Raw genomic sequence first — 57671 nt, 5'->3', positions numbered from 1 at the left:
GACCGTATCAGCCTGACCGCGACCGATCTGGCAATTGCTTATAACCGCTGGGGCGCGGCGCTGGATCTCAGCGTGGCCACCCCGACCCAGGATTACGCGTTGTCGATGCTGGCGGGCGAAACCCGCCTGCGCGGCCATGCGGTAGCGCGGCTGGATAGTGTGATTGAGGTAGCGGGCGATCTGTTCCTTGAAAACCGCGCAGATCAGACCGTGATCCTATCGGATGGCAGCGCGGCTGTGGTCGATCAGCTGGTCATCGGTGGGGCCGATGTGCAGGCCAAGCTGCTGGCGGGGGGGACGGCGGCAGATCCGCTTGTCATACTTGGCGATGTGGATCTGGCGCTGGTCTATTCGGCTGAAGCCGGGGTGGCGGGGCGGTCGTGGATCACCACACAGGCACAGTTGGGGACGTTGGCCGTGCAGGGCCATCCAGTCAGCGATATTTCCAGCGCGGTCTTGCGATTGAATAAGGCGGTTGATGCGGGCGGCGGCATGGCCGATGCGGGCGCAGCCGTGATCGACTGGGCGGCCAATACGCAGCTGATCACCCTGTCGCAACTCCAAAGCCTGACGTTGGACACCCCCGCAGACATCGCCACAATTGCGGTGATCGGCGCGCTTGATCTGGGCGGTGCGGTGCTAAACGGTGCGTTCACGGTAACACTGGATCAAACCGGGGCAAGTGATGTTTGGACGCTGCGCGCAACCGGGGCCGATTTGGGCTATCGCACGGGTGGTGCCTATGTCGGGATCAGTGGTGTCAGCGGATCTTTGACCTTTGGTGCGGGCGTGCCCACCAGCGGCACTCTGTCGGGCGAGGCCGTGATTGAAGGTGTAAGTGGCCTTGGGTTTGAAGGCACGCTAGAGGCGGCGTTTGACGGGGCGGGGGCGTTCACGCTTGCGGCAACTGGTCTGTCAGTAATCATGGACGGTTTCGGCGCCCTGAGCGGAGCGGTGACGATCCAACGCGCGGCACAGGGGCAGATCTTGCTTGCCGCAACTGGGGTCAGCGGCGCGATTGGCGAAGCCGGCGGCGGATTTGCCCTGAACGGCGCCAATCTGGGCCTGTATATCGCCGGGCAGTCGCAGACAACGGCGGGATATGCGTTGGTGGCCAATGGTACGGCCTCTTTGGCCGGTTTTGCCGATGTGACGATGACCGCAAGCGCCGCGCTGCGTGTGAACACATTAGAGCGGCGGGTGAACCACAGCATTGGCGGGGTTTCCATCGTCTTTGACACGCCCGACCGCGTGCAAAAGCTGTCGATCACTTCTGGCACAGTGGCGGTGGCCGGTGTTGGTCGTCTGAGCGGCGCAATGGCTGTGACCAATACCACAACGCTTGATGCGGCGGGCGTTGCCACAGTGGATACGCAAATTGGCCTGACTGGCGTGACAGGCACCGTGTCATTGGGTGCTTTGGGCGCGGATCTACGCGGTGGCAATGGCGCAATTTTGCTGCGTAAAACCGGGACGGAAGTGGGCCGCTATGCGCTGCAGCTGTCTGGGGATGTGTCGCTGACCGGGGCGGATGGAATTTCGCTGCGTGCCGATGATATGACCGTGTCATATAACCGGCTTGGTGCGGCGCTGATTGACCAGAAAGTCGCGACAGGGCTGGGCAGTTACAGCGTTACGTTGCTGGACAATGAAACCCGTGTAAGCGGCACGGCTACGGCACAGGTCGGCGGGCTGACATTGGCGGGCGATCTGTTCATCGAGGCCCGGCGCGGTGTCTCGCAAACTCTTGTGGCGGCAGATGGCACGCGCTCTGCGGTGACATTGGATCAAACCGTTTTGGGCGGCGCTGGTGTGTCGTTAAATGCTTCTGTGGGCGGCACGCAGATCGCTACGTTGCGCGGCGCAGACCTGTCCTTGATCGTGTCCAGTGATGTGGCCGATCCTTCACGGCGCTGGATTACGGCGGCAGGTGATATCGGCGGTTTGGACGTGTTGCAAAGTGCCATCGCGGGGGTATCTTCGGCCAGCGTGCAGCTGAACCAGGCGCTGACCTCCAGCGGTGCATTCGCGCAAAACGCCGCCGTGCTGGAGTGGTCCGGGCAAGAGATTGCCGTGGCACCAGGGACCGCAGTGCGGCTTGTCGCGGATACGGCGGGTTTTGATATTGCGCTTAGCGGTCACGTTGATTTTGGCGCCACGCGGCTGTCGGGGGCGTTTGATCTGTCGCTGGCCACAGATGCGGCCGGCACGCCGGTTTGGGATCTGACAGCCAGCGATGCAGAGCTGGCGCTTGCAGCCGCAGGTACACGCGTCGCGCTGACCGGCGGCGCAGGCCAGTTGCGGCTGGCACAATCGGGCAATAGCGGCAGCCTTAGCGGCACGGTCGCGGTCAGCGGCATCGATGGTTTGGCGCTGTCGGGCACGGTTTCCGCAGCATTCGCGGACGATGAGCTGAAACTAAGCGGCCAAGATGTCGCACTGACGGTAGATGGGTTTGGCAGCCTAAGCGGTGCGTTCCAGGTCACGCAACAGGGCAATGGTGCGCAGGGCAAGCTGCTGATTGCGTTGGATGACTTGCAGGCAGATCTGGGCAATATCGCGCTGCGCAACGGTCAGCTGGGGCTGTATTTGGCGCAAAATGCGGCCGGGCGCAGCGGCTTTGCGCTGCATGCGCAGGGGGAGGCTCGGCTGGATGGGTTCGCCGGTCTGGCAATGCAGGCCAACGCGGTTGTGCGCGTCAGTACATTGCAAGATACGGTCGATACAGCGGTAATGGTCGGCGCGGTTTCGGTGCCGGTGGTGTTCGACGCCGATGCAGTGACGCAAGAGCTGCGTATCGAGCGTGGCACATTGACCGTTGACGGTTTGGGTGCGGTGACGGGCAGCTTTGCGATGGTGCCCAGCACCACAATAGATGCAGCAGGCACGGTGACACAGGTGCTGCGCATCGGGCTGAACGATATCAGCGGCAATCTGACGCCCGGTGGTGTCGGCGCGGCGCTGAACGGTGGTTCGGGGGCGGTGCTGTTGGAGCGGGTGACGCAGGCCTCTGGCGCGGTAACCAGCGGCTATGCGTTGCAGCTGCGCGGATCGGTGGGTGTCACGGGTGTTGATGGGGTCAGCCTGGCCGCTGATCAGTTGGATATTCGGTACAACCGTTTGGGGCGCGCGATTGATGGTGCGCGTATCGCCACGGGCGCAGGCGATGTGATCTTGTCCTTGGCCAGGGATGAAACCCGGCTGACCGGTGCGATGCAGGTCGGTGTGTCGGGGGTGATGTCGGTTGGCGGGCAGATGCTGCTGGAAAGCCGCAATGCGCAGCAAGTGCTTTTGAGTGATGGCACGACCGTGACGGTGGATCAGATGATCCTTGGCGGTGTGGGGGTCGCAGCCCAGATCGGTGCGGACGGGGCGGGTGCGCAGATCGACGACCTGGATATTGCCCTGATCATCAGCACCGAACGTGGCGGCGCAGGGCGACGTTGGATCACCACACAATCCGATCTGCATGCCGCGCAGATCAATGGCTATGATCTGGCCCAGATAAATCAGGCGGCGCTGCGTATCAACAGCCAGATCATTGCCGGTGGCGTGGTGATTGGCGGCACCGAGCCGGTGATTGATTGGAACGGAGCAAGCGATACAGAACAGTTGCAGATCGCGCTGACGGCGCAAGACAGCCTTGCGGTGGAGATGGGCGCGCGTGCGCTGGAGATCAGCGTCGATGGTGCATTGCGGATGGGCGATGCGCTGCTGCGGGGTGATTTTGCGCTGCGTCTTGATGAAAACAGCTCTGGGCAGCGGGCGTGGCATATTGTGGCCACGGATGTGGACGTGGGCTTTGGTGTCGGGGGCGCGCGTGCGACGTTGACCAATGGCAGGGGTGAGCTGTGGTTGGGTAAAAATACCACCACGGGCACCTATGGCCTAACCGAGCGCAGCGGCAGTTTGCGCGGATCGGCCAGCCTGACCGGCGTAGATGGTCTGGCGCTGAGCGGGACATTTGAAACCGCCTTTGACAGCACAGGCGCGTTGATTTTCGCCGGGGCGGTGGATGTCGATGTGGACGGCTACGCCACGATCAGCGGGCAGGTCGCGGTGGAAACGTCTGGTGCGGCCCCTGTTGATCTGACGCGAGAAGTTATTGATTTTACAGAACAATCCAGCGGAACTGTGCACGAACAGATGCAGGGCGCGATTGCTGAAAGCAGCCGTTTCGCGCTGACTGTGTCGGATGGGGCGCGGCTTCGGCTTGGCAATTATCAGTTTGGGTATAACGGTGCGGTTGCAGATCTCCGGTTCGACGCCGGCGACAGCGATGCCGAGTGGCGTGAAAAGCTGACGCAGGGGCTGCAAACGCTGTTTGGGTTCGATACGGCTACGGTCAGCGGTACGGCACTGACCGGCTTTGATATTGTGCTTGAGGGGGCGCAAGCGGGTGCGGCGATTACCGGCTTGACCCTGATTACGCCGCAGACCGCGACACCCGAGGTCATTGCGCAGATCATGACACCCTCCACCCCGACCACGGGGTCGCAGCAGGTGGTGCCTTTGGTGCCGCAGTCACCATCGGGTGAGATCAGCTTTGCCTTTGATTTTGATGTGTCGGTTAACACGCGGATGCGGCTGGATGCCAGCGACGGTGCAGGACAGTTCCGTGAAGGGGCCTATAGCTTTGTCTATAATGGCAAGACAGTCACCGCGCAGACGCTGAATTCACGCGGGCTTGCAAAAACCGATATCGCTGTGGCGCAGGCCCTGACTGCCGCGTTTGAAGGGCTGTTTGGTCAAGATAGCGTGTCCGTGACTGGCAGCCGCGCGGCAGGGTATGTGATTGAGCTGATTGGCGATATGGCCGGTGTGCCTTTGTCGTCTGTGCCGATGATGACCCCGCCTGCCGATCCAGGCGCGGATCTGTCGGGTATTGATTACAGCACGGTTTTGGCACAGGCGGTCGCGGGTACGGCCAGCACGGGCTACAGCCTGCAAATTTCGGTGCCAAACGGTGCCACGCGAGCGTCTGACGGTGTTCAGCTGCGCTTTGCGAATTCAGCAAAATTCGCAGATGTCACGCTGTCCAGCATTCAGACCAGCCAGACGCGCCATATTTTTGATGCGCTTGCCACATTGCTTGATGTTGGTCCCTCGCGGACATCGGTTTACAGCAGCGGTTCGGTTTTGGCTCAGACCGCGTCCGCTTTGCTGCGGGTGCAGGCGCTGGAAAGCCCAGGCTCGGCGCAGGTATACACCATCACATTCCTGGGCGATGCGGCGCAGCGCGCCTTGCAGCTTGGCGCGCTAAGTGCACAAAACATCGGTGTCAGCAGTGATATTTCCTATGCGCTAAGCGCGACGGGCGACAGCGCCCCGACCACCGGCGCAGTGCACAGTCTGACGCGCTTCCCCGCGCAGGCCGAGGGCAGTTATCGCCTGCACTTTGCCTATGATGGGCATGATTACAGCACCGGCACGATTGATCTGCATGCCAGCGCGGTTGTGCTGCGCACAGCAATCTTGTCCGCAACCACTTCTGCTGGACAACGTTTTGATGATAACGGCGCGACGGTTTCTGTTACCGCGCAAGATGGTGCAATGTGGCAGATCATCTTTGGCGGTGAGACTGTGGGCAAGCCGATTGCCGCATTGGAACGTGTGACCGGTGTAGATGCGGCCCCTACTGCCAGCTTTAGCGCGATTGCTGATCCGTTGGCGCAGGCCGGCGGAACCTATCGCAGTGCGGCGCTGTCTTTGGCGACATTCAATGGCAATGGTGCGGCGTTGCAGGCAGCCTTGATGGCAGCGCAGCGCCCCGATGGCCAGTCTTTTGCGCAGACTGGCGCGCAGGTCGCAGTGGCTTTTGATGGCGATGCCGATCAATGGGTGATCAATTTTGATGGTGCCGCCATCGGCCAGGATGTCAGCCTGTTACGCGCACAGCTTACGCCCGATCAACCGCCCCAGGCCACGCTGGAGCAGCTGGCGGTTGGTCGGCGCACGGACGCCGTGCAGCGGATCGAACTGTCTGGCAGCGGCGCGGTGCAGCTGGGCTTTGGTGGGGACTATTCCGATGTGCTGCCGCTGGCAGGGCTTGATGCAGCAGAACTGCAATCGGCCCTGATTGGCCTTGGTGGTCTGACAACAGCGGATCTGTCGGTTTCGGCGGTGACGGGCGGGTTTGATATTGCCTTCACCGGTGAGTTCGCGGGCCAGACGGTCCCGCTGATTCAGGTGGTTCCGGTGGCCGTGCTGGATCTGATTTTACCCAGCGATGCGGCCCTGGCCGATGTAGTGGCACTGCGTATGGCTGGCCAACCCGATTGGACACGTGAGATCACGCTGCCTGATGGTGCCACGGATGCGGTGCGGATCGCGGCCGCTTTGCCAGAGCTGACGCGCGCCATCAGCCTGATGCCCGGTGTTGGGCTGGGCGCGGTGACATTGCTGGCCGATCCTGATCACCCCGGCCAGATCTTTGTCAAAACCCAAGGCGCGTTGGCCGGGCAGGCGCTGCCGGATCTGCAAATCGCTGTGTCGCGCGCTGTCGATCTGCCCGCGCGGGTGCTGAAAATCGGTGCCTCGGATGTGGCGATTGCGGTCGGGTCGGACGCCGCTGGGCTACGCTTGCAACAGGCAGGTTTTGGCCTGATCATTGCGCAAAACGGCGCACAGCCGGGTTTTGCCCTGATGGCCGAAGGCCAAGCCCAGCTTTACGGTTTCGACGGTGATCTGAGCCTAAGCGCACAGGCCCATCTGTCGATCAACGCGATGGGCGCGGCGGTGGATCAAACCGTGCGCACAGGCTTGGACGATAGCGCGCGCCGGGTGATATTCGCCAATGGCGTAGCGCGGCAAGATGTCACGATCACACAGGGGCAGATCATCGTGGCGGGGCTGGGCCGCGTGTCGGGCGATCTGAAGGTGATCTCGACGACGCAGACCAACACAACGGGCACGGTTCAAACACTTGAGGTCGGAATTTCCGCTGCCAGCGGCACCTTGACGCCGGGTGGCGTGGGCGCGCAGCTTCGCAATGGCGCGGGCGCGGTGATCTTGCAAGCGACCACCACAGATGGTGTGACCCGCAGCCAATATGCATTTGCCGCCCAAGGGGACGTGGCCTTGATCGGCCTGCCCGGTGTGACAGTGCAGGCGCAGGATTTGCTGATCACGCAGAACCGCTGGGGCAGTGATATCGCCGCTGATGTGGCGACGGCCACGGGCAGCTATGCCTTGGATCTGGCTGATAATGAAACCCGGTTGCGCGGCGATATGACCGTTGCGGTCGCAGACGGTCTGCGCCTAAGCGGGCAGATGGCACTGACCAGCCGCCCCGATCAGACAGTGCTACTGACCGATGGCACGCAGGTGTCAGTGGATCAGCTGATCATCGCGGGCGCGGATGTGTCGGCGCAGCTTGGCTCGGACACGATTGGCGCGCTGCTGGATCAGACTGATCTGGCCGTTGTGCTGTCGACGCAGCAGGTTAACCCGGGCCAAGTAGCGCGGCGCTGGCTGACGGTGCAGGCGGATGTAGGCCATGCGGGGCTGAACGCGGGTGTCGAGATCGACATTGACAGCGCGGCGTTGCGGATCAACCAAGAACTGATCGACGGGCAGATTGGCGCGGTTTCGGGCGTGGCGATTGATTGGAATGGCGCCGACAACACCGGCAGCACGCAGCTGATGATCAGCGATACGCAGGCGCTGGTGCTGGATGCGGGTGCGGCGCAGTTGGCGCTGGAGGTAAGCGGGGCATTGGTCTTTGGTTCTGCGCGGCTTGCGGGACAGTTTGGCCTGCAATTGTCAGGGCAAGGCGCTGCCCAGTCATGGCAAATCACGGCGCAAAACGTCAGCGCAGGCCTGTCGGCCAATGGCGCGACAGTGTCGGTAGAAAACGGTGCGGGCCAATTGACGATTGCGGCTGACGGCACGCGGGCCGGTCAGGTCAGCGGCACGGCGCAGTTGACGGGCGTAGACGGTCTGACTTTGGCGGGCACGATGGCCGCGCGGTTTGATGCTGCGGGCAATATGCAATTGGCCGGAGATGTGGATCTTGGCGTGGATGGGTTCGCCGCGGTCTCGGGGCAATTTGCCATCACCAAACAGGGCGGGACACAGATCCAGGGCGCGATCACAATTTCCAAATCCACCGCGCATGGTGCGGGCACGGTGACGCGCGTGATCACAGGCGGTGAGATGACGGCAAGCCGCTATGTCCTGCGCGCCTCGGATCTGGCGGCGGATGGCACGATGCGCTTCCGCGAAGGCGCCTATCGCTTTGGCTTTGGCGCGCAGACAATTGAGGTATCAACCCTTTCTGCGACGGGCACTGCCTATGATGATACGCAGATGCTGGCGCGGTTTGACACGGCTTTGGAAACGATACTGGGTGCCGATACTGTCGCAGTCAGCGGCAGCCGGGCGGATGGGTTTATCTTTGATCTGATCGGCACGTTGAACGGGCGTGATTTGTCAGGGTTGACCATGGTGGCGCCGGTCGATCCGGCGCAAAGCACACAGTGGGGAAGCACCAGCTTGGTGCAGCGTGCGCGCGCGGGCTCTGTCGCGGAATATGCGTTGCTGCTGAAACCGGTGTCGATCACCAATGTCGCAGGGGCGAAATTCACGCTGGATCTGGGGGCTACGGGCAGCACGCAGGCGATCCGCTATATTTCGGATAAAAATCGTCAAAGCGTCGCGATCCAAGAGGCGCTGGACGCGGTGTTAGGCCGTGGCGCCGCCTCGGTGACATTTGATACCACGTCCGGCGGGGTAACATCACAGCGCTATCGCGTGACCTTTGCACAAGGAATGGCACGGGCCAGCCTGGGCGTGACGGCCCTGACCACCGCCAGCAATGGCACGGTGATGGAGGGCGTGATCCGCGTCACCGCAGACCTAAGCCAGATCAGCCCGCAGGCACAACAACGACCGACAGTGCAGGCGATCGATCTGCCTGCCGCCGCTGTTCAAGGTGGTTTTACCCTGGCCTTCGATGTGTTCGATCAGCGCTTCACGACAACGCAAATCGGCTTTGATGCTTCGGTTATGGCAGTAGAGGAGGCCATCCGCACAGCGCGCACCACTGGTGGGACGATCTATGGCGATCGCGGCGGCGATGTGGACGTGACATCGCATATTACGGCTGCAGGGGGCGCGCAGTGGCAGGTTGCGTTTTCGGGCACCGCGATGGGCCGAGATATCCCGGTGATCAGCGCGACGATCACCGCATTAGAGCGCGCGCCGGCCGCAAGCCTGACGCAGATCGCAGCGGGCACCACTACATCCGAGGTGCAGCGCATTGTGCTGACAGATGATGTCTTCGCGCTGGCCTTTGGTGCGTCGGTGACAGCGCCGCTTGGCCCGAATGCAAGCGAAGCGCAGTTGCAATCTGCGCTGGAAGGGCTGTCTGCGATTGGTAAGGGTAATGTCGTCGTTCAGGCGGGCGCACAGCCGGGCAGCTTTGACGTAAGCTTTATCAATGCGCTGGCTCACAGCGCGATTGCCAAGCTAAGCATTGCAAATGTGCAGCAGCTTGATCTGCGTCTGCCCGATGGTCTGGCCGATGCAGTCATGCTGCGCGGTGTTGGCCAATCCGATTGGCAAGATGAGATTGATCTGACCGATCTGTCCGGCGCCGACCTGCGCGCTGCGCTGATGCAGGGGCTGGATCAGCTGCGCGACGATGACGGGGATCTGGTCTTTGGTGCGGGTACGGTGGCTGTGCATGGCACGGCACAGGCTGGTGTCTATCAGTTGGTGGGAAAAGGTAGTCTGGCTGGCACGGATCTGGCAGCGGTTGTCGCCGGACTGTCACGCGCAACGCCGCTGGTCCCCGACTATTTGTTGATCGGGGCCAGCGATGTCAGCGGCACAATTGGCGGCGCGCAAGCCGGCGCACAGCTGTCCGAGGCTGCGCTTGGCCTGGTGATTATGGGCGGGGCGCAAAGCACAGGCTATGCATTACGCGCCACCGGTGATGTGGCCCTACAAGGGTTTGGTGATGCGGTGCAATTGCGCGCCAGCGGCACAGTCGCAATCAACACGTTGGGTCAGGCGATTGACCGAGATGTGCCAGCAGGGCTGAATGGGATCACGCAGAATGTGATCTTTGCGGATGGCGCTAATCAGCGGCAGCTGATCGTTGATAACGGTGCATTGACGATTGATGGGCTTGGCACCATTTCGGGTGGCCTGGCGATGTCGATCGCGTATCACACGGTCAATGGGCTGGACACAACCGATGTGCGTATCGGGTTGGTCGATGTGGCTGGTGCGCTTACCGCCGGCGGGATGTCTGCGACATTAAGCAATGGCACCGGTGCAGTCTTGTTGCGCGATCAGCAGGGCATCGGCAGTGTCTATGCGGTGCAGGCGCAGGGCGATGTGGCCTTTGATGCCGGCGGGGCGGTGGCGATTTCTGCTGATCGTCTGGAAGTCACGCTGAACCGGTGGGGCAGTGATCTTACGGAATCCGTTGCCACGCCCGATGGGCTCTATGATGTGGCCTTGATTGACGGCGAAACCCGCCTGCGCGGTGAGATGTCGGTGGATGTCGGCGGCGTGTTACAGGCCGAAGGCGCGCTGTTCATTGAGCTGCGCGATGCGCAAACGGTTGTGCTGGACACCGGTGCCGATGTCACTGTGGATCAGCTGATTATTGGCGGGGCCGGAATCGCGGGTGCGGTTGGGGCAGGTGCGGCCGGGGCACGTTTCAATCAGCTGGACCTTTTGGCCGCGATCTCTACCGAAGTGGGCGCGACGGCCCCGCGGCATTGGTTGACTGCAAGCGCTCAGCTAAGCGATGCGATGGTGGCGGGCTATGCGCTAGCCGGGGTGGAAAATGCCGTGCTATCGGTCAATCAGCAGCTGACTGGCAGTGGTGGCGCGGTGATCGATTGGTCCGATGATGCGCTTGGCTTGCCAGTGGAAACCGGGGCTGCGGCCCCGATTACCCTAGGGTATCACGATCAGACATTCGCGATCACGGCGGATGCGCAGTTGCGTTTGGGCGATGCCTATCTGGGCGGTCAGTTCACCGTGCTGCGGCAAGAGGCGCAAGATCGCTGGGTTGTATCGGCCAGTGACGCGCAGCTGGCGCTGCGTCTGGGGGATGTGGCGCTGACATTGTCGCAAGTGTCGGGCGATTTGATCTTGAATGACGATGGAACGCGCGAAGGTGCGGTATCAGGGCGTGCCAGCCTGACGGGTGTTGAGGGCGTGACACTTGACGGCACATTGGCGGCGGCCTTTGGCACGGATAATGCGCTACGCCTCAGCGGCACAGCTGATCTGGACGTGCTGGGCATGGCAACCGTGACCGGCAGCTTTGCGATTGAACAGGTGCGCCAGAACGACCGCGCGATGTTGATGATGGGCATCGACGATCTGTCGGCCGGATTTGAGGTTTCTGGCGTCGGATCTGCCGGGCTGCAAAACGGGCAGCTGTTTGCGTTGATCGGGACCACAGCGCAGGGCGTTGGCGGGATCGCGCTGTCAGGTTCTGCCACGGCAGTGATTGATACGCCTGTCATCGACATGCAGGGACAGATCGCGATTTCGGGCAATACGTTGGGGCTGGCGATTGATCGCAGCACACAGCTTAGCTCTGGCGCGGTAATCGCGATGCAGTTCGATGCCAGTGCCCGTCCGCCCAAGATTGAATTCGGCGCACTGGATGCGCTGATTACGGATGTTTTATATGATGCGGTGGATGGCGTCTCAGTCACGCTAAGTGATCTGAAAGCCGATATTTCGCCCGACTATGACGCAAGCGGCACCAATATCAACACCAACCCGCTGGCGGTGGATCTTCCGATCATCGGCGCCTCCTTGACCGAGATCACAGGCGCGGATCGTGTTCTTGCCATTGGCGATTATGTGCAGCGCTATCTGGGCAATACGGATGGGGATTTCGCCACGCTTGCCGCGCCCGATTATGGCGCCGGGGCCCAGCCCAGCCTGCGGGGTTTGCTGACCTATCTGCAAGACAACTGGCTGCCCGAAATTGGCGTTGCCAGCGATGCGCTGTCGCTGATCACCACCAGCTCGGGCGTGATGCTTCGCTTTGTGGATCAGTTCAGCCTGGGCGCGCAAGCTGTGCTGAACCTTGATGAGGCCGCAGACGATTACGGCCTGTCTGTCGATGGCATGGTGCGCGCCGATATTTCGGTGGCGCTGGATGTGGCCTTTGATCTGGCGATAGACTGGAGCACGGGCGCCAGCAGCTTCACCTTGCACCGGATGGATTTCGATGCGCGCGCCAGTGTCGAAGATATCGACATCACTGCAGCCCTTGGCCCGCTTGCGGTCAGCGTGGGCGATGCGGCGCGCGAAACAGGCCGGTTGCGCTTTGAACTGGCAGGGCAGTTGCGCCAGGGCAACACCGGGTTGACTGTGGTGCAAACCCGTGACCTGCTTGAACTGGATCTGCCGATCTATGCGCAGCTTGGCGCGTTGGATCTGGCAGCAAGTGCGACGCCGCGGCTGATCGCTTCGGGTAGCCCGCTGTCGGGCGATGTGACATGGGCCGCGCAGGATTTTGACGCGATTGGCGACTTTAGCAGCCTGTCTGTGGTTGACCTGATTTTGATGTTCCCGGATTTTCTGGATACGCTGCAATCCGTCCAAGACAGTGAGCTATTCGCCAATAGCCTGCCATTCCTGGACACTGGGCTGGATCAGGTTCTGGCCTTTGGCGAGGGGTTTGAGCGCGACGTCTATAATAAGATCGATTTCGACAAACCGCGCGTGGATTTGTTCACCGTTGCTGCGGTGACGGTGCAGGCGGGCCAGATTGACGGCACGGATGCGACGATCTTGCTGAATCCGCTGGGCGGGTTCACGGATGCGCTGACCGAAGATCGTGAAATTACGCTGTATCAAACGGTTGCCGGGGTCGAGACCGCAGTAGGCACCTTCGGTATAGACAGCCGTCTTGATGGCAATAGCCTGATTTTGAAGGGCAGCGTGGCGACACCGGGCAGCTATCGGATGGTGCTGCACGAGGCTCGCGAACAGATTACCACCCTACAGGAATTCATGGCGGCGGTGAATGCATCGGGCGTCTTGCCGGCAGGGTTGCAAATCTACTTTGATCCGGTGGAGCGTTCGTTTGGCGTGCCCTTTGCCTTTGCGGAGGATCTGACGCCGGTTCAGGTGCCGCTTAATCTGGATCTGGGCAATGATACGGTCAGCCTAAGCACATCTGCGCAGGGCAGCTTATCGGTGCATGTCGCAGGTTCTGTGACCTTTTTTGCGGATCTGGATGGCCGCACCTATCACGGGCAAAGCGGGCGGGTCAGCGCCGGCAGCAACCTGTTTTCCGATGACACATTCCTGTTTGACAGCACCATGGTCGGCTATGGGCTGGAACTGGACGGCGCGCGCTATACGATTGTGGGTCTGCGTGGCGACCACATGGTGGCGCTGGATCGTGCGCTGGCCGATGGTGTCAGTGACCTGGGCTATACGTTGCGCGAAAACAGCCTGACACTGGGTGTTGAGAACCTGTCGCTGACTGCGGGTGCGGCGCTGAATATCGACGATCTTGAAGTCGCTGTGCAGCTGGGCATGTTGGGCGCGACAGCAGGCGGTGCGGGCACGGGGTCAGGGTTTGAACTGGCGGCATCCGTTGGCGTGGCACTTGGTGATCCAAGCAGCGGCGATCCGCAGGATATGCGCTTTGGCTTTGGCGATATTTCGGCCTCTGATCTGACATTCGATCTGTCAGGCATGGCATCGGCTCGGCTGCGCGGCTTGAGCGTGAATGCCGGGCTTGGCTCTGATATTCCATTGGCGCCGAATGTCGAGATCTCGCTGACGGCGTTGGATCTGTTCGCGCCGGGGGCGTTGAAGCTGGTCGATCAAAACCCGATGTATCCGGCCGATCTGGATCAGCTTGTCGCGCAGGGCGTTGTTGGCAGCTCTGATATGGTGGTGATCGTGCCAGATCTGGGCGCGGCATTTGATTTTAAAGACTTGTCCTTTGCTGATATCATTTCCGGCACGCGTCAGGGGTTGGAATTTGTCCGTGACGCGATTGAGGATCAGCCGTTCTACACCGTGGTGATGCCGGTGGTTGGGCGATCGTTGCAAGATGTGTTCCCCTTCGTCGATCAGGTCTTGGCGCAGTTGGAAACCGCAGCTGAAAATCCTGCAGGCGCGATTTCCGAGGTAGAGGCGATCATCGAAGCCGCGCTGGGTGTGACCGATGATAATACGCTTGATGTCAATGATCAGATTTTCGCGCTGTCGCTGAATGGGGATGCGCTGGATATTCACCTGAATATCGGTGCCGCATTTGAAGAAAACTTCGGCTTTAGTCTTGATCTGCAGCAGCTTGCGGCGATTGCCGGGCCTGATGCGCTGGCAGGGCTGGATTTCGTCGATGATATTGCTGATGTGGTCAATCCAGGTGCTGCGGGTAAAATCAACCTCAGCGCGTTTGTGAACCTGAAGGTGCAGGCCGGGATCCGGCTGACATCGGATGGGCCGGAATTCTTCTTGTATGATTATAACCCGACGCGGATCGAAACCCGGTCTGTAGCGGCCTTCGGGGCGGTTGTGTTTGAAAACCGCTCCAGCGTTCTAAGCGACGCGGAACGCGATCAGGTTCTTGCGGATTTCCGTAAGGTGATTGGCACACAGGGCGAAAATGTTACCGCGATTTCGGCGCGTGTTGACAGCTACTGGATCACTGAAACCGAAGGCAGCGATAGCGCGCAAAATATCGACGACCAGCACGGGGCCGGGCAATTGGCCGGGCGGCGTCAGGCCCAGATTGTGGCATTGCAAGATTGGCTGAGCGACGCATTAGGCGTTTCGGTACAGCTGTTTGCAGGCACGCAGTCGCAGATTGCGCAGGGCACGGAGCCTGCGACCTTTACCGACGTGCAGGTTGACCGTGCCGTGGATGTATCTGCACAATTGGCGCGCGGCACCTCTGCCAGCATTGGTCTGCGGGTTGCCGGGCAGGATCTGGACCTTGGGTTTGAGGCGGGTCCGGCGCGTCTGGGTGTGACCGGTGGTTGGGCGGCGATTGACCGCGATGGTCTGGCATCGACCGTGGATTACGCGACATTCGCGTTGACGCTGGATCAACGCGCGGGCAGCCGTGTCGATGACGGAAAATTCTATATCGGGCCAGAGCGGCTGTCCAATAACGTCGGGTATGAGATCACCGGCGCAATGGGCATGGATCTACCGCTGAGCCTGTCTGTGTCATCATTGCCCGATATTCAGCTTGGCAGCTTCACCGCCAGCACGGGTCCTGCAGGCGTGCAGGGGCTGTTGGACATGGCCTCCGGACGCCTGGTGCAGGGAAAAGTTCTGACCCTGGAAGTGCCCAATGTCCAAGACGCTATGGACAATTTCCTGGATGAGTTTTCGTTGCTGGGAATGCTGACTGATCCATCGCGGATATTGGACGGGGTCGATGCGGCACTGGGCGTGGTGCAAGATGTCATGTCGACAGAGCTGTCGCGTGACATACCTGTGATCGGCGATAAGCTGGCCAGCGCGGGCAATTTCGTCCGTGATGTGCGCGTCGGTTTCTTGAATGATCTGCGCCAGAAACTGTCGGCCGAAGGGGGGACGGTGCCGATCTTACAGTCCTCGCTTTGGGATCTGTTTGGCACCGATGGTCTGAACCTTATTCTGGACAAAGACGGCAATAATATCGTTGATATCGAAGATATTGATATTGTCTGGGTGGATCGTGATGGCGAGATCTTGTCAGACTGGGTGATCGGTGATCTGCCCCCCGACGCAGCCGATGCGTTGCAGATTGATATTGATATGGGGATGCAACTTGTTGCCGCCGATATTGATATCCCGCTGGATTTTGAGGTTCCCGGTTTCAGCCTTGATATTGACGGCGGCTTTACCTTTGATCTGGGTTGGGCGTGGGATTTCGGCTTTGGGATCAGCACCTCATCGGGGTTCTATCTAAAGACCAATACCGATGACACCAAGGAAATCCGGGTGCAGGCCGCTGCCTTCTTGCAAGGCAGCAACAGTCAGCCCTTTACTGCGCTTGGCTCTATGCTGTTCTTCGATGCGACGGTGACGGATGCGATGCCGGACGGCAATCGTTCGGGCGCCAGCGCCAGCCTTGGCGTGGATATTCTGGGCGATGCGCGCGGACGCCTACCGGTGACAAAGCTGTTCTCGCAATCGCCGTCGCAGACGTTTGATATCGGCTTTGACGTCACCTCAAAGATTGATCTGCAAGCCCAGCTTGAGCTGCGTGATGTCAGCGCGATGCCTAAGTTGCGCGCCAATCTGACGGTCGATTGGAACTGGAGCTACGGCGAACGCCTGCTGGAACCCACCATTGAACTGGTCGATCTGCGCCTTGATGTGGGTTCCATGATCGATGACTTCTTGCTGCCGATTTCGGAGCAGATTTCGGGCGTTCTGGACCCGTTTGCCCCCTTCGTCAAAATGATGATCACCCCAATTGACGGGCTGGATTTCATCGAGGCCGCAGGCATTCAGCCCACGCCGCTGGGGCTGGTCAATGGGATGCTAAAGCTGAAGGGCAAGCCGGAAATCCCGCAGGCGTTTTTTGATGCCGTCATCTTCATGCATGAGCTGCCCGATACCCTGTCACAGTGGGCCGATACCGGGGAAATTCTGCTGGGGGATATTGTGGGCCTGGGCGCGGGCACGATCCGCGCGGTGCCATCCACCGGATCATCCAGCGCGGCATTGGATGCGAAATTCGCGGAGATCGAGGCCAAATCCTCGGGCAGCGGCTCTGCCACGGTGAAAAGTGGCACGATCAATCAGCCCCGTGCCGGGTTCAAGATGCTTGAATATCTCAAGGATATTGAGAACTGGAAATCGATCATGTCCGGCGGGGATGCGATCTTATTCACCTATGAGATGCCGCTTTTGGGGCTGGGCGTGGATATTGATGTGCCCATCGCACGGGTGCCGATTGGTCCGGTGATGATCAGGGTAGACGGGTCGCTGGATTTTGAGGCGATCGCGGATCTGGCCTTTGGCTATGACACCTATGGCATTCGTCAGGCGATCAACAGCGGCAATCCGTTGGATGCGCTGGATGGGTTCTTTGTGCATGATTTTACCTTGCCGACATTCAAAAACGGCAAGATCGTCAGCGGCACCGGCGGTGATGAAAAAGACGAATTCTATATCAATGCCAGCGTGGGGCTGAAGCTGGGTGCATCGCTTGGCCCAATCTCGGGCGGGGGCAAGGGCGCGATTGAATTTTATGCCGGTCTGGATCTGCAAGATATCGCGCAATCCGTTCTGACAAAAAATGCCGATGGCTATGTCGAAAGCGTCTCATATGTCAGTGACGGGCGGATTCGCGGCAGCGAAATTGCCACGATGTATGAATATGAAAACGGCGGGTTCCAGAACCTGTTCAACATCTCAATGGGCGCGGATTTCGTCGCCAGCCTGTTTGTTGAGCTGGATCTGTGGATTAAAACCATCACGCTGTACAATGCTGAATTGTTCCGGGTGAACCTGTTCAATCTGGATATTGATGCGCCACGCGTCGAACCCTATCTGGCGACGCAGCAAGGCGATGTGCTGACGTTGAATTTCGGAACGCAGGCTGCGGCGCGGCGTTATTTTGGCACTGATGATGTGGGCGAAGAGGTTTCGCTTTACGGCTCGGGCGGCTCTGTCAGCGTGGAATATGACGGGTGGTATCAAACCTATACTGGCGTCAAACGCGTGGTGGCCAATTTCGGTGAGGGCAATGATCAGATCGACATAACGCGCCTGCGCGATGTGACGTTCGATTTGGAAATGGGCGCGGGCAATGACACGATCTATGCGCGCGAAGGTGGCGGAACCTTATCGGGCGGTGACGGGAAAGACGCGATCCAGATCGGCTATTTCGACACTGGAACGGTAGAAAATGAGGTCGAGCAGATCGACCACGGCGATGGCCGCATCGAAACTGTCACAACCCGCGTTTACACGCCGGGCAGCTTTATTGCCGGGGCGGGGGCCACGACGGGCTGGTCCATTGATGGCGGCGCGGGTGATGACAATCTGATCGGCGGGCTTGGCGAAGATACGCTGACCGGCGGTGCAGGCAATGACCGCCTGACCGGCGGTGGCGGTGATGATGTTCTGGCCGGCGGCACGGGCAATGACCGTCTGACCGGCGGCGGCGGGCGCGACACCTATATCTTTGAGGATGATTTCGGTGAAGATCGCTTTGCCGACAGCGATGGCACGACGATCCTTGATTACAGCCAGATGACCAATGGGGTGACGGTCACGCTTAGCAAGCGCGGCGTGAACACCAGCGACAACCGCACCGGACAAGAGGTGCGCGTGTCCGGCACCACAGTCGATACCGTCCGGCTGAGCGCCTGGTCCGATACGGTCTATGTCACCGGCTTCCCGGAATGGCAGACCGATATTATCGACGCGGGCGGCGAAGATGACTACCATCTGCGCATGGATCGTGTGTCTGCTTCCGGGGCGCAGGGCACGATCAATATCGTGGAAACCGGCAGCGATTTTGATGAAATCATCGCCGAGCAAACCCGTGCCAGCCGTGAGGCAGACGCGCTGCAGCTTGGGCTTGGCACGCTGGTCAATGGGCGTGAGGTCATCACCTATGATGATGGTGCGGTTGAGCGGCTGACCCTGGTTGGCAAGGGCGCGTCCTATGATGCCGATCATATCGAATCTTTCGGCGGTGATGTGCACTTCACCGCGTTGGACGGGCAGACGCAGACCAACCTGGGCCGCACAGAGCTGCGCGCGATTGCCCGCACAATCTGGCAGCACTCGGCGTTGATGGCGGGTGGCGTTATTTGGGAATCCGTGCGCGATATTAAGGTCTTGCATGATGTGACCTTGGTAAATGACGGTGACCTGGATCTGCGTACTTATGGTGACGGGGCGGATGTCGAACTTTATGCGGATATCTGGTCCTCGGCAGATCTGACGCGCGACAGCGATGGCAGCAGCTGGATGCGCATTCAGGTGGCCGATGGCAGTCTGATCAACACCAATGCCAGCCAGATCGCCGGGGCCGGCGCCTATCTGATGGTCAAGGCCAAGAACGCGGTAGGCAGTTTCGACAAGCCGATCCTGACCCGCATCGCAGAGCTGACCGTGGCGACTTCGGGTCACGGGGTTGGTGATGTGGTGATCATCGAGGATGATTATCTGACGCTGACTCAGGAAAAGGTGCTCAATAGCGTCGAAAATCCAGGTTATGTGATTGATGCCACGCCTGCCGCCAGCCAATGGGAAAGCACGCAAGATTGGGTGAGAGATGGCGCGACCGGGGCGGCACAATGGCGGGATCTGATCCAGAAGAACCGCGGCGACATTCGGAGCGATGTCGCGATAGAGGTCGCACATGGTGATCTGCACATTGATCTTTTGGCTGATAACGCCTTGCTTAAGCTTGACAGCGGCTTTGTGCGCACGTTGGAGCAGGGGCGCTTTATCAGCCTGACAAGCGATGATCTAGATCTGGCCAGCGGCGCGTCCAAACTTGTGGGCTCTGGCTTGCTGACCCTGCGCACCCATAAGGCCGCAGCACAATATTATATCGGCACCGCCGCTGAAGACATCGTGGGCGTTGATTACGGTGATCTTAGCCCGCAGCAGCTGGACCGGCCTGGGTATTACCTGTCTGTGCGCGACATTGCCGCGATTGCAGATGGGTTTGCGCAGCTGCATATCGGGCGCCGTGATCTGGGCAATGTGATGACCTTTGGTGATGTCAAAGTCGCTGATCAGGTAAAGTTTGAGCCCGCAGATGGCCCGATCCTGCGCGGTGATGACACGCGTGTGGCCTCGTTGCGGGACGAGACATTCCTATATACCGACACGCTGTTTATCGGCGGGGATGTGCAAGCGCCCGATGATGTGCTGCATGTGCAGACGCGCAATATGCAGATCAGTAGCCAGAACGTGCATGACGCCCAAGGAAGTGCCGATAGCGGGCTGTTCGCCCGGGTGCTGGATCTGTCGGTGGATGAACAGGCGGTTGTGACCGGCTGGCTGCGCGGCACGGATGCTGTCGATCTGACGATCACCGGGGCGACCGGGGATGCCGGGCGTGATGATGGCTATCTGACGCAGACGCTGTATCAAGACATCGCCGGCCCGCTCAGCCTGCAAATCGACGCGGCCGCCACGATTGAAACCTTTGCCGATGGCGCATCGGTGACGATCACCACGTCGCATGCGATTGAAACCGCAGGGCTTTTGCAGGTTCACGGGGACGGGGCTGCGATCAATTTGACCGCGGATGGTCCCGTAATTTTGGTAGAGCTGTCGCGGATCCTGGCACAGGGTGATGACGCGCGGATCTCGATCCTGTCGCAAGATGTGGTTGCCGTGAATTCGGGCACAGAAACCCGCGCGGGCAATGCCTATAGTGACGGACAAGAGGTCATCACCGGCACGGATGGCGCGGTGTCGATCACGTCGCAAGGTGCGCTGTTGCTGGGCGGAGCGCTGGCGGCATCAGGCGATATCGTGCTGTCCTCGTCAGGGCAGCTTTACGACAACGCACTGTTTGGTTTGCCAACATTGCCCGATGGCACGCCCAATCCCGATTATGTGCCGCGCTATGCGATCTTTAACAAGACCGGCTATTTCAACGGTATCGCGGATGCCAGCCCCGATCATTATCTGGTGGATCACACCGGCGGGTATGGCCTGTTGGTCACCGGCACTGTCAGCAGCCTTGGCGACGGCAAGGCGATGGTGCTGCGCTCTGATCAAGATGTGATTGTGCGTGGCAATGTGAATGCGACCGGGGCGCAAGCATCCTTGACGCTGCAATCCGATGAATTCCTCTTTGTTGAAGGTTTCGTGACGGCGACTGCCGCGTTGAACCTGATGGGCGGTGTGGATGGTGACGGCAATGCGATAGCGGGCGCCGGTGCGCGGGCTGATGCGCGTGGCAGCAGTGTGTATATTTTTGCCACCGGTGAATATCGCACCACAGATGCCGATGGCGATTTGCACATAGTCGGGGCGCAAGACGTTGATATATTTGGCGCCATGATCGCGGGCGGTCAGGTGGGCGACGCCGGTGTGACATACGCGCTGGACAGTTCGGGTAACGGCGGCAGCGATATCACCGTGCGCGCGGGCCAGCAAATTCGGTTGGAATCGGGCCTGCAGGCCAGCGGCAATGTCACCGTGACAGGTGGTGCAGCGGGCGCGGACGATCATTGGGATGGCCGCACCATGGGCGCGGCCCCGGCAAAGGATGCCAATCTTGTGTCGGTCTTGGTCAATACCGCAGGCGGGATCACCGCCAATGGGTATGGCGCAGCGGGTGCGGGCTCTCAGGTGGTGATCAGTGGTGGCGACCGGATAGAGCTGATGGGCTATATCACCTCGGGTGGCCGGATGGAGCAGCGCTTTGGATTGCTTGACCAAGATGATCCAGGCTCGCGCGCGCTTCTGGCGCAGGGCTTTATCTGGTCGGGCCGTGAAAGCGATATCCGGGTGGCGGGCACGGGCCGTGTGACCATCGGCGGGCTGACCACCAACGAGGCAGGGCAGATCGTGGAAACCGGCGGCTATCTGACCGCCAGTCGCCTGGTGGATGTGGCAGGCGGGTTTGATGCGCAGACCGGCATGGGGTTGATCGTGAACGCCGCCGCCGAAGTCGTGACAGAAGGCACCTGGGCCTATGGCACAGATGGCAGCCGCAGCCGCATTGCAACGGACACCTATGTGGATGGCACGATTACCTTGTCCGCCGTTGGTGATATGCAAATGCAAGGCCTGCTGGTTGCGGGCGGGCGCAGCGATATGATCCGCGATGATCAGGGCAAATATATCGGCCGTGAGGTTGTGCGCTATGATGTCGACAGTGCCATTGTGGTGCAGGCGGACCGGCAAATCATCATCGGCACGGATATCACGGCTGGGGCCTCGGTTGATCTGATCGGTGGGCTTGATACGCGTGTGGCAGGGCCTGCGGGTTCCGTAACGCAATATGACGGCCAGGGTCTGGTGCTGCTGGGATCGGCACAGATCACGACACAACGTGCAGGCAGCACGATCAATCTGAACGCGCCGGGTGATATCGCGGTTCTGGCGCCGGGTGACATCCAAGAACTGGTCGTGGCCGGCTGGGCAAGCCGCGCGGATGGTGTCTTGGAACAAGATGTCACCCTTTTGATCCAGGTTGACAAAGTCAGCTACACCATTGAGGCGGCCGTGACCGTCACCGCAGAGCAGACGGCGGAAAACACCTCCATCGACGCGCTTTTGGCGGATCTTAATGATGCAATGGCTGCGGCGGTCTGGACCGTAGTTCAGACAGATGATCCCAATGGAGTAATTACGCCTGCGCTGTTGACAGACTATGCCGGGCTGGCGGCGGTTCCCAATGACTCTGGCACCAGCATTGCTGATATCGCGGCCAAGCTGCGCGATGGGCGTCTTCGCTTTGCCGGGCCATATCAGATCAGCATTTTGGCGCAATCGGCGGGCAGCGGTAGCCTGCGCCAAACGGTGAATGGTGCCGATCTGGGCGTTGTTTTCAACGATGACACGCCCGGTGCGCTGCGCGATGCAGGCGGCACGGTGATTGGCGCGGTGTCAGGACGCCGTTTCGCGCTGGATGCGGCTGCGGTTGGCTCTGTGATTAATATCGGCGCGCCACAGGGGCCAAATGGTGGGCTGTATCTGGCGGGCAAAATCCGTGCGCATACCGATATTGTCATGAACACCGGGGATGCGGCTGCGGGCAAAGGTGTTAATCTTGATGTCACCGGTATCCTTGAGACATTGGACGGTGATATCAGCTTTGATCTGGGCTCCAGCGGCGTGCTCAAAGGGGATCTGATTGCGCGTGGTGCTGGCCATGATGTGCGTTTGGCGTCAAATGGGACGCTGACAATTCAAGGTCTTGTGCAGGCGGATGATGAGGTGGTGCTGCACGGCGGCACCAATGCGGTCAGCCTGCTATTGGAAGATACAGCCACGATCCGGGTGGTGGATACGGGCGGGTCGATCACCTTGTCGGGCACGCATCAGGTGGTGATTAATGGCGCGGTAGAGACGTTGCGCGATGATCATACCATCTCTATCGCCTCCACGCAGGGGCAGGTGTGGGTGACGCCTGTGGGCGGGCGTATCGCTGCGGCTGGGCAGTTGGATATCAACGGCGTCGATCTGCGCCTTGACGGGATGATTGACAGCAGTTTCATCGGCGCGGGCAGCGTGCCTGCTATCAGGTTGGTTGCGGTGGGCGATATCGTGCTCAATTCCAACATGACGGCTGCAGGCGCTGTTTCGATTGATTTCGGTCAGGCGCTGCGCCTGGAGGGGGCTGCGATTTCCGCGGGCCAAATCACCGTCACGGGCGAGCAGATGACCGTCGGCGGCAGCGCCGCCAATACCGGGGCGACACTGGATGCCGGGCGCGGCCTTCACGCGACCTTGCTGGGCGATCTGATGGTCCATGCGGGGGGCGTGATTGCGGCCAGCGCGCCGGATGCACTAATCACCGTCGATGCCGCCATGATTACGGTCGCGGGCGCGATCCACGCTGGGGCGGGAATTGTGGCGGGTGGTGCGGTCGCACAGGCTGATGGTGGTGATGTGACACTGACGGCGGGCGATACGCTGCGTCTGGGCGGGGTGGATGCCGGCGGGGCTGCCGCGCCCGGCAATGTGTTTGCCACGGGCGATATCGTGCTGAATGGCGGGCCCGGGTTTGGCAATGACACCTATGCCGGTGTTGGACTGTGGATCGATGCCAATAGCACGGTGATGTCATTGACCGCGGCGGGCACCGCATCGGGCAGCGTGACCCTGAACAGCGCAAAAGATCTGCGGCTGGACGGTGCCTTGCGCGCCGAGGCTCAGGGCGGTGCGCTGCAGATCAATGCGGATCGGATGATTACCGTAACGGGGCTGGCCTTTGGTCACGATCTTGTGGCGCTGGACGGTGGTTTATTGGATCCGTTGGCCAATTCGGTCACGACCACCGCGGTGACCTATTTGATGAATGCCGCGCGTGGTACCACGCCGGCCAATAGTTATTTCGTAGATCAGGCCGGGCAATGGATGACGGCGGATGGCCATCTGGTGCTGGATACGGCTGGCGATATCGTGACCGACGACAATCTGTTGCTGCCCGATCAGATCAGCATCACACAGACGGGCGGCGACCCACAGCGGCTGAGCGGCGCAATCTTGGACACAGGTGTGGGCGGGGCGATTACCATCACCGGCTCTGGCGGGTTGTTGCTGGATGGGATTATCGGTCAGGCCAGTGCTGGCGTAGGCGGCGCGGTCACGGCCAATGCGGCCTCGGTCACGGTCAGCGGGGCGCAAGATGCCTCTGTGCTGATTTATGCGGATATGAATGCGCTGAATGCAATTGATATCACCGGCACCAGCCTTTCGGTGCTGGAGGGCAGCGCGCTGATCACATGGGCCGAAGACAGCCATATTGAGATCATCGCCAGTCAGAATGTCTTTGTGGAATCCGACCGAAGCTATACCACCGCCGGCGGTGCCACGGTCAGCGGTCTGGGCAATGCGATTGTAACCTCGGGCGGGTGGATGCATCTGCGCGGCGCTACTGTCTATCAGGGCGGTGATTTGCAAGCGCGCGATCATTTGTGGATCAACGCGGCACGCGATGTGTCTGTCTATGGGTCTGTGTCGACCAGCGCAGGAAATTTGGCTGCGCAGATCGACATCCGTGCGGGCCTGTCGGCCATCGTGCCCAATGGTGATGGTGTGGATCAGGCACGCAGCGATGTGGATGCGGCCAGCCTTGGCTTTGGCTCTGTTTATGTTCTGGGGCTGGGGCAGGTGACAAGTGACGGCGATGTGTCCTTGTTGGCGGGCGTGGATGTTGAAATGGACGCCTCTGCCAGCGCGGGCGGCACACGGCAGGTTCTGACACCGATCTTGTCAACGCAGACGGTCGATACGCTGGTGATCACGGGCTATAATCAGGTCGTGGATGCGGTGATCGACGTGCCTGTCGTCAATTGGGTCAGCACCACGGTGACTGAACAGGTTGGGTTGGAATCTGTCAAAGTGGGCTATTCCTTCACCACGATGGATGTCCGGCTGACGCAAGATGCCTATTACGACGGCACCACCAAACGGGAGTATTTCGTCGAAGGGGTGGATTACCGCAATTCGGCAGCTTCAAGCGGCAGCGGACCGATCATCAGCTGGGGCAGCGTGGGTGTGCCCGGCTTGGATACTAATGGATATCCGCTAAGTTTTGCAGAGCTGTCAGATCTGCAGGTCGAAGTGGTGCTTGCCCAGCTTGGCTACAAAAAACTGTATGATTTCTCTGCCACGAACCTGAAGAAACATGAGGTTATCAACGGCACATCCAGTGTCAGCGACTGGTCGCCCGATTGGATGCAAATGCCCGCTGCAGGCACGACAACACCGATGCAAATCGTCAATTTGCAGGTCGATGGGCTGCGCGACAAATGGATCCATCTGCCGGTCGGGGCGCAGGCGGATCTGGCGCGCGCCGTGTCGCAAGGCAGCGTCAATAAATTGGAAGATGAGAATGTCGGCACTTATAAAGACACAGCGACGGTCTATTATGATCAGGTGACATCGGGCTATGTTACGCGGCGCGTGACCGCGACCGAAGATTTGGCCGATCCGAACGAAAGCACCTATAAATCGCGCAATACGCTGGATTATGATTCCGCGCCGGTTTCATGGCGTGTGTCTTATGATGCGGGCGTGCGTGGCAATGGGGAAACCGCCGCAGCCAATGACGGGCAAAGGGTGTATGATCTGACCGACCGCGCGGGCGATGTCGCGGTCAACCGTGTGCCTGTGTGGTCTTTGAACAATGTTCAAACGCTGAAACTGGATGGCAAGACCAACCTGAACACGCTGGCGCAGCAGGCATTTTTTGACACCACTGCGTCATTGACGCGCACGAATTGGGATGCCAACAGCGGCAATTCAAACGACAATAACGTGCTTGTTGGCGTGGATTATAACTGGGTTGAGAAACGCTATAATCTGTCCTCTGGAACGTTGAATCATTTCGCCGCGACAGATCGCTATACTTTGGCAAATGTGACAAATGACACCCAACGAGCCGAGGTGGACCGCGTTGCGGGAAATAACGCGGTGTGGCTGGGCATGGTCTATATCAGCCCATCGGGCACCTTGCCGGGGCTGTATTACGATGTCAGCTATGCCAGCTATGCGTCGAACTATATCTCGATCTACGGCAGCAAGACCAATTACAGCAACTGGAACTCTGGTGAGCCCAATAACGCGGGCTTTGAATATGCGGTTGAGCAATTGGCACTGTCAGGCATTGACCGGTTCAATGATCTGAACGGGTATCAACAGCGCCGGTTCATCTATGAAACTGGCAATTACTGGAACGCGACGCAGGTCACCGAGAATTTCACCGATTACCATTATGCATGGGTATCGCTGGATACCGATATCATGCAGGCCCGCTATGAGTTGGAGTATCAGTGGGTCTCAAATGAGACGGCGATCTATGATAACCGCCCGAAATTCCGCAGCTATGACACGCAGACCAAAGTTGTCGATACGGCGAAGCAAACGCTTTACCGTGATGAGGCTATCACGCAGGTTGTAACCGAAACCCGGACGGTGCGTTTGGATGGCGCGGCAGGTGGCACGCAAGATTTCGCAACATTTGGTGCCAATTCGCTGTCAGGGCGTGATGTGCAGATCGTATCGGGCCGGGATACGCGCCTGTCGGGTAATCTGGAGGCAGGGCGCAACCTGACCATTACTTCGGCGCGGGATCTGCGGTTGGGGGAAACTCCGCCCGAGGATGCTGCGGTCTTTGTCCCTACCACCAGTTCACAAATGCAGATTGGCGGCACCATGACCTTGTCGGCGGCGCGCACGGTCCTGACCGATCTGCCGTCGGTGATCGGTGTAGATGGCGCAGTGTCGATCAGCGGGGGCAAAGGCGTAACGCTTACCGGGGATCTATCCGCCGATGGTGCGATTTTGGTTACGACCCAGGATGACCTGAACGCGTTTGGTGGGCTGTCGGGCACGGCGGTGACGCTTGTGGCAGGCAGCGACGGGCGCGGGGATGTCCTGACTGCGCTGCGCACTGATATTGCGTCCAGCGGCCTGACGGTTATCGCAGGGGCGCTCGACGGGGATGTGACCTTCCGCGACAGTGCAGTTGCCGTGGATGGCACGATGACGCTGACCGCAACCGGTGGCGGGATCTATGCCTCTGGCAGCGCGGTGGGAACCGTGGGGGCCACGCCGGGCAATTATGTTGGTGCCCATCATGCGGTGCTGACCGCCCGCGATGGCATTCAAAGCGATGCAAGCGGTGCGCATGATTACCTTCTGGACGCCCGGATCTTGACCGCAACGGTCACCGACGCAGGGCCGATCCGGATTGAGGCCAATGGTGATCTTGATGTTCTGGGGGCGACCACGGCATCGGGCGATATCTCTATCCTTGCGCGCGGCGACCTGACAGCGCGCAGCTTGCGCGCCGGTGCGTTGGGACAAAATGATATCCTTTTGTCGACGCCGGCACCGCTGGGCGGAGCGACGGCGGACGACACCCGTATCCTGACATTGGGCAGCCTGACGGCGCGTATGATTGATCTGTCGGCGGGGTCGATGATCACGCAGACGCTTGGGTCCGTGGTTACGGCGCAGGCGTTGAATGTCGTCAGCCGCGATGGGATCACGCTGTCGGCACTGAGCGTGGCGCAGATCAATGCCCATGTGCAATCGGTTGGGGATCTGTCGCTGACCACGGTGGCTACTGGCGGAGATCTGACGGTTGCGCGGCTATGGACGCAGGATGGGCAGATCACGCTGAATGCAGCGCAAGACATTGTCTTGCAGGGCTATAGCGCGGATGCCGCCGGGGTTGTCACTGGTGTGGTCGCCGGACGCAGCGCAGATCGCACCCCCCATAGCAGCGCCAGCAACCCGGTGATTGATTTGGCAGATCTGCCGCTGGATGTCAGTGTGACCTCAGCCGGTGCGATCCGTGGGACGGGCGCTATTCCCCATATCAAGATTGACACCGATACGGGCGGCGCGGTGGAGCTGATCGCACAGACCGGTCTTCTGGACCTAAGCGTTGAGGCGGCAGATCTGCGCAATCTTTCTACCGTCTCGGGCGGTATCCGCCTGCATGAGACCGGCGCGGACAACCGCACACAGACGGTATTGACGCAAGCGCGCGCCGATGCAGGCGATATCACGATTTCCACAGCCGAGGCACTGGAGGTTCTGTCTCTGTCTGCGGCGATGGATCTTGGCACTGTGACCTTGCGCGCAGATGGCGGAGAGCTGTTTGCCAAAGGCGTCGCGGGCCGGCTTCTGACAGCGCGCACAAACGGGGTAGTCGATGCCGCCGGGCTGGTGGGCAGTGTCACGCTGGATGCCGCCGGGGCGTTGGTGATTGGTCAGGATCTGTGGATCGACGCGCGCGATCATGTCGGTTTCCTGACCGGGGCGGATTTCGTGATCCCAACCCAGCAAGGCTATGATGCGACCTCGCTTTTGATCAACTCCGCGGCCAGTATCAGCGCGACGTCGCAGATCAGGGTGGGGACGCAATTTGATACCACCCGTGTTGAAATGCAATCGGGGCGTAATATTACGTTGAACGCGCCGATCAGCACGCAGCAGGGCACGTTTGTCACCGAGGTCGTGCTGAACGCGCGTGGTGATGTGGCGCAAAATGTCCAGCTGTATTCCGAGGTCGCAGAGCTGCGCGTCATGACAGGGGCCAGCGGCGCGACCTATTTGCAGGGTCTGGGAACGGATGGCCTGCCCGATGGCAGCTACAAAACTGACCGGGTGATCAGCGGCGGCACGGTCTATTATATCCTGGATGCGATGGATTATCGCACCGTGTCGACGGGTAGCGCTGTTCAGGTGCTAAGCCAGTCACCGCAGGGAGCGGATGATCTGTATCTGATTACGACACAGCCCAGTGGCGCGTTGGCTTTGGGCGCACAGATCGCGGCACCGTCCGGGGCGGATCTGCTGGCCGGGCGCGTGGTAAATGTGCTTGATCGCGGCTTTGCCGATATCAGCGCTGTGGCGCTGGCAGAGCGGGCACAGTTGGTGCTGTCGGATCTGACGTCGGATGGGGAATTGTCTTTGACGCTGACCGGTGCGGCTGGTGCAACCGCCACGGTGACGGCACAGGTTGCGGTGGATGATCTGTCCGCATTGGCCGCGCAGATCAACGCGGCGGGGTTGGGGATTTCTGCCACGGTTTCGGCAGATAAGGCCAGCGTGACGATGACACGCAGTGATGCTTTGGCGATCACGGTGCAGGGGCTGGCCCATGTGCCACAGGGCGACGGCGGTCAGGGCATGATCACCGTGCACGGCAGCAATCTGGACCCGGTTGTGTTGCTTGATGCGCAACAGGTTGCCTCGGCTCAGGCGCTGGCCTTGGCCTATGAGGCGCAATATGGCAGCCGGATCGAGCTGTCGCAGGGGCAAACGCCCTATAACAATATGACGATCACCGCCAACAGCCCTGATGGCATCACCACAGGCGATATTGTCTTTGTTGCGGGCAGTGATGTGGATTTGGATAAGATCAAGACATTTGCCACGGGCAATATTCAGATCACCACCACGGCGGGCGCCAATATCGGTGATATCGTGACATTAGAGGACGACCAAGGTCAGGTTTATGATCATATCGTCTTGACGGCAGGGCAGTTGACCGGCGCGCTGGAATTTGACCCGGTTCTCGCGAATGGTGATTATGAATTCAATGTTGTGCTGCGCGATCAATTTGGCAATGTCTCTCGTTCCAGCGGGACCGCCGCATTCTCGGTCGTGGGCAGTGCGGTTACGTCTGGTTTCGCAGCGCCAAGCCAGCCGACGATCGCTGCGACGGGGCTTGGTAATACCGTTGCCAATGCGCAGTTCAACCTGACGGGCAGCGGTGCCACAGCATGGACGCGCGTTGAAATTCGTGATGCAGCGACGGATGCGCTGATCACCTGGACCCGCGCCGATTACAATGGGGATTGGTCCGCGATGACGCCGGTCCTGGCCGATGGCAGCTATACAGTCTATGCCGTCAACTTGGCGGATAAGGCACAGGCGCAGGATGCAGATGTGGCCGGTCTGGCCTCGGCGCAGATGACCTTTGTTGTGGACACGCAGGCGCCTGCGCTCCCCACGATGGGCTATGCCGCAGCCAGAAAGACACTAAGCGGCACGGCACAGGCCGGGGCAACGGTGCAGGTCTTTGCCAATGGCGATCTATCCGCCGCGGTGTTCACAGCAGTGGCCGATGCGTCGGGTCTGTGGTCGGGCGTGTTGAATACCGATACCAGTCTTTCTGCGTTGACCACGGGAGTGAACTTCCTCACCGCGCGGGCGACGGATACGGCCGGCAATCAAAGTGGGCTATCGGGCAGTCAAAGCGTGCAGATCGGGACGGCCTTGGCCCCTGCACTGACCGTGTCGGGCCATGTGGGTGGTGTGTTTGCCCCGGTCACGGTCGACGCTTTCTTTAAAGGTTATGCGTTAAGCGGCACGACAGATGTCGGTGCGCGGGTGCAGCTGTTGATCAATGGCACCATGCGCGAGGCCTGGGTGGAAGGCACGCAATGGCGCTATGTGCTTAGCGAGGCGGATAAAACAGATCTCACGGCGGCATCTGGTGCCTTTGCTGTGCTGGCCGATGCGCCTTTAGCGGGCACAGCGGTGGCGCGCTATGATGGCAGTTTGGTGCTGGCCTTGGTGCCGCCCAGCGTTGCAGTGACGGCAATCACCGGGATTGCCTCGGGGACGACGATCACCAAGGCCGATGTCGATGGGGGTGGGGCGATCGCGCTGAACGGCACCAGTGACGCGGTCAGCGTAGCGATCTATCTGTCGGATGGCGCTGTTCTGGCGTCTAATATCACGGTCAGCGCGGCTGGCACATTCACCCATGTGCTGGATGCGCAAGCCTATGCGTTGCTGGGCAATGGAACGCAGACGCTGCGCTATGTGGCAACCGATGCGCAGGGCAATGAGACCGCGGCGTTGCAGACCATTACAGTTGCGGTGTTGAAACCCGAAAGCGCACGCATCGACCGCGTCAACGATGACACCGGCCTTGGCGATTTCTTCACCACTGATAATGACGGTTTGACGATCTTTGGTACCAGCGCACCGGGCTCAACTCTTACCGCGTCCTATACATGGGTGCCGGTGACAGGCGGGACCAAGACTGATGTCGCCATATCCTCTGTCACCTATGTCAACGCGTTGACCGGGGTCTGGACCGCAACATTGCCGGAATTGGGGGATGGCGAATACACGATTACCACCGTGGCCCGCAAAGATGGCATTGACAGCGATACGGAACAAAAGCGTATCACCGTCGATGGCACCGCGCCGGGCGCGCCGACATTGACCGTGGCGGATGCCACTGCTGGTCGCCCCGCGATCAGCGGCCTGGCCGAGGCCGGCGCGGTGGTGAGCCTGGTAGAGGGCACCACGGTCATCGCCAATACGCGCGCGCTGTCAGATGGCACCTGGACATGGGCACCAAACTCGGTTTGGCAGGCCGGGGTGTCGCGCAGCCTGACCGCCTTTGTGACCGATGCGGCGGGCAATGTCGGCGCATCTTCGGCGGCACTGACAGTGACACCGGCTGCGCAGACCGTCGCGCTTAGTCTTGAACCCGTTTCGGGGGATAATATCATCACGTCAGCCGATCGCGATGCGGGTATCACCCTGACAGGTTACAGCAGCGCGGGGCTGTTGTATGTCGTGGTCAATGGCAGCCCCAAGGCGCAGATCGCGCTGGGTCAGGCGGTTGGTGATACCATAGCCATCACCAATGGCGGTCAGGGCTATTCGGCCAGTAACCTGCCCTCGGTCACGGTGTCGGCCCCGCCTGCGGGTGGGACGCAGGCCACTGCGGTGGCTGTTGTCACCAATGGCGTGTTGACGGGGATCACCATAACCGACGAGGGGGCGGGATATACCACCGCGCCCACAGTCACGATTGCCGCGCCGCAGCCGGTTGCCGCGCAGCCTGCTGTCAGCTTGGCCGACAATGGTGTGACGCTTGGATCGTCGGTCAGCGGCAGCGGCTATGGCGTGGCACCGGCAGTTCAAATCGCTGCGCCTGATGGGGTGGATGCGGTGGCCACGGCCACGGCCAACGCATCGGGCGATGTCACATTTACCATTGTCACACAGGGCAGCGGATATTCCTCTGCTGTGGTGGTCGCCGTCTCTGATGGCAGCGGCACATCCGAGACGGCGACGGCTGCGCTTACGGGCGGGAAAATTACCGGTTTGACGCTGAACGGCAGCAGTTTTGGTCCTGCGGATGCGCTAAGTGTGTCAATCACCGAAGCCGCCGTTCAGGCCACCGCCACAGCGACGCTGAGCAATGGTGCAGTGACGGGCTATGTGATGGGCGCTGCGGGCAGCCGCTATGCCACCGTGCCCACCGTGACCGTTGATGCCCCACCAAGTGAACGGGCGACAGCACAGGCCAGCCTGTCAAGCGTGCCAAAAGCCTATAGCTTCGATCTGCCGTCCAATCTGATTGCAGCCATGGGCCGGGTCGACAGCGCGACCGTGACCTCTGGCGGGCAAGGATATGTCTCAGCACCCAGTGTGACCTTTGGCGCGCCAGATATAAGCAGCGCACAGGGCGGGGTTCAGGCCACAGCGATTGCGATTATCGACGCTACGGGCGAGATCACTGAAATTCGGATCACCAATCCGGGTGCGGGCTATACCAACCCGCCAAGCGTGACGATCACTGATAGTGCAAGCGGTGTGCCCACCGTGGCGCAGGCGCTGCTGTCCACCACGGCCTCTGTCACCGTGTTAGAGGCGGCCACCACAAGCGAAGTGCAAAAAATTGATCTGTCGGGTGTCGCCAATGGCACCTACACATTCACCTTCACGCTTGATGGCAAGGAATATACCAGCGGCGCGATCAGCTATGATGAGACAAGCGCAAGCGCGATTGTCGCGACGCTGGAACGCATGGCCGTGCCCGGTGCTGCCTATAGCGTCACCAATACCTATGCCACGGACGGCAGCTATCTGATCACGTTTGGCGGCAGCTTGCAGTATCGTAACGTGCCTGCGCTGGTGCTGGATGCCACGGCACTGACGTTGTCGGGCGCCGCCCCCACGGTGACAGAAAATCCACAAGGGGATGCGCAATATGCTGTGACGCAGATTGTCGATTGGACGCCTGCGCAATCGGTGCCAGTCACGGCGACGGACACCACGCCATTGATCTTGTCCACGATCACCCAAAGCAATGCGCATACCGGTGCCACCGTTTCAGGGAGCGGGCCGTCGGGCGCGGTGGTGCAGCTGTTTGCCGATGGCGCGACCACGGCGATTGCGCAGACAACCATTGATCCATCGGGCACATGGACGATCAGCCTTGCCGGGCTGAACGTTGCGGATGGCACCAGTCTGATGGCCAAGGCGACGGCGGGGCTGAATACACCCGTTTCCTCGGCCCTTGGTATCTATCGCGCGACCGCGCCGACGATCGCAGTCACGCAGACCATCACCGGGGTGCCGATATCCGCCGAAGATGTCGCGCGGGTGCTGGAACTGCGCGGGCTGGCCGGGATCGACGCGACATCTGTCACGCTGAAACTGTCCAACGGCACAGATCTAAGCGCCGAGTTATTCCCCGAAGAAGAGGCGCAGAACTGGCGGATCAAGGTCACGCAGGCCGATTTGGCCGGGATCGCAGATGGCGATGTGACGTTTGTGTTTGAGGTCAGCAATGGCACGGCGGTGACCCAGCTGCATCAAACCGCCACATTGGCGCTGACCCGGCCTGTGGCTCAGCCTGTGATTACGCAGATTGACGGTGCAGCCGTGACGGCCAGCGCCACAACAGGCAACGCCCGCCCGGCCATGTCGGGCACCGATGCGCAAGCCGGGGTTGCCGTGCGGATCTATGATCTGAACACAAGCCGCCTGATCGGTGAGACAACCGCCAACACAGATGGGACATGGGCGCTGGGCAATGCAGATCTGCCCGAGGCCCTGACCGGTGGCAGCTATCAGCTGGTGGCGATCAGCGTTGATGATGCGGGGAATTTTGGTCCTACGGTTGCGGCCAATGCGCTGGCGTTGGCCGTGGATCTGGGCACCGTGCAGGCGCCTGTGTTGATCGGGCTGGGCAATGAGACTGGCCGTCCGCTGGACCTGGCCACCAGCCAAGCGCGCCCGATCATCAAAGGTACTGCTGATGCCGGGGCCATGATCGCGGTGTTTGTAGAGGGTGACAGCACCGCCGATGGCACCACCACCGCCAATGCGCAGGGCCAATGGAGCTATCAGATCAGCTCTGCGCTGGGCGATGGCACCTATGCGATTACTGCGCAGGCCACTGTGGCAGGCGGCGCCGTCAGTGCCGTTTCGGCGCAGATGTCTGTGGTGGTCAATACGGTGGCGGCCGCCCCGGTCATCACCACACAGCCCGGCACAGTTGCCACCGCCTTGCCGCAGATACAGGGCACGGCTGAACCGGGGTCCAAAGTCACGCTTTACCGGGCGGGCAACACGATCGTGGGAGACGCCACGACAGGTGCGGATGGGATCTGGCGGCTGACCCCTGCGGCACGTTTGCCCGACGGTATCCACAGCCTGACGGCCAATGTCACGACGGCGGTTGGTGTCATCAGCGCAAGTTCGGCCGCGACCGCGCTGACCGTGGCAACGGCGCGCCCCTCTATCAGCTTTGGGATGGTCAATGGCGATAACATCGTCTCCTTGGCGGACCAGATCAGTGCTGCGGGTGCGACTTTGACTGGCTGGGTGGATCCGGGCGCAAGCGTAGCGATCCAAATCGGCAAATCCTCGGCGGCGGCGGCTGTCTCAGCCAGCGGACGCTGGACCTATGTGCTGAAAGACGCGGATTATCTGGCTGTTGGCACCGCCGATGATGTGACGATCACGGCGACTGCGTTGACGGCGTTGGGGGCCACCACCTCTGTTTCGCAAAACGTATCCTTCAAGATGCAGCGCGCGGCGATCCCGGCGCAGGCACAGGTCACGGGCAACAGCGCGGGCCAGATGACGCTGCGCACAGCCGCGGGCAAGGTGGGCGCGATCCGCGGGTCCGAGCTGATCTATGCAGATACGATCACGCTGAATTCGGCCTCTGATGTTGATGTCCGCACCAGCGTCAATGCCGTGACGGTACATGCCGCTGGCAGCGCGGTGAAGCTGGTCAACACCAAGGCGACCGAGCTGGATGTGACACAGGCAAAAGGCACGCTAGAGGTGCAATCTTCTGGCACGCTGGTCATTCGCAATGCCTTGTTTGACTCCGATGACGCCAGCAATGATATGCTGTTCCTATCGGGCGACACCGGAATGCAGGCGGGCGAGCAGGCGGCACTGGAAGCGCGTTTACGCCAGATGGGCCTAAGCGATGGCGAAATCGCCGCGCAGGTGCAATATCACAATGTTTCCTCGGCCGATGTGTCGGCCATCACCCGGACCGATGGGCTGACCGGCGGCGTGTTGATTGACTATATCAACGCTGGTGCCTCGGGCGATATTACCATCAAGACCTCTGGCGATGTGCGCGAGGTCTTGATGGATGATGCGGTGGATATCTTGTTCGATACGCCACGCTTCGCCCCCGCCGCCGGCACGGACCTAAGCCGAAGCTATGATGTGATCGGTGCCAGTTTCACCGCCTATGCGCGCAACCGGGCCACGGCCGATACGGTGGCAGATACTGGCGTCCTGACAATAGAAGATATCACCCGGACCACACAGTTGGAATTCTCGGATTACCTGACGGCGAACCCCGGTTTGGTCAGTGTGGATTGGCAGCTGTGGGATAATAGTGCCGAGCTGACAACAGGCGATTACACCTTGGCGGGCTATTACCAAGGTGCGGTGGATCTGCAATTTAACGCCGGGGATGTGACGATCATCGGGCTGCATGCGACGGACACCGTGTCGATCGACAGCCGCACAGTGGCGGTCAATGGAACGGTCACGGCGCAGGGCGCGATTGCGGTCACAGGCGGCACGGGTGGTGTTACCATCGGGGAGGGCGGCGCGCTTACCTCCACCACGGCCAGCGCGATTTCAGTGTCTACGGATGACAGCGATATTGTGATGCGCTCTGGCGCGGTGATTACAACCGATGGTGGGGTCACGTTGGCCTCGACCACGGGGGATATCGCGCTTGGGCAGCTGCGTGCGGCCAATCCGGTGCGGGTGACGACAGGTGGCGCGATCACCGATGGGGATGACCGTGTCCTGGCTGGTCTGCCAGAGGCAAATATCATCACCGCTGGGGTGATCCATCTGGCCGCAGGCCAGGGGATTGGCAGCACAGACAACGCGCTGGTGATTGCGGGCGATGATATCGCAACGCTGGCGGGCGGCGCAGGTGATGTGGTCGCGCAGCTCCGCAGCTCTGGCACGGCAGTGCTTGGCGCAGTCACGGGCCGATCGGCACAGATTGACACGGATGGGGCGATCACTGCAGGCCGCTGGGCCTTGACCGGCGATCTGGCGCTAACTGCGCAAGGGGCGGTGACGCAGGCCGGGGCGCTGACGGTTGGCGGGCAGGCGCAGGTGACAAGCACAGGCGATGTCACTTTGACACATGCCTCTAACCTGATGCGTGATCTGACGGTCGCGGGCGCTACGGTGCAATTGCAAGATGCCGGAGCACTGCGGCTGGCGGCCGCGGCGCAGGTTTTGGTGGTGCGCACCGATGATAACCTGACCCTGGGCGCGGTGGACGTGTTGGGCACCGCCAGCCTGAGCGCGACGGGCGAAATTGTGGGTGACGCGGGTATCAGCATCGGTGGCACAACCAGCCTGAGCGGTCAGGGCATCACCCTGACCGGCGATAATCAATTGGGTGGCGCGGTGACGGTCAACAGCACGGCGGGTCTGACCTTGACTGCGCAGGGCGATCTGGCCCTTGGCGGCACGGTCGCACAAGCCACGCAGGTGGCGGCGGGTCGGGATCTGACGCTTGGCGACATGATCATCGGGGGGGGTGCAGAATTTACAGCAGCCGGAACGCTGTCGGATTCGGGCGATGTGATCACGGTCTTGGGCACAACCCGTCTGACGGCGCCCGGTGCGATCCGGCTGGATCAGGCCGTCCATGGGTTTGCCGGCATGGTGACCGTGGCGCAGGCCGACAGCCTTTCGCTCAGCAATGGCCGCGATCTTGCGCTGACGGGCGTGGTGTCGGGCGCGACGGCCCTCATTTCAACGGGCGATATCGCTGTCAGCGACGCGGTGATTGGTGCGGGGCTGACGGTAACGGGGCTGGGCGTTGATCTGGGGGATCTGGCCATCACGGGCGACCTGGCGGTGAGCGCCTTGGGCGCAGTCACGGGCACTGGCGCGCTGGCGGTGGCGGGCAGCACCGTTCTATCGGCGGCAGGTCAGACGATCACCTTGGACAATGCCGAAAACGACTTTATTGGTGCGGTACAGATTGTCGCTGCAGATCGCGCTGATATCACAGATAAAAACGCGCTGACGCTGGGCGGTAATGTAGCCGCGGCACTGTCTGTTACCACCGGCGGCCGGGTCACCGTAGCAGATCTGCAGATCGGCACTGCCACGGCGGATGGGCAATTAGGCATCGTCGCACAGGGGGCGGTTGTGCAAGCCGCGGGCAGCACGTTGTCTGTCTATGGCACTGCGCAGATTGATGCCGGGGCCAATGATGTGACCTTGCTTGCGTCGGGCAATGATTTTACCGGCGCGGTGACGGTGACAAGCGCCCTTAATGTCAGCGTGGCTGACGCCAATACTCTGACTTTGGGTGCGGTGACGGCACGTGGCGCCGTGGCGCTTAGCACACAGGGTGCCGTCAGCCAGACCGGCGCGCTGACCATCGCGGGTGATATGACGATTGACACGGGCGCCGGCGCGGATGTGACCTTGACCCACGCGCAAAACCAAATTGACGGCGCGGTGGATATTGTCGCGGCTGCCAATGTGGATCTGGTCAGCGCCGGGGCGATCCATATCGTGAATGCCGCAATCAGCGGTGATCTGCGCCTGAGCGCGGGTGGCCGGGTGTATAATGCCGATGCCTGGGTGATTGATGGGAACACCGTGATTGATGCGGCGGGTCAGGATATCATCCTGACGGCAGATCATGATTTCAAAGGCACGGTCTCTATCGTTGCCCGCTCACTTACCATCAATGATATCAATGATATCAACTTTGGGTCCGTGGTTCTTAGCGGCAATTTGTCGGTCACGGCGGCTGGGTCGATCACCAGCACTGGCGCGGTGAGTATTGGTGGCCGTACCAGCCTGACCAGTGGTGGACAAATTGCGCTGACTGATAGTGGCAATGATTTCACCGGTGCGGTCAGCGTGCAGGCACAAGGTGCAGTCAGTTTACGTGATACCGGCGCGTTGGACCTGGGCGGCAGTCTGCTTGGCAGCAGCTTGACTGTGATCACAACCGGCACGATCACCGATAGTGGCGCATTGACGGTATCGGGTGCGGCGCAGTTTACCGGCAGTAATGTTGTGCTGGATGGGGCGGGCAATGATTTCCGTGCAGCTGTGTCAGCCACAGGCGCGGATGTGGTGCTGCGCGATAGCAATGCGCTGATCGTGTCGGATATCGCGGCAAGCGGTGATTTGCGTTTGATCAGTTCTGGCAGCTTGTCCGGTGTGGGGCTGGTGTCCGTGTCTGGAACGACCTGGCTGAACAGCGGCACGGCGAATTTGGCGTTGACCAACGCAGGCAATGATTTCAATGGGCTGGTCACGATCGTGCGTGCCGGATCGGTGTCATTGGCTGATAGGAATGATCTGTCCTTCACAGGCGCCGCACAGGGCCTAGGCGCGGATCTGACCCTAACGACAGGCGGCGTCATCACCTTAAGCGGCACGGTTTCTGCCACTGATGCGATGGTGCTGCATGGAAGCGACGCGGTGCTTGGCACCGTGTCAACTGGTGGCAACCTGAGTTTGGATTTTGGCACCGGGCAGGTCCGTCAGGCCGCAGGCACTGTGATCACCGTCCAAGGCGATCTGACGGCACAGGCTGGGGAGTTGCTGCTGGGCGCGCAAAACACAATCGCGGGCCGTGTGGCCTTGGATCTGTCGGGTGCGGGCGTTGTGACAGTGACGCAGGATCTGACGCTGGGCGCAGTGTCGGTGGGCGGCGCGCTGACCCTGCGCGCGGGCGGGCGGATCACCCAATCGGCGGCGATGCAGCTGGGCGGCGACCTGACCGTTGCGGCGGGCAGTGACGCGGCGATCACGCTGGATCACGCCGGTAACCGCTTTGCCGGGCATGTGCAGATGCACGGGCAGGGTGATGTGACCCTGATCGCAGCAGGGGATCTGGCCTTAGGCGGGTCAAGCACAGGTGATCTGCATCTGCGTGTGGCAGGCACCGTGGATCTGGCAACGACGCAGGTTGGCGGGGATCTGATCGTGAATGCTGCGACCTTGCGCGATAGCGGCGCGGTCCAAATTGCGGGGGATGCGGACCTGACGACCAGCGGCGCAATTGTGCTGGATAATGGGCTGACGCTGGAGGGGGTGCTGGTCATTGGCGCGGCCAGCGAGGCGGCAATTTTGGCCACCGGTGCGCTGCATCTGGGGGCGATGGCGGTTTCGGGCTTGGCGCAATTGCGTGCAGGGGCGGCGATCAGCCAGACGCAAGGGGCGTTGGTGCTGGGATCGGCGCAGTTTGTGGCTGGACCACAGGCCCAGATCACGCTTGGCAATGATGCCAATCATATCGGACAACTGGAATTGCGCGCGCAGGCAGCGCAAGTGTCTTTGGCTGGCGCGGTCACGGTCTGGGGCCAGTTGCACGATCTGGCGGTGACGGCGGGCGGTGATGTCACCTTGGGCCCGTTGGATCTGGGCGGGGATCTGTCACTGCTTACGGCAGGTGGAATTGATCAAACCGGTGCAGTGTCTGTGATGGGCGCAACAGAGCTGGGTGCGGGTGCGTCTTTGGATATCACGCTGTCGAATGGGGCGAATATGCTACGCGGCGCAGTGACCGTCATTCAGGGCCGTGATGTTGTGCTGGGCAGCAGCGAGGCCATGACATTGGATGCGGTTGTTGCAGGCGATCTGACAGTGCGCGGTCAGCAGGGGCTGGTTCTGGGCGGGCTGCGCGTTGGTGGGGATCTGGATCTGGTTGCCCAAGGTGCGATCACGCAGCGTGATGTGGCAGATGTGATCACGGTCGCCGGGACAACGGATCTGTCGGCGGGCGGCGATGTAACGCTGGCCAATGTGGATGCCGACGGGATTGCGCGAAATGACTTTATCGGCGCGGTGACACTTGCCACAGCGGCGAATGTCGCGTTGCGCGATGCCAATGCGCTGACCATCGCGCTACATGCAACCGGATCTGCCGACATCTTTGCCCAGACGCAGCTGTTCCTTGGGCAGACCGATGTGGCCCAAGAGCTGCGCGCACAGGGGAATTTCACCCTGACCGGCGATGTCACCGTGAATGAGCTGATCCTGACGTCAACGAATTTCTACGATATGAACGGCTATACCGCCACGGCGCTAAGCGGTGATATCCGTATCAATGCAGTTGAGAATATCATTCTTGGTCAATTGGTTGCCAATTCTGGGAATGTTTATCTGTCAACGGAAAACGGTACGATCACCGATGGGTTCGGCACCGAGAAACGCAATATCGTCACCTCCGGCACGACCACATTGAATGCTGCTGCCGGCGCCTTGAGTGTGAAAATGTGGGCGGTGGGCAGCTTGGAAAATGCGGGCCGGGCGGATGATGATGCGGGCACGATTGACGTGGCCGTTGCGGCATTGTCGGATGTGACCGCCCCCGATGGCGTGAAACTGGCGATCGGTGTTGGCAATCAAGGTAAGTTCCAAGGCGTGTTGAACACCGGCGGCGATCTGCTGCTTGATTTCGGCACGGCCGGGTTGGAAATGGCGGCAGGGTCTGCGCTGCGTGCGGGCGGTAACGTGACGATTGTCTCGGATGGGGATATTACCTTGGCCGAGGTCGCAGCTGGTGCCGATCACCGCCTGACGTTGACCACACAGGGCGTTGTGAGTGGTTTGACCAATGCCAATGGCGCGGCCAATCTGGCCGGTGGCACGATTGTGCTTGATGTTGCGCAAGATATCGGCCGCGCGGATCAGGCGGTCAGCTTGGATGCGCGTGCCGGGCAGAACGGTGAAAACGGTGTGGTGGAGCTGGTCTCGACCCCGGAAAATGCCTATCTGGCGATCACCACGCCGATGGTCGGGCAGGCGCGACCCACAGTCGAATTGGGAACGTCCAATATTGACTGGGTGATTGGTGGCATTTTGGATCTGCGCGCCGATCATGCCGACTTGCTGGTGCAAGGCACGATCTCTGCCGCGCAAATCACGCTTTTGGCTGACGGTGGTGCGTTGAATATGGTGGATGGCAAAGTCATCCGCTCAGACGGGGCGATCACATTGGGTGGCGCGCAGGGGCTTGGTTTGGCGACCGTAACCAGTTCAGCCAGCGATCTGTCACAGGCCATCACCTTGCGCAGTGATGCTGGCAATATCAGCGATCTGACCGCCGACGAATACGCCAATATCACCACCGCAGGCCACCTGATCGCAACCGCCGCCAGCATCGGGCGCCAAGGGTTGGGTGACATCGACGTGGCTGTCGGGCAGATCGATTTGACCACCACATCGGCCAATGCGGGCGGGGCGGCGGTTGAATCGCTGAATACGGCGGGAACCTACTTGCGTGCGGCGCAGACGACGGGCACCTTGTCAGTCACAGTGAACGACGGGGATCTTTGGATCAACGGTGACGTCAGCGTGGGCGGGGTGTTGTTCAATCTTGGGGCGGGCAGCGCGGCCAACACACGCAATATCGTACAGGCCGATGGCACGACGATTACCTCACTTAGTACGGCGACGATGGTGGCCACGGGTGATATTGATCTGGCGCAGCTGCGGGTTCTGACCGGAGATGCCACGCTGAACGCCGGCGGTGTGCTGCGCGATATCGGCACCGCGATGACGGGCACGCAGGAGGCTGCGACCATCACTATGGGCTCTGGTGCGTTGACAATCGAGGCGCATAGTATCGGCAGCGCGAACGAGGATCTTGATCTGGATGTGAGCACGATTGCCGCGCTGGTGGCGACAGATACGGATTTGACCGCGCAATCCATCACGGTCACGTCGCTATCTGATGCGGTGCTCGATCAACTGGATACGGCGGGCGGCGCGCGGTTTGTGCAGGCGGGGGGCAACCTGGGCCTTAGTGGCACGGTCCGGGTTGAGGCGCTGGCGCTGACCATCGCTGCGGGCAGTTTGCATCAAGATCAATCCGCCAAGTTGTTCGTTACCCAAGATATTGATATCTATGCCTTTGGTGATATGGCCCTTAGCGCGGTCACCAGTGTTGAAGGTGATGTCAGCCTGATTTCCGGGGGCACGATCCGCGATGGTTCAGCCGACCGTGAAACGGCCAATGTCACCACTCTGGCGCAGGGGCGTGCGATTACGCTGCACGCAGGCGCGATCGGCACCACACAGTTTGGCGGTGCGCTGGAACTGGCAACCGGGACGTTGACGCAAGCCGATGCCACGGCGGGTGGTGTGTATCTGACGGTGTTAGACAGTGCAGAATTTGGCGCGGTGACGGCAGCAGGCGATGCGGTTTTGGGTGCAAATAGCGGTGATCTTCTGTTGGTCGGTGATCTAAATGCGCGTGATGTTACGGTTTTTGCCGATGCGGGCGATATTGGGATGGCCGCAGATGCCGCGATCACCGCCATCGGTGGTGTGTCGATGACCGCACAGGGCGATATGCAGATCACGCAGATCGACAGCCATGGGGCCTTGGCGCAGCTGGCGCTGACGGCAGGTGGTGCATTGACGGGAGGCGCAGTTGCCGCCGCCGGGTTGGTTGATTTAACAGCCGGCACAATTGGAACATCGCATCGCGCAATCGCCGTGCAGGCGGCGCGTGTGAACTCTGTCACCTCGGGTGGGGATGTCTGGTTGGCGCTGGACAGCCCGGATCAGACGGTCACGCTGCGGATGGTGACCGCGTTGGAGGGGCATGTGGATCTGGCGCTGGCCCATGGTGATCTGCTGCTGACCCAAGGTTTGCGCGGTCAAACCGTGTCGGTGGAATTGGCCGATGGGGCACTGACCCAGGCGGAGGCAGGGCAGATCATCACCGCCGGGGATATGACCCTGCGCGCCACCGGGGATATGGTGCTGTCCTATCTGCAAACCAGCACCGGGTTGATCACTGTGGATGCAGGCGCGAATGGCCGTATCAGCGATGGCACCGCGGCAGAGCGGGCCAATATCGTCGGGCTGGGCGATGCGGCGCGATTGGCGCTTCTTGGGCGCGGTATCGGGGAAAGCGCCTATGTTGGCGGCACAAATCCTGCCGATTTGGATCTGGATATTGCGACCGTGTCACAGATCGTTACGGGCGATGGCGGGCTGTATCTGGGATCACTGCGCGATCTGACGCTGGGCACGGTGCGAAGCACTGGCGCGATGGAGCTGCGCATTGCGGCAGGTGATCTGCGCCTTGACGGGGAGCAGCATATAGGCAGCGCCATGATCGATGTGGCCAACGGGGCGATGCTTCAGACCGATGGCATGATCATGACACTGACAGATGGTGATCTGGACGTAACCGCCGCGCGCGACATCACCGTGTCGCGGATAGTGGTAGAGGTTGGTGATGCGCAGGTGAGTTCGTCGGTGGGTGCGATCATTGACGGCTCCAGCGCCGAAGGGGCGGATGCCGAAAACCTCGTGCTGCGGGCTGGGCACCTGACCGAGCTAAGCGCCACGGCGATTGGCAACCGCTATGAACAAGGCGCGTTGGATTTGGCGGTGCAATCGGTTGGTGATATCTTGGCCAGCGATGGGGGTGTGTTTGTCTCCATCACCGGTCAGCAGGGCGGGTCAGTCCTGATAAACGAGATCGCAGCTACGGCTGAGGATGCCGATGTCAACGTGACCGTGCAGGCCGGAGGCGCACAGATCCGGTCGCTGCAGGCGGCACGCGATCTTTCGGTTCAGGTCGCCGGGCTGCAGGACCAGATTGCGCTGGTGCTGGGCCAGACGCAGGCGGGTGGTAATGTCATACTGACCGCGACCGCGGGGGATATATCCCAGCTTGCGGGTGCCGCGCTGTTGGCGCAGGGGCGTCTGGCGATGGTCACATTGGCCGCGGGCGGTGATATCACGTTGAACACGGCGGAAAACGATCTGAATCGTTTGACGGTGCTGCGTGGCGCATCGGTGCAGATCACGGATAGAACCGGGGTGGATCTGTTTGACGTCACCGCATTGGGTGATGTGGTGCTGATGACTGGCGGGGCGATTGCGGTGCAACCAGAGGCCGCGTTGACTGTGGGCGGTAATTTGATGCTGCGCGCGCGCCAGGGGATGATCGATCTGGGCGATGGTGTTGTGATTTCGGCTGGGGGTGATCTGGCGTTGACCGCTTTGGCGGGCGATCTGCATGGCTTGGGCCGCGTGACGCTTACGGCGGCGGGTACAGTTGCGGCCACGGTTGCGGGCGATGTTGTCATGACCGGGGAGACCGTGTTGCACGCAGGCGGTGATGTGCTGTTTGATCAGGACGGCGCGTTCACAGTCAACAGCCACACGCAGATCACTGCAGCTGGCGATTTGTATATTACGGTGCAGGCGGGCGATATCGCGATCACCGATGAGACCGAGATGACAGCGAGCGGCGCGGTTGCGCTGCACACCGGCTTGGGTGGCATCGCCATGTCTGGACGCAGCGCGATTACCGCGGGCGGGCAGCTTGGGCTTGTGGCAAGCGGTGCGTTGCAGGTCGCAGGCACGACGGATCTGCGCGGCGCCTCGATATCGGCAGGTGTGGGCGGCGGGCTGACACTGCGTGGTGTGACAACGATCACCGCCACGCATGGTGCGGTGGATCTGATGTTGGCACAGGGTGATTTGCGGCTGAGCGGCTCAACCGCGCTTACAGCGCGTGGCGATGTGACGGCGCAGGTGATTGGCGCGGGGCAGATAAGCACGGCAGGACAAACTGAGATAACATCGCTGGGCGGTTCGGTCTCATTGTCGTTGGGCAATGGGGATCTGCGGTTCTCCGATGCGTCCTTTGTTTCGGCAGGGCGTGACATCGGGGTGACTTTGGCGCAGGGGGATCTGCATACCAGCAGCGCAACGACCCTGACTGCAGGACGAGATCTGTCGATCACGTTGCAAGACGGGGCGGCAACGCTGATCCACCGCAGTATTTTGGATGCGGGGCGCGGATTGATCCTGCAGGCTTCAGACGGGGTGCACGGCAGCGGATTGACCGACATTTTGGGGCAGGATCTGGTGCAAGTGACCGTCGCACAGGGCGGCACGACTTTCATCAACACGGCCAAGCTTGTGTCTGGGGCGGGTGATGTGTCGGTGGATATCACGACGGGTGATCTGACCTTGCGTGACGCAGCGCAGATCGTGGCGCATGATGACCTGTCGGTGCGGATTGAGGCAGGCTCTGTGGCGCTGTCGGACGACACGCAGCTTGTGTCTGGGGCGGGTGATGTGTCGGTGGATATCACGACGGGTGATCTGACCTTGCGTGACGCGGCGCAGATCGTGGCGCATGATGACCTGTCGGTGCGGATTGAGGCAGGCTCTGTGGCGCTGTCGGACGACACGCAGCTTGTGTCTGGGGCGGGTGATGTGTCGGTGGATATCACGACGGGTGATCTGACCTTGCGTGACGCGGCGCAGATTGTGGCGCATGATGACCTGTCGGTGCGGATTGAGACAGGCTCTGTGGCGCTGTCGGAGTCAGGTCTGTTGCAGGCCGGGGCCACATTGCAGATTGTGGTGGATCACGGCCATGTGGTGATGGAAGATGCCGATACGCTGATCACCGCGCATGATGTTGTTATTCGGGTTCTGGCGGGGCTGACCCCAGAACAGCCCGGCAATATCGAAGTTGATCTGATCGTTGCGGATAACAGCACCCGACTGGAGGCATGGGGCGGGGCGATTTTGGACAATACCGCATCCGAGCTGGTTGATAACATCGTCTCGCCGGCGCTGTATATGATTGCAGATCAGGGCATTGGTGAAGAATGGAAGGATAACCTCAACACCAATACGCAGCTTTTGTCCGCGATCAATTATTCCTCTGGTGGGATCAACATCCAAAACCGCACCGGGCTAACGATCGCGCCAGAAGGCGTGCGCAACTATGCCAAGGGTGATATCGTGATCGTGGCATCCGAGGTCATCTCGCATGGGGTCATGCGCTATGGCACCGATCCAACGACGCAACCGGGCAGCATTATCGCCGTGCCGGGGCAGCGGATTATCTTGCTGAACAATCAGCGTCAGCCCTATTTTGATGGCAATTGGGGCAATCTGTCGCGGATCCAGGTGCTAAGCGCCTTGCAGGCTCCGGCGCAGCGGGACATGGATCTGATCATGGATTGGCTGTCTGTTGCGCAGGCAGATGCGGCTGGTATCTTTGATCAGGGGTATTTCACCTATGGCCGTGATGCGTTTGACCGTTTCTTGCACCGGTTCGATTTCCTTAATGACCTGCAAGAGGAAAGCCGTCCGATCCAGTTGGCCGATTACCTGCTGCAAACACTGAACACATCGGATGAGATTGCCGCGCAGCAGGCCGAATTGGAGGCATTGATTGCCCAAACACAAATGGCCCAGCCGTCGCACGACGGGGTGGCGGATGCTGACACCGGTGAAGATGCGGCGTTAATCCCACAAGATGGTGCGTTTACACCGGCCATGATGCCCCAAGCTATTGATGTTCACAAAAATGTCAGCGACACTCTGGACGGGATTTGGCTGGGAGGCATGACCCCGCAAGAAGCCGCGCAGCGACCAGTTGTTTTGCAAGCCATGCTTTTGGCTGATGACGAGATTGACGATCCCTTGATTGCTGCGGAATGATCCGCCACCGATAGGACTATGCCCGGTTAAAACGCGCCGGGCCGAACGACCAAGGAGGGCCAGATGGCATCCACTGACCAAAATGAGACTGCACAAAAATCCGAAAAACCCACCCGCGATGTGCGCGTGCGGTTTGATGACACGAAGATGTCCAGCAACTATGCCAATGTTGCAAATGTCGGCATGAGCAAGGATGAGGTCACGCTATTGTTTGGCACCAATCAAACATGGGGCGCAGTGGAGGAAGAGGTCGTGATCGCCCTGTCCTCGCGCATTATTTTGACCCCTTCCGTTGCCAAAAGCCTGTCGGAAACCCTGCAACGCGTGCTGGGAGAATATGAAAAACAGGTCGGCAAAATCGCTTAAGGAATTATCTGATGAAACCTGCGATCCTTGTTACCGGATATGTTCTTGGCGCGATGGTTCTGGCGGCTTGTGAGCCAAACCCAAATCGGCCCGGAACACAGCCGGCTGCTGGCTCAGCCATGAGCTTGCGCGCCTTACCGGCCGGGGTCGATGTGCAGGCGGGCCGATTGAGCCTTGCGCAATTTGCCAAAGTTCTGGCCGATTGGGATGAAAGCGTTCAGGCGCAAGCCCTGGAAGTTGAGATTGCCAAGCAACAAAGTATCGGCGCGCGCGGTCAGTTCGAGCCGATATTCTACGCCGATATCAGCCGCGCAGGAGAGCGCCGACAGACCAGCGCAGCGGATTTCTTATCGATGGGCACGGGCACTGATGCCAATGGTACGCCCTTCCCCTATGAGGAATATGGCACCACGGGCAAGCTGGGGGTGGAGCTGAAGGACAGCTACGGCATCTCGGTGAACCTGTATTATGAAATGGGGCAGATCACCAATTCACTGCAATCTTCGGCGGCTTTGCCATCGCCCGAACGCAATGCCGCGCTGGGGGTGAGTGTAAAAGCGCCGCTGGCTAAAAACTCTGGCAAGGTGGTGAATACCTCCTCTGTGGTGGTGGCCGATATTGATAAATCCATCGCAGAAGAAACCGTCCGGCTGATCAAAACCCAGCGCCTGTTTGACGGGATCAAAACCTATATCTTTGTGCAGCGTGCGCAAAGCCGGGTGCATTGGCGTCAGCAAACCGCCAATCTTGCCGCGCGCCATCACACCGAATTGCAAGAGCAGGTGGCACAAGGGATCTTGGGGCAATCCGCGTTGACACAGGCCGCGTCGGAAATGGCTGAACGCCGTGCCGCATTGACCCTGGCGCAGCAAGAGCTGAATGAACAAATCGCTGCCTTGCAGATCTTTTTCCTGGCGCTTGATCACGGGGCGGCAGATGGGAAATGGATGCCCTCACAGGGGTTGTCGCTTTTGCCGGCCAAGCAATTGTCCAGTGCCGCTTTGCCGCCCCTGGATCAGGTTTACGCACGCCGCCCCGAGAGCAGGATAAACGCGCTGCGCATTCAACGCGAAGAGGTGATGCGGCTGGTTGCGGAAAATCAGACCCTGCCCGAAGCCAATCTTGTGCTGGATCTGAAAAAGACGCAATTATCGGGCGAAACCATACCGTTCCGCGATGTGTTTAACGCCGATAACCCCTATCAGAACTGGCGGATCGGCTTTGAATTCCGTCGAGGTTTGGGCGGAAATATCACCGAGAAGGCGGAATATCAGGCCGCTATCCTGCGCGAAAAACAAGCCGAACTGACGATGAAAGCTTATCGGCAGCGCGTCGCGGGGGAATTGAACGGGATTGGCTCTATCCTTGACCGGGCGCGGGAAAACCTGCGCTATCAAAATGAAATCATCGCCGCACAAGAGCAACTGTTGCGCACTGAACAGGCGAATGCCAGTAGCGGCAACAGCTCTGCCATTGATGTGTTGCGCAGCCAGATCAATCTGTCGATCGCCAAAGAGGCGCGCGCCGATGCCATCGCGCAGTTGAACCTGTCAAGCTATCTTGCGTCGCAGGTGGATGGCAGCCTGTTGACGCGTATGGGGCTTGAGTAACGATCATTATGACGGTCAAAAGCTTTGTAAATGCGGTGTTTGGCCTGTGTGTTTTGGCCAGCGGTGCGGGCGCGCAGGTGGGACCTGCGGATTACGCCACGGTCGGTCTGAACAGCAGCGGAGCAGAGCTGCGCGGGATTGTCGAATGCCGCGATGATCTGGCATTGTCCTTTGCAGTGTCGGGCCTGATTGATCAGACCCTAGTGACAGAGGGGCAGGTGGTGCCCGCCGGCGCCCCGTTGATGCGGTTGGATCAAGAAATCGAGCGGATCGAGGTCGACCGACGTCGTGCCCTGGCCGACAGCCAGGCCGATCTGAACGCCGCGCAGGCGCGTGTTACCGTGGGGCGCCAACAGCTGGATGCCGGGCAAAAGGTCTATGATGCCGCGCGCGGGATCAGCCTGGAGGAATTGCAAAACCGTCAATTGGCCTATGATCTGGCCGTGACTGAATTGCAGCGGCTGCAAACCCAAAAACACATAGAAGAGCTGGATTTCCAAACCGCCGAGCAAAGCCTGAAACGGCGCAACCTGCATGCGCCTACGGGCGGGATCATTGCCAAGATCATCCGCCGCACGGGGGAAAGCGCGCAGGCCAACGACCCGGTTTTACAACTATGCGATACCAGCGCACTGTTTTTTGTGGCCAATCTACCGGTGGTGCGGGCGGAAACCCTGTCACCCGATGCGCAGGTGACATTGTTCAATGTTGGGCGCGGCGCGCAATTTACCGGGCGGGTCAGCTTTGTGTCTCCGGTGGTGGATCCGGCCAGTGGTTTGCGTCGGGTAAAAATTGAAATTATTGATGCGCCCGTATGGCTGAGCCCCGGAACCTCGGCTATTTTGACATTGCAGCCGGGCCCGTAACCTGTGGCGAAACGGACGTTTTACGACCAATGGCATCGCATCGCCCATCTGCGCATCGGTCTGCGTCCGGGCGTGTCGGTGCGCAAGCACAGTTATCGCAACGAGGATTGGTATGTGTATTACGAGGCGGCGCATTGTGGTTTTTTCCGCGCACGTCCGCAGACCCATGCGCTGATATTGCAGATTGCACCGGATCGAACATTGAATGACATCTGGCGCAGCTATGCCGATACATCGCCGCAAACCGCACCAGGGCAGCAAGATTTTTTCGACCTGATTTCGGCGCTATATGGGGCGAACCTGATTTATGTTGAAGGTGGGGTCAATGAAAGCCACATTCTGGAACGTGCGCTGGCCAAAAAGAAGAAACCACTGCCTGCCCGTATTTCAGAGCTGCTGTTTTTTCGCGTGCCGCTTTGGGATCCACAACCGTTTTTGCACCGTCACCAGCGCAGTATCAGGGCGTTTTACAGCTGGCCTATGCTGGTGTGTATGGGGCTGTTGCTGATTTGGGCTGCGATTGAATTTATACTCAATGCGGATCGGGCTTTCGCGCAATCGGCCTCGATTTTACAGATGGGCAATTTGATCCCGCTGTATGTCGCAATTTTTATCACACATTTCCTGCATGAGCTGTCCCACGCTGCGCTGACCAAATTTTTTGGCGGCCATGTGCGCACAATGGGGATCATGTTGCTGATGTTGACGCCATTGCCCTATGCCGATCTGACTGCGGTGTGGAATTTCCGAGATAAGTGGAAACGTGCGGCCGTGGGGGCAGCGGGCATGTATGCCGATCTGATTTCCTGCGCGGTGGCCACGGTGGTCTGGGCCTATTCACCGCCCGGTGCGGTGAATGAGATCGCGTTGAATTTGATGTTCGTCACCGCAGTTTATACGTTTGTTTTTAATATCAACCCGTTAATGCGGTTTGATGGCTATTACATCCTGTCGGATCTGGTTGAAATTCCCAATCTGCACACGGCTTCCAAGGCGCAGGTCGTCGCGCTGTTTCGCACAAAGGTTCTGGCTGAACAGATCAACCCCAATGATCGGGTGTCACCCCGCAGGCGCTTGTTTTTGATCGCGTTTTTTGTCACCTCGAATATTTACCGCATTATGATCATGCTGGGCATCGTGTTGTTCGTGGCGGATCAATATTTTGGGCTGGGCCTGTTGGTGGCGTTTGCGCTGTCTTATAATGCCTTTATCGCACCTGTGGCCAAAGCGTTGAAACCCTTGAGAAGCCCGTATTTCCTTCGCAAACATCGCAATATTCTGGGGCTTTCCGGGGCCGGTGTGGCGGTGATTGTTCTGATGATCTTTGCCCTGCCGCTACCTGACAATCGCCGCCTTGATGGGGTGATTGAAGCACAGGTGCAGGCGCGGGTTTTCGTGCCTGTGGCGGGGAAATTGGCCCAATCAACGCTGCGAGACGGGGACCGGGTGGCGCGTGGTGACGTCCTTGCGCAGCTGATCAATCCAGAGCTGGAGCAGCAGCGCAACGCCTTGTTGGCACGCCGCAGCGGGGCATTGGCGCGCAAAGCACAGGCGATCGCCATGGGGGCACAAGAGCTGGCCGCGATCGAAGAAGAGCTTAGCACTGTGGACCGCAGTCTTGCACATATCACCACGCAGCTTGGGCAGCTGACCATCCGCGCGCCGCATTCCGGTGTGTGGGTGCATGAGGCGCTGCGCGGTCAGCAGGGCAATTGGTTGGGCCGTGGCACAGAAATCGGCACGGTTTTGGATGATCAGACCTATCTGTTTCAGGCGGTATTGCGGCAGGAAACGGCGGATGGGATCGGCGGTTTGACAGCGCAGGATGTGTCAATCAAGGTTGAAGGTGCGCGGGCACAAACACTGCATGTGGAGCAGTTGCAAATTTTGCCCTATTCCCGGCGGGAGTTGCCCTCACTCGCGCTTAGCCCGTTGGCAGGGGGCGGCACTGCAATCTCAACCGAGGACCCTGAGGCCGCACGGGCGGTGGAGCGGTTCTTCCTGCTCAGCGCGACGCTGTTGCCCAGCTCCGATACGATAGAGGGGCGCTCGGGTTGGATGCGCATGAGCCTTCCTTATAAGCCATTGGCACAGCAAGGGTTTCGTGCCGTCCGGCAATTCTTCCAACAGCGGTATAAACTATGACCCGGCGCACGCTTGATGATCTGGTGGCACGGTATGCCCTGCGTGACCGTGATGCGATTTGGCCGCAGGGCGGGGCGCAGGGCGCGCAACCCTCACGGCATCTACGGCTGCTGGCCAGCCACTGCGACGATATCAAACCTGTGAAGCTGGATCTTTGGGGCATGCGATTGGCCGCAGGGCTGGGCAAGCTTGTGCCGCCTTTACCCCGGCTGGGGCAGTTGGCCGATGGGATCATTGCAGCGCGCGCGGCGCATGAACCCTTGTCACAGGCGCAATTTGGCGACGTTCTGGCGCGTGCCGCGCAAGATATGCGCATGTCCTATGATCTGCGCGCCCGGCGGGTTGGGACGGCCGATCTGGTGGGCTTTGCCGCCATCAGTGAGGCCGTGCGCCGGATCAACGGCTTTCGCCCGCACCGCGAACAGTTGATCGGCGCGCTGGCCCTGTTGGAAGGGGCAATTGCCGAAATGGCCACAGGCGAAGGCAAAACCCTGACCGCAAGCATGGCAGCGATTGCCGCAGCGTGGCGTGGGATGGCCTGTCATGTTGTGACGTCAAACGATTACCTGGCTGCACGCGATTGCGACATCAATCAACGATTGTTTGCATTGTGCCGTGTCAGCGCCGCAAGCTTGACAGGCGATACGCCGCCGCCGGCGCGTGGCCCGGCCTATCGCCATGATATCGTTTATACGACCGCGCAGAATTTTCTGGCCGACCACCTGCGTGATGATTTGGCGCTGAAGGGACAAAACAGCCGATTGATTGTGGCACTGCGAACGGCGCGCGCCGGTGGTGCGGTGGGGGACAACGGGCAGATCGTGCAGGTCGGCGTGCATCAGGTGATCGTGGATGAGGCAGACAGCGTTTTGATCGACGAGGCGGTGACGCCGCTGATCATCTCGGCGCCGCATCCCGATGATTTGTTGGAACGCGCTGCGCTGACGGCAGTGCGCATTGCGCGTGCGCTGCGCTCGGATGTGGATTATCGCCTTGATGCGACGCTGCGCACCGTGGAATTGACGCGCGACGGTCGGACGCATGTGCATACGTTGACCCATGATGCTGGACCGTTTTGGCAGCGCCGCGACCGGGCCGAGGAATTGGTGCATCTGGCGCTGTATGCCAGCCATTTGATGCGGCGCGACGAACATTATGTGATCGAAGACGGCAAGGTCGTGCTGGTGGATGAGCTGACAGGGCGGCTTGCGCGGTCGCGCACCCTGTCCCTGGGGATGCAACAGGTGTTAGAGGCCAGTCTGGATCTGGAGATATCTCCGCCAAGCGAGGTCCGCGCAAGGCTGTCATTTCAGCGCTATTTCAAACGTTTGCCAAAGATCGGCGGCATGACTGGCACAGCCAAGGAGGCGCGCGGCGAATTTGCCAGCACCTATGGGCTAATCACTGTGCGGGTGCCAACCCATCGGCCTGTGCAGCGCAAAATATGGCCGCGCAAAGTGTTTCACACCCAAGATCAAAAGATGCAGGCGGTGGCGCGTGATGCCTTGACGCTGGCAGAACAGGGCCGCGCGATCTTGATCGGGGTGCGCAGCGTGCAGACCAGTGATGCACTGTATCAGGCGTTTCAACAGATCGCGCCAGAGCGCCCGGTCGCGGTGCTAAACGCCGTAAATGACGCACAAGAAAGCGCGATTGTCGCGTTGGCAGGGCAGGCGGGCACGATTACCGTCGCCACGAATATGGCCGGTCGGGGCACGGATATTAAGATCGACGACACAGTGCGCGCAACCGGCGGGCTGCATGTGATCATTGCAGAGACCAATGATTTTTCACGTATTGATCGGCAGTTGATTGGCCGCTGTGCACGACAGGGCGATCCGGGCAGCGCGTGTTTTTACCTGTCAATGGATGAAGAAGTGATGCGCCGCTTTTTGCCGCCGCTGATGGCGTGGATCTGGGGGCGTATGGGCCGTTTGGCTTTGGCTGGACCAATGGTGTGGATTGCGCAGACCCGGGCCGAACGGTTGGCAGTGGCACAGCGACAAGCGACGCTGGACAGCGAACTTGCGGTGGAAAAGGGAACGATATGACACAGCCAACGGCCCCCGCAGAGAACGCGCAGATCATCCGCGCACTGGCCGATTTCAGCGGAACTGCGGCGCAGTTTTGGCACAATTTTTGCACTGCGGGCAGGCATCTGTCCGGTGCCGAGCAGGTGGCTGTGATGTGGTCGCCCTTGGGCAATGATCGCGCGCAATGGAGCACGCTTGACAGCCTGCCCAAGGGGGCGGTGTTGCCCCCACCGTCCGATACGGTGATGCAGCAGATGCACCGCGATGGGGTGGCGCAAGCCCAAACGCCCGGCGGTCAGATCATCATGTGCCGAATTCAGGTCGAAGACGAGACACAACAGGTTGCGTTGATTGCACAATTTGGGCAGGCGCAAGCAAATATCCAACAGGCTATGGTGCGGCTAAATGCGTTATGCGCTGTGCCGCTGGCCTTTGAAATGGGGCGCAAAACCCGGCAGGCAGGGCGTGATGGGGCGCGGCTGGCCCTGACCTTAGAGCTGTTGGGAAAGGTGTTGGATTGCGACACGTTTGACCGGGCGGCATTGGCACTGGCCAATGGTTTATCAGAGCAGTTCGCATGCGAATCCGTCTCGGTCGTGTGGCATGCCCGCGAAGGGATGCGGCTGCGCGCCATCAGCCATGCAGAGCGGTTGGAGCGGCGCACCGAAGCCTCCGCTTTGGTGGAGGAGGCCGCGCAAGAGGCGCTGACCCAAGGCGTAGAAGTGACGTGGCCAAATACCGATCGTGCAGTTGCCCATGCTCAGGGGCGGTATGCCGCTTTGGTCCAGCCGGGGCATTTGATCACCTTGCCCATGATTGAAACCTTGCCTGATGGGACGACCCGTCCATTGGGCGCAGTGGTGCTGGAACGCCAAAGCCGGGGCTTTTCCGCCGCAGAACACTGGGCGCTGCGACTGCATTGCGAAATGGTGCAAGCGCCGTTGTCGTGGCTGCATCGGGACACGCGCTGGTTGCCGGTGCGGCTGTGGCGGGCCGTTGTGCCGTCCATCCCTGCGCAGTTGCGCCCGTCTTCCGGGGCGGGGCGCAGACTGTTGGCGGGGGCTGTGGCGGCGGTGATCGGTGTTCTATGCGTCCCAATCCCGTTCAATATTTCCGCAACGGCGGTGCTAAAGGCCGATCAGATGGCCTTTATTGGCGCGCCCTTCGATGGCTATATCGCAAACAGTCGGATTATTCTGGGCGATACGGTCACGCAGGACGATCCTTTGTTTCAGATGGCAGATCAAGAGCTTACGCTTGAACGTTCGACATTGTTGGCGGAATTGGCTCAGGCGAACCGCGATGCGGAGATCCGCCGCTCTATGGGGCAGCTGTCCGAAATGCAGATTGCACAGGCCAAGGCGGAAGAGGTCAAGGCAAAGCTGATACAGATTGATCAACGCCTTGCATCGGCGACCGCGCTGGCCCCGATTGACGGGGTGGTGGTGGATGGCGAGCCCGCCAAGAAAATTGGCGAGGCCGTGCGCCGAGGCGAGCCATTGGTCACGCTTGCAGCACTTGGGTCGCTGTATGTCGAGGCCGCTGTGTCAGAGCGCGATCTGTCCTATATCATCCCTGGTCAGCCCGCACGTCTGACACTGTTGGCCCAACCTCAAGACAGCTATGGCTTCACGGTAGATCGGATCATTCCAGCGCCGAGCGTGCAAGATGCGCAAAATGTATTTCCCATCCGCTTTGGACAGATGGTGCCAGGCGCGCCCGATGCAGGTTGGTGGTTGCCAGGTATGACGGGGGTTGCGAAAATCTCCGCCGGGCGCAGGCCGATTGGCTGGATCGCCACGCGCCAGATTGCCGATTATCTGCGCCTGTTGCTGTGGTATTGAACCGGCGTCAGAACCGTGTCCCAAGGGTGAATTGCAACGGCTCTGTCTCATCGCTGGCGCGGTCATTGAGCGCCTGCGCATAATAGATATTGATCGCGCCAATTGGGCTGTCCCAGCGCAGGCCAATCCCGATGGCGCTGCGCAGATCATCGCTGCGTGCAGTGGACATGTCACTGAACACATTACCAAAGTCAAAGAATGCAAGCGCGTGGACATCCTCACGCGTCGTGAATTTTTGCGACAGTTCTGCCCCGCCTGTTACACGGAATGCACCGCCTGAATAGGCCCGTGCTGCGCTGTTTGGGATCGCCGAGGTCGGGCCCAGCGTATTTTGGGAAAACCCGCGCACACTGCCCGGACCGCCCGCATAGAAATTATCATAGATCGGATAAGTGCCTGATCCGATTACCTCGCCCAGCGCGATGTCACCGCGCAGATGCAACCGCCCGCGCGACAAGAACGGGTGATAGTAATGCGCATTGGCCTGCGATTTAAGATAGGTGGTGCCCGATACCGTGCCCAGCTCATTCGCCCAACCGATTTGATATCCGTGCATCGGATCTGCAGAGCCATCCGAGCGATCCAAAAACAGATTTATAAAGGTAAAGGCCGAAGAGTTGGTCTCTCCCTCGGCACTGATATAATCGCGAATGAAAACGGGCAGATCAACGCTGTCCTCGATCCGAGTTTGCGCCACGCCCAATCCAAAGCTGATGGCAAGATCCGGGGTCAGATGACGGCCAAAGCCAATGCTCGCTTCGGCGCTGGAAAAGGAATAATCACCATTTTGCGTCCGGTTGGGCTGTAGATTGGTCAGTGAAAACGCCAATTGACGGGAATAGATGGATTCGTAGAAATCCGGGTCGGTTGAGGTGACATGCGCGATCTGTGTGTAGCCGCTGGCCTCTAATCCCAGCCGAAAATTCTCATCTGTTCCAAACAGCTTGTCTTGTTCTATCCCCAAGGAAACAGATGCCGCCTCGGCTTGGGAATACCAGATACCTGCGGTTAAACTGCCCTGATCTTGCGGTGTTTGCAGCTGATAGGCGACTGGATCGGCCATGGGATCGCTGGTCCCATCTGGCAGTGTTTGCGCGGCTGCAACATGGGCAATCACGCTGACACATACGGCAGATGGAATGGTCCAATACGTCATCAATTGTTCCGATATTTTAGGTAGCACCTGCATAGGGTTCAGATAGCGTATCACAGGTTTTTGAAGATATGAGTCCCTAATGTAAGCGAAACTTTGAATAACCGCGTGCCTTGGGCCGTTTATACTGTTTTGGGTGGGTCAAATTGGGCGATACTTGCACGGGTTAGCTCCAGCAGCCGCTCTGCCGCGCGTGACAAGGTCCGGCCACGGCCACGCAAAATCATAAACGGCTCTACCGTCACAAACCGGTTTAATGTCAAAACACGAAATTCGGCGCAAACAGGCGGGTGCAGCATCAGGTCAATCACCTCCTGACTAAGCGGGGCAATCGCATCGGATTGTTTCAACAGCGCAATGATCATCAGCAAAGATGAGGTGGTGGTGATATCTTCGGGCGCGGCCATCCCTTCGTCATTAAAGGCCAGTTCAATCGCGTGGCGGATCGGTGCGCCGCGATCTTGCAATATCCACGGCAGATGGTTAAGCGCGCCTATCGCAACTGGTGCATGGGCCAGCATCGGGTGACTGTCACGCACCAACAGGCGCACGATCTCATCGCGGGCAGGTTCCACATGGAAATCGCGTTGGTTCATATGTGCCGGCAGACGCGCCAGCGCAAAATCCAGATCGCCGCGTTCCAGTCCCTGCACCAAGGCGACAGAGGGGGCGACCTCGACCGAGATATCGACCCCCTTGGTCGTGGATTTCAGCTTTTGGATCGCCGGCAC

The 57671-nt window shown here is 60.1% G+C and carries 9 protein-coding genes (2 of these 9 cut by a window edge); 7 read left to right on the top strand and 2 right to left on the bottom strand.

All coding sequences use genetic code 11. The annotated features are described in order from the left end of the window. The 7 genes from BFP70_RS10760 to BFP70_RS10730 all read left to right on the top strand — a co-directional run. Window positions 1-46923 carry the 3' portion of an Ig-like domain-containing protein gene (locus BFP70_RS10760; RefSeq protein ID WP_066011575.1) on the top strand. It extends 6660 nt beyond the left edge of the window, so 46923 of the gene's 53583 nt are visible here — the last part of the coding sequence; its start codon lies off the left edge, out of view; its stop codon occupies window positions 46921-46923. A gap of 63 nt (window positions 46924-46986) precedes the next feature. Beyond that, window positions 46987-47289: a DUF3467 domain-containing protein gene (locus BFP70_RS10755; RefSeq protein WP_066011574.1), complete on the top strand. Its 303-nt coding sequence runs from the start codon at window positions 46987-46989 to the stop codon at window positions 47287-47289. An 11-nt stretch (window positions 47290-47300) separates the two neighbouring features. Next, window positions 47301-48899, top strand: coding sequence for a TolC family protein (locus BFP70_RS10750; protein WP_066011573.1), 1599 nt, complete (start codon window positions 47301-47303; stop codon window positions 48897-48899). A gap of 8 nt (window positions 48900-48907) precedes the next feature. Continuing rightward, a complete protein-coding gene (locus BFP70_RS10745) occupies window positions 48908-49765 on the top strand; it encodes an efflux RND transporter periplasmic adaptor subunit (protein WP_066011572.1) in 858 nt (285 codons plus the stop codon). A 3-nt stretch (window positions 49766-49768) separates the two neighbouring features. Next, on the top strand, window positions 49769-51910 hold the full coding sequence (locus BFP70_RS10740; RefSeq protein WP_066011571.1) for a biotin/lipoyl-binding protein: 2142 nt from the start codon (window positions 49769-49771) through the stop codon (window positions 51908-51910). Further along, the gene (locus BFP70_RS10735; protein WP_066011570.1) at window positions 51907-53961 is read left to right on the top strand and encodes a hypothetical protein; all 2055 of its coding nucleotides are present in this window, start codon (window positions 51907-51909) and stop codon (window positions 53959-53961) included. The genes BFP70_RS10740 and BFP70_RS10735 overlap by 4 nt, the downstream gene beginning before the upstream one ends. Continuing rightward, entirely contained in the window at window positions 53958-55787 is a 1830-nt protein-coding gene (locus tag BFP70_RS10730; protein WP_066011569.1) for an efflux RND transporter periplasmic adaptor subunit, read from the top strand. Before BFP70_RS10735 ends, BFP70_RS10730 begins: the two co-directional genes overlap by 4 nt. A gap of 7 nt (window positions 55788-55794) precedes the next feature. On the opposite strand, the gene BFP70_RS10725 is transcribed toward BFP70_RS10730, so the two are convergent. Together BFP70_RS10725 and BFP70_RS10720 are read right to left on the bottom strand one after the other, a co-directional pair. Next, window positions 55795-56943: an outer membrane protein assembly factor gene (locus tag BFP70_RS10725; RefSeq protein WP_066011568.1), complete on the bottom strand. Its 1149-nt coding sequence runs from the start codon at window positions 56941-56943 to the stop codon at window positions 55795-55797. Window positions 56944-57062: 119 nt separating this feature from the next. Next, window positions 57063-57671, bottom strand: partial view of a LysR family transcriptional regulator gene (locus BFP70_RS10720; RefSeq protein ID WP_141693170.1) — the 3' portion only. It continues 366 nt past the right edge of the window; 609 of the gene's 975 nt are visible here — the last part of the coding sequence; its start codon lies beyond the right edge, outside the window — the gene reads right to left on this strand; its stop codon occupies window positions 57063-57065.

The sequence above is a fragment of the Thioclava sp. SK-1 genome, assembly GCF_001705665.1.
Lineage (GTDB): Bacteria > Pseudomonadota > Alphaproteobacteria > Rhodobacterales > Rhodobacteraceae > Thioclava.
This window is presented reverse-complemented; position numbering and strand designations above follow the sequence as displayed.

Bases quoted from the DNA above. Each gene is read 5' to 3' on its own strand.
- BFP70_RS10755 (WP_066011574.1), top strand. From the start codon at position 46,987: ATGGCATCCACTGACCAAAATGAGACTGCACAAAAATCCGAAAAACCC.
- BFP70_RS10735 (WP_066011570.1), top strand. From the start codon at position 51,907: ATGACCCGGCGCACGCTTGATGATCTGGTGGCACGGTATGCCCTGCGT.
- BFP70_RS10730 (WP_066011569.1), top strand. From the start codon at position 53,958: ATGACACAGCCAACGGCCCCCGCAGAGAACGCGCAGATCATCCGCGCA.
- BFP70_RS10750 (WP_066011573.1), top strand. From the start codon at position 47,301: ATGAAACCTGCGATCCTTGTTACCGGATATGTTCTTGGCGCGATGGTT.
- BFP70_RS10725 (WP_066011568.1), bottom strand. From the start codon at position 56,943: ATGACGTATTGGACCATTCCATCTGCCGTATGTGTCAGCGTGATTGCC.
- BFP70_RS10745 (WP_066011572.1), top strand. From the start codon at position 48,908: ATGACGGTCAAAAGCTTTGTAAATGCGGTGTTTGGCCTGTGTGTTTTG.